This window comes from Collinsella sp. BG-O-102, from assembly GCF_023656745.1.
Lineage (GTDB): Bacteria > Actinomycetota > Coriobacteriia > Coriobacteriales > Coriobacteriaceae > Collinsella.
The window spans coordinates 1-55,045 of sequence record NZ_JAMOKO010000015.1; the positions used below are offsets into that span (position 1 = coordinate 1).

A 55,045-nucleotide genomic window follows, 5' to 3' on the forward strand; every position below is an offset into this window, starting at 1 on the left:
GGCCTACCTCGTGTACTATCGGGACGGGCGCATCAAGAAGTCCCTCGAGTGGCTCAGCCCGATGGAGTACCGCAGGAAGCTTGGATACGCCTAGGCGCGGTCCAAGAAATCGTCCGCACCCCCAAATAGGCGCTTTATTGATCAAAAAGCCGTACCGGGCGCTAACCCGATACGGCCAAAATGCAATGCAATTACCGCGGTGCTTCAAACTTAGCGATGGAAGAAACCGCGGCGCTCAAACTTGGGCTCGCAGCACACGTTGATACCCAGTTTGCGCAGTACCGTCTCGTCCGTCGGCGAGATAATCACGCTAAAGAAGGCATCGCAACCGCGCAGCTGCTCCAGGCCCGAAAGGACGCGAGCGGCCGTCTCACTCGTGGCCGAGGTGATCGACAGCGCCATAAGCGTCTCGTCGGTGTGGAGGCGCGGGTTTTTGCTGCCCAGGAAATGCGTCTTGAGCTTGCTGATGGGCTCGATCGCTTCATCGCTAATGACCTCGAGCTCAAGGTCGACGCCCGAGACATGCTTAAGTGCATTCATGATGAGCGAGCTCGCAGCGCCCAGGCGCGTGGAAGTCTTGCCGGTCACCACGGAGCCATCGGGCATAACCATGGCACCCACGGGACCACCCGTCAGCTGCTCCCTGGTGAGGGCCGCCGAGCGCGCCGGTGAGTAGTTCTTATCGATGCCGGCTTTCTTCATAATGATCTTGAGACGGTCGACTTGCTCATCGCCCACGCCGGTACGGCGCACATTTTCGACCGCGGTAAAGTAGCGGCGGACGATCTCCATCTTGGAAGCGTCGCGGCAGGCATCGTCATCGGTGATGGCAAAGCCGACCATATTGACGCCCATGTCCGTAGGACTCTGGTAGGGGCTCTTGCCCAGGATCTTTTCCATCAGAGCACGGACCACCGGGAAGGCCTCGACGTCGCGGTTGTAGTTGACCGTGGTCTTGTTATAGGCCTCAAGGTGGAAGGAGTCGATGATATTGGCATCGTCGAGGTCCGCCGTGGCCGCCTCGTAGGCGATGTTGACCGGATGCGTGAGGGGAAGGTTCCAGACCGGGAAGGTCTCGAACTTGGCATAGCCGGCGGCCGTGCCATGCTTGTGCTCGTGATAGAGCTGAGACAGGCAGGTGGCAAGCTTGCCCGAGCCAGGACCGGGGGCAGTGACCACGACGAGCGGTCGGGTGGTCTCGACAAACTCATTCTTGCCGTAGCCATCGTCGGACACGATCAGATCGACATCGTGCGGATACCCCTCGATGGGATAGTGCAGCTTGGCGGGAATACCGAGCGCGTTCAGGCGGTTGCGGAACACATCGGCAGCAGGCTGGCCGGCGTACTGGGTGATGACCACAGCCGCGACAGCAAAGCCGTTGCCGCGGAACAGGTCAACCAGGCGCAGCACATCCTCGTCATAGGTAATGCCGAGGTCACCACGAGCCTTGTTTTTCTCGATGTGGTTCGCGTTGATCGCGATGATAACCTCGACATCGTCGGCGATGCTCTTGAGCATGCGGAACTTGCTGTCCGGTTCAAAACCCGGCAGCACGCGGCTCGCATGATAGTCATCGAACAGCTTACCGCCAAACTCCAAATAGAGCTTGCCACCAAACTGCGAGATGCGCTCCTTAATGTGAGCAGCCTGCAGCTCGATATACTTCGCGTTGTCGAAACCCTGGCGCATGTATGGCTCCCGTCCCGTTTCCAATTAATGTTCTAGGCGATTATAACGGAGCCCGCCCTCCCCGATACCCAGACCATCAACAGGCACCAACCAAACACGCCCACCGCAACCACCGGGGACCCGGGGTAGATCATTTGGGACGGGAAACAAGGCACTCAGCACCAACAATGAAAACGTCACAGGCAGAGCCAAAGCCAGCGAACGGGCACCAGAGCGAGCAAGGTGACGTGAAAGAGGAGGGCATAGGCTTTTGGCCATGCCCGACGATTGAACGTCAGATTGCCGCTCTGGCGGGCTTGCAGCGTCGAGTGGTTCCGGCGTTTGGTAAAACGCCGGAACACAAGAGCGCCCCCTCCCGCGCACGGAACGGAAGGGGGCTAAAGGTAGGAGTCTACCGGTGGGTTTACCCCGCCGGACAGACGATGACCAGGTGATCCTCTACAGGATCGTCAAGGTTTCCGTGGGGTACCCGTTGGGTACTTAGATCAACACGCAGGCGACGGTCAGGATGATGGCGCAGACGACGGAGAGCGCGACGATGAGCTTAAGGGCAAACTTGAGCCAGGTCGTCCACTCGATCTTGGCCAGGGCGAGACCGCCCATGATGGCGCCGGAGGTCGGGGTGAACAGGTTCACGACACCGATGGCGGCGGAGAAGATCATGACCATGACCTCAGGCGAGAAGCCGAGCTTAACAGCCAACGGTCCCATGATGGGCATGGAGACGGTGGCCATACCGGAGGTCGAGGGGATCAGGAAGGACAGGCCGAAGTAGACCAGGAAGCTCATGGGAGCGAAGATCACGCCGGACAGGCCAGCCAGGGCATTGGCGGCAGCGTCGAGGACGAAGACGTCGAGGCCGGTGTTAGCCATGAGGACGGAGATGCCACGGGCGAGGGCGATGACGAGAACAACGGACATCATGTCGGCAGCGCCGGTGATGAAGGTGTTAACGATCTGCTTCTCGGACAGGCCACCGATGATACCGATCAGGACGGCCATGAGGAAGAACCAGGTGGAAGCCTCGTCGAAGTACCACTGGCCAATGGGCAGGCCGGTGATCAGGGCAGACCAGCCCTGGACGACGGCGTTACCGTCGGCGTCGTAGACAGCGCCAGCGTCGAAGAAGTTGGCGACGCCCTCGTTGAGGTCGGCCAGCGGGATGAAGCCGACGATCATGACGACGAAGGTGAAGGCGAAGGCGATCAGAACACCCTTCTGACGACCGGTGAGCTTGACCTCCTTGTGGACCTCGGAAGCAGCCTTGCCGTGAGCTTCTTCGGCGTCCTTGAGCTCCTGCATCGACAGGATGGTAGAACCCTTGTCAGCCTTGACCTTCTTGGCATAGTTCATCACGAAGACGATGGACATAGCGGTAGTGACAATCCACAGGACGGCACCGAGGCCGATGATGATGGACTGGTTGACCTCAATGCCAACGCCGGTCAGAGCGTCGACGGCAGCGCCGACGGCGAACGGGTTAACCGTGGAGCCCAGGCAGCCGCAGCCAGCGCCGAGCAGGACGGTAGCGGCGCCGACCATGGGGTCGAAGCCAGCGGCCATCATGGTAGCGGCGAGCAGGGCGTAGAAGGGAACGGTCTCCTCGCACATACCATAGGTGGTACCACCGAGGGAGAAGATGAGCATCAGCACGGGAACGAGCATGATCTCGTTGCCCTTAAGCTTCTGCACCAGGACGGCAATGCCGTTGTCCAGAGCGCCGGTCTCGGTCATCATGCCAAGGAAGCCGCCCAGAATCATAACGAAGAGGCAGACGGGCAGAGCGTCAGCGAAGCCCTTAATCGGGGCGGTGCAGAAATCGCTCAGGCGGGCTGCGGTAACCGCGCCGCCGGACGTGCCGGAGACGATAACGGTAATTACTGCAACAATTGCCAGCAGAGCAAGAAGAATGGTGAACGATGAAGGCATACCGCGCTTTTTCTTAGCGGTCTCAGTCATGGTTCTCATCCCCCCTTCATAAATCATTTAACTGTCTCGCGCGAAGCGGATCTTCCGTGCCGTGCCCACCGCCCGACGCGAGATATTTACCAGACAAAACCGCTCGGGGTGAGCAGCAATACACCCCGAGCGAGATGCTAGATGCTCTTACTTGAGCGTGGCGTACATGACAGCCTTAATGGTGTGCATGCGGTTCTCGGCCTCATCGAAGACCTTGGAAGCGGGGCTCTCGAAGACCTCGTCGGTGACCTCCTGCTCGGTGATGCCGAACTGCTCGCACTTCTCGGCGCCAATGGTGGTGTTGGTGTCGTGGAAGCTGGGCAGGCAGTGCAGGAAAATGGCGCCCGGGTTGGCCATAGCCATGACCTCGGAGGTAACACGATACGGGGTGAGCTGAGCGATGCGCTCGGCCCAGACCTCGTCGGGCTCGCCCATGGAGACCCACACGTCGGTGTAGATAACGTCGGCACCGGTGACGCCGTCCTTGACGTCGGTGGTCAGCTTGATGGTGCAGCCGTTGGCCTCGGCGATGGGCTTGCAGGCCTCGATGACGTCGTCGGCGGGCATGCACTCCTCGGGGCCGCAGGCCACGAAGTTCATGCCGAGCTTGGAGCAGACAACCATGAGGGAGCGAGCGACGTTGTTCTTGCAGTCGCCCATGAAGACGAGGGTCTTGCCCTTGATGTCGTAGTTGAAGTTCTCCTGGACGGTCAGGATGTCGGCGAGCATCTGGGTGGGATGCCACTCGGTGGTCAGGCCGTTCCACACGGGCACGCCGGACTTAGCAGCGAGCTCCTCGACGTCGTCCTGGGCAAAGCCACGGAACTCGATGCCGTCATACATGCGGCCGAGAACACGGGCGGTGTCCTCGATGGACTCCTTCTTGCCCATCTGCGACGAACCCGGATCGAGGTAGGTGACGCCCATGCCCAGATCCATGCCGCCGACCTCGAAGGCGCAGCGGGTACGAGTGGAGGTCTTCTGGAAGAGCAGAACGATATTCTTGCCCTCGAGATAGCGGTGCGGAACGCCAGCGCGCTTCATATCCTTGAAGTTCTTGGAGAGCTTGAGCAGGTACTCGATCTCCTCGGTGGTGAGGTCGAGAAGCTTGAGGAAGCTACGGCCGGAGAGGTTAACACCCATGGTTTGATTCCTTTCGAAGAAATGAATTACGTAAGTATTAGTGTTGCCCGTTTAACGGGCGAAGCCGGTGCGGTTGTAGGGGGACCGCACCGGAAACGGAAAGACTTAGAGGTCCTCGCGCCAGAAGGGCATGCTCATGCAGCGCGGGCCGCCGCGGCCGCGGGAGAGCTCGGCGGAGGGCACGACGAGAAGGTCCAGGCCCTCCTTGTACAGCACGTCGTTGGTGACGGTGTTGCGGGCGTAGACGCAGATCTTGCCGGGCTCGACGCACAGGGTGTTGGAGCCGTCGTTCCACTGCTCGCGGGAGGCCGCGATCGGGTCGCCGCCGCCGCAGGGGATCAGCTTGACCTGGTCGACGCCGGTGGCGTCCTCCAGGACGTGCTCGAGGGTGTCCTCGATCAGGCGGATGTTCACGTCGCCCGGGTTCTTGCCGGCGGTCAGCTCGTAGACGCGCAGGGTGCCCATGATGGCGGGGTGGATCGTGAACTTATCGACGTCGATCTGGGTGAAGACCGTGTCGAGGTGCATGAAGGCGCGCGAGACCGGGATGTCGAAGGCCAGGATGCGCTCGACCTTGGAGTCGGAGTTCCAGAAGATGTTCTGGGCCATGACGTCGATCGCGGCGGCCTGGGTGCGCTGGGAGATGCCGACGGCGAGGGTCTTCTCGTTGATGTTCAGCACGTCGCCGCCCTCGGTGTGGAACTGGCAGTCGCGGCGGAAGTACAGCGAGACGTCCTTGTAGTCGGGGTGGTACTTGAAGATGTACTTGCCGTACAGGGTCTCGCGGTTGCGGGTGACCGAGTACATGCGGTTGAGGTTGACGCCCTCGCCGACGACCGCGAACGGGTCGCGGGTGAAGTAGAGGTTGGGCATCGGGTCGATGATCAGGTCGGACTCGGACTCGGAGTTGACCAGGGAGTCGAGGGTCGTGGACGCCGTGAGGGGCATGTCGATCTCGGACTTGGTCATGCCGGCCATGGTCTTCTTGACGAACTCGAGGTTGTCCTCGATGGAGTCCAGCTTCTCGCGGACGATCTGCGGCATGTGCTGGCCGCGGATGCCGGCCTCGGCGATGTACTGGTCGGTGAACTCGGCGCGGGCGCCGGGGACCTGGTCGAACACCTCGGCGACGAGGTTCTCGAGGTAGAGCACCTCCACGCCCTGGTCCCTCAGGATCTGGGCGAAGGTGTCGTGCTCCTGCTGCGCGACCTCCAGGAACGGGACGTCGTCGAACAGGAGTCGCTCGAGCTCGTCGGGCGGCAGGTTGAGGAGCTCGTCGCCGGGACGGTGCAGGCAGACCTTCCTGAGCTTGCCGATCTCGGAAGGCACGTGCAGACCTTTCGTCATGGCCTCCTACCTTTCTTTCGGGCCCTTGTTAGGGCCGATTCGTTAGCGCCCCTCCGTGTGAGGCGTTATTGCTGACGACATATTTATATCCAAAATCAGCTCATACTTCCACCTTGCCCCCGAACGGTTTTTTATAGGGGGTGAACGGCATACACATATACTTCACGCATGGCACACTTCATCTTAATAAAGCGTATTTACGTGCTTAAACGCGTTTTCAATCCTAAAATCAAATGGAACTAAACTTTGTTAAACCATCCTCAAATTGCATATTTCTAATAAAGCTATGAATAGAATTAGCGGTTCATACCGTGTCTCAACCATTTTCATTTTTATTCAGAAAAAAGTTTGTCCTATTCATTTCTGGTAAATAAATTACCGTTTACCAGACGCTTGATACCGTTCACCGGAAACTCAGTATAAGGCCCAGCGGATACCGACTCGCTTTACAGCCCCATTTGTAACAACTTGACTTCTCGGTATAGAAAAACGGACCCGCTTCACTAGGGAAACGGGTCCGTTTTCGATTATCTTCGGCCAATTTAGATAAGGCCCCCGAAGACCATCGGAATCCTAGCGATCGAACTCCGCCAGTGCCTCGCCCAAAAGCATCAGGCCCTCACGCAGAACGTCCTCGCTCGCGCAGTAGCCCAGGCGTGCGCCACAGGGAAGCTCAAAGCGGCTGCCGGGTACCAGCAGCACTCCCCTCTCGGACAGCAGGCGCTTGCAGAACCCCTCGTCGTCCTCGGGAATATCAAGCTGGATAAACGAGGTGGACACGCCCTGCGGAGCCGTCCAGGAAACGCGATGCTGCGTATCGATCCAAGCCTGCGCGATATCGCGGTTGCCAAACACGATCTTGCGATTGCGCTCGACAATCTTGTCCTTGTGCTCGAGCACATAGGTCGCCAGGGCATCGTTGAACACGCCGCCGCAGATCATGGTGTAATCGCGATAGGTACGGATGCGGTTGGACACCTCTTTGTCGGCCAGGACCCAGCCCACGCGGGCCGCAGGTGTCGAATAGGTCTTCGACAACGAGTTGGTGACAATGGCCCTCTCGTACACGTCGACCATCGACATAAAGGACTCAGTGTTTTCGAGCGGCAGATATACCTCGTCGCACAGCACGTAGGCGCCCACCGAGCGGGCGATCTCGGCAATCTGGCCGAGCATATCGGCATCGAGCACCGTACCGATGGGGTTCGATGCGTTGTTTATGCAGATAAGCTTGGTGTTGGGACGCACCAAGCGCTTGAGTTCCTCGATATCGGGCTTCCAGCCGAGTTCCTCGCGAAGCTCCCAATACTCGACCTCGGCGCTCAGCGTGCGCGGAATCTCGTAGAGCGGCGCGTAGGTGGGCCACTCGGCGATAACATGGTCGCCGGGCTCGACCACAGCCATGATGGCGTTGAGGTTAGCGCCCGTGCAGCCATTGGTCTGCAGAATGTGATCGGGATTGACCTCCCGACGATACAGCTTGGCAACCTCGGCCTTAAACTCCGGCGAGCCCTCGATCCAGCCGTAGTTCATCTTCTCGCGGTCCAGGCGCTCGTAGAACGTGGCGCCGTCCTGTTCATCGAGCGCGCGCAGCTCGCCCATGGTGAGCGACGAGATCGTCGACTGGGCGATGTCCCACGTGGCGCTCTTCTCCCAAACGATGAGCCATTCCTCAACGCCAATCGTCTTGATGTCCATGGCCAAGCTCCTTACAAAAGCAGTCGTCCAATCGTGTTGACGTTCCTCATACAAGATTGGGGCGGTGCGAAAACCCGCACCGCCCCAATGGGAGACATCTAATGGCAGCTAGATATATGTATTATGACCCGTACGAGTCCTTGAAGACCTTAGAGGTCCTCGCGCCAGAAGGGCATGCTCATGCAGCGCGGGCCGCCGCGGCCGCGGGAGAGCTCGGCGGAGGGCACGACGAGAAGGTCCAGGCCCTCCTTGTACAGCACGTCGTTGGTGACGGTGTTGCGGGCGTAGACGCAGATCTTGCCGGGCTCGACGCACAGGGTGTTGGAGCCGTCGTTCCACTGCTCGCGGGAGGCCGCGATCGGGTCGCCGCCGCCGCAGGGGATCAGCTTGACCTGGTCGACGCCGGTGGCGTCCTCCAGGACGTGCTCGAGGGTGTCCTCGATCAGGCGGATGTTCACGTCGCCCGGGTTCTTGCCGGCGGTCAGCTCGTAGACGCGCAGGGTGCCCATGATGGCGGGGTGGATCGTGAACTTATCGACGTCGATCTGGGTGAAGACCGTGTCGAGGTGCATGAAGGCGCGCGAGACCGGGATGTCGAAGGCCAGGATGCGCTCGACCTTGGAGTCGGAGTTCCAGAAGATGTTCTGGGCCATGACGTCGATCGCGGCGGCCTGGGTGCGCTGGGAGATGCCGACGGCGAGGGTCTTCTCGTTGATGTTCAGCACGTCGCCGCCCTCGGTGTGGAACTGGCAGTCGCGGCGGAAGTACAGCGAGACGTCCTTGTAGTCGGGGTGGTACTTGAAGATGTACTTGCCGTACAGGGTCTCGCGGTTGCGGGTGACCGAGTACATGCGGTTGAGGTTGACGCCCTCGCCGACGACCGCGAACGGGTCGCGGGTGAAGTAGAGGTTGGGCATCGGGTCGATGATCAGGTCGGACTCGGACTCGGAGTTGACCAGGGAGTCGAGGGTCGTGGACGCCGTGAGGGGCATGTCGATCTCGGACTTGGTCATGCCGGCCATGGTCTTCTTGACGAACTCGAGGTTGTCCTCGATGGAGTCCAGCTTCTCGCGGACGATCTGCGGCATGTGCTGGCCGCGGATGCCGGCCTCGGCGATGTACTGGTCGGTGAACTCGGCGCGGGCGCCGGGGACCTGGTCGAACACCTCGGCGACGAGGTTCTCGAGGTAGAGCACCTCCACGCCCTGGTCCCTCAGGATCTGGGCGAAGGTGTCGTGCTCCTGCTGCGCGACCTCCAGGAACGGGACGTCGTCGAACAGGAGTCGCTCGAGCTCGTCGGGCGGCAGGTTGAGGAGCTCGTCGCCGGGACGGTGCAGGCAGACCTTCCTGAGCTTGCCGATCTCGGAAGGCACGTGCAGACCTTTCGTCATGGCCTCCTACCTTTCTTTCGGGCCTTTCGGCCGAATCTCTCAGCGCCCTTCCGTAACGGGCGCTGCTTGCTGACAGCTCTAGTTATATCCAAATTCCACCCGCAATTCCACCTCGCCCCCGAACGGTCAACAAAGTGCGATGAACGGTATATCGCATGTGATTCCCCCATGATGTACTTCGGCGTTCTAAAGTAACTTTTCTAAGGTAAACGCTCTTTTTTCCTAAAAACCATTTGCGATTGCGTCTCTAAACTTTTGATTCAGAATTGCATAGCTAAATCGGTTTTATGTATATAAATGATGTTTGTTTACGTTTCCGCCTGCATTCAATGATATTCAGCTATCCATCATTCTTATTCACACTTACGTACCAGTTGAGTGAGGATATAGACCGCTTGCAGACGAGCAGGGCGTCAGTCCTATGACTTGGCAGCGTAAGAAGTAGGTAAAGATGCCGTTCACGCGATACGTCCGTGCCACAGGTCGACTAAATTGAGACAATAGTGAATAGTGTTAGGCTACCGTCCCCTGTGGGGACTGAACGGACAGATGCATATGCCGAGCAAAATCGAAAAGAAGCAAGCCGCCGCAAAGCTGCGCAAACCGCCGCGCGACTTCTCGTACACGCAAAACCGAGAGCTCAGCTGGCTACGCTTTGACAACCGCGTGCTCGACGAAGCCTTCGACGAAACCGTTCCGCTGTTCGAGCGTCTAAAGTTCGTGTCGATTTTCGAGTCCAACCTCGACGAGTTCCTTATGGTGCGCGTGGGCGGCCTGTCCGATCTGGCGGAGCTCAAAAAACAACCTGTCGACAACAAGAGCAATATGACCGCCTCCGAACAGGTCGATGCTGTCATGGCCGAAATGCCCGGGCTCCTTACCCGTTGGGAGTCCATCTTTAAGAGCATCGAGGGCAAGCTCGACACCTTGGGCGTTCACCGCGCCCGCATCGATTCGCTTACGCCCGAGGAGCGCACCTTTGTAACCCGCTACTTCCAGGCCTACGTGTCACCGGTCATCTCGCCGCTGGTCATCGATCCTCGCCACCCCTTCCCCAACCTGCGCAATGGCGCGCTCTATCTGGCCTGTGGTCTGGACGGTGCCACCGACGAGGAGAGCCTGCTGGGCCTTATCGAGATTCCCGCCTCGATGAACCGCGTGGTCGAGATCCCCTCGCCCACCGGCACCTACTCCTACATCTTGCTCGAGGACGTCATCCTCGCCTGCCTGGACAGCTGCTTTGGCTCCTATAAGCCGCTGGATCGTGCGCTGATCCGCGTCACCCGCAACGCTGACATCGATCCGGACGGCGAGGGCGTCGAGGAGGAAGAGGACTACCGCCAGCACATGAAGCGCATTCTCAAGAAGCGCCTGCGCCTGCAGCCGGTAGTGCTCGCGGTCTCGGGATCGCTCGAGAAGGCGACGCTCAAGACTATCCGCAAGGCGCTCGAGCTTTCGCGTCGCTCGGTCTTTACCTGCGATATCCCGCTCAACCTGGGCTACGTCTTTGGCATTGAGGGCAAGATTCCCGAGCACCTGCGCAACGAGCTGCTCTTTACGCCGTTTAGGCCGCAGCCCAATCCCACCATCGACATGACCCGCTCCATCCGCGAGCAGGTGCTGCAGCACGACAAGCTGCTCTTTTATCCCTACGAGGCCATGAACCCCTTCCTGGATCTGGTGCACGAGGCCGCCTACGACCCCGAGTGCATCTCGCTGCGCATCACGCTCTACCGCGTGGCCAAGCAGAGCCGCCTGTGCGAGTCGCTGATCGATGCTGCCGAGAACGGCAAAGAGGTCACGGTGCTCATGGAACTTCGTGCCCGCTTTGACGAGCAGAACAACATCGAGTGGGCCGAGCGTCTGGAAGAGGCAGGCTGCACCGTCATCTATGGTTCCGAGGGCTTTAAATGCCACTCAAAGATCTGCCAGCTCACCTATCGCGAGGGCATGGCGCTAACGCGCCTCACGCTTTTGGGCACCGGCAACTTTAACGAGAAGACGGCCAAACTCTACAGCGACTTTATGCTCATGACCGCCCATCCCGGCATCGGCGAGGACGCCAACCTGTTCTTCCGCAATCTGTCGCTGGGCAACCTGCGCGGCGACTACCGCTTCCTGGGTGTGGCGCCCGTCGGACTGAAACCGCTCATCATGCGCGGGCTTGACCGCGAGATCCAGCGCGCCCTTGCCGGCGAGCCCGCCCGCGTGTTCTTTAAGCTCAACTCGCTGACCGACCGCGAGGTTATCGACAAGATCGCCGAGGCATCGTGTGCCGGCGTGCGCGTAGACATGATCATCCGCGGCATCTCGTGCCTCAAGCCCGGTGTTCCGGGCAAGACCGAGAACGTGCATGTCCGCTCCATCGTCGGACGCTTTTTGGAGCACGCGCGCGTCTATGCTTTCGGCGTGGACTCGGACATGATTTACCTGAGCTCGGCAGACATGATGACGCGCAACACCGAGCACCGCGTGGAGATTGCCTTCCCCGTGCTCGACCCCACCTGCCGCGCCCTAGTGCACGAGTACATGGGCATGCAGCTGCGCGACAACGTGAAGGCCCGCAGCCTCACGAGCGACGGCACCTGGGTCCCCGTGGAGCGTGCAGAGAGTGAGAAACCCTTCAACTCGCAGGAAGCCCTGCTGGAGCGTGCCTATCGCAACGCCGAGGCCGCCACCGAGCCCGTCATTGAGGCGGAACCTGCCCCCGAGGCCGAGCCGCAGCCGGTAGCACCCGAGGTTCAGAAGGTCCAGGCGACCGTCATTGAGCCCGAGCCTGCACCTGCACCTCGGCCCGAGCCGCAGATCACCAAGCCCGCACCCGAAGCGAGCGCCCGTCGCGATAAGCCCGCCGGCAAGACCAAGGCCATCGAGCGCCATCGCCCCGGTCGCGTGCGCATGGGCCTGGGTCTGATCGGCCTGGGTCTTAAGACGCTCATTACCGGCAAGACGAAATAGTCGTTTGTAGAAGCAGTTTGTAGAAGTGCCCCGCATTTGAGGAAAGCCTCGGATGCGGGGCGCTTTTCCCTGCTACCATGGTGCGAACAACAACGCGAATGACAGGCAGGAATATGAAGCTCACTATAGAATCGATGACCTACGGCGCCGACGGGCTGGCGCACGCCGACAACGGCAAGGCCGTCTTTGTGCAGGGCGCCGTGGCAGGCGACACCGTCGAGGCCGAGGTCGTACAGGACGGCAAGTCGTTCATGCGTGCCCGCACCACCGAGATTCTGGAGCCAAGCCCCAATCGCATTCAGCCCCCCTGCCCCTTCGTGGGCATCTGCGGCGGCTGCTCGTGGGGCAATCTCTCACGCACGGCACAGCTCGCCGCCAAGGAGCAAAACCTGCGCTCCACGCTCGAGCGCATCGGCAAGTTCGCTCCTGAGCTGGTCGATGAGTTGGTACAGCCCATCTGCCACACCAAGGACGACTGGGGCTACCGCAATAAAATCGAGCTCGAACCGACCGTCGTCAACGGTCGCGTGCGCCTTGGCATGCACGGTGTCGACCCCAGCAAAATCGTGACCGTCGATACGTGCCCGCTGTTCGATAAGCGCTTCCCGAAAGCGCTCAAATCGGTCGTCGGCGCACTCAACTATCTAAGCGGCAGCCATGACTTGGGGCTCGAACGCGTGGGCATTCGCGCATCACGCCGCACCAAGGCACTCGAGGTCGCGCTTTGGACGCCCACAGGCTCTTTTCCGCGCTCGCAGGTCTCCCGCGTGCTGGCGGACGCCGCTCATCCCACGAGCATCGTGCGCGTGATGAGCAAGGGCGAAAAGAAGGCCCGCCGTGTCTCCAAGGTCGAAATGCTCGCCGGAGAGGGCTCATGGACCGAGAATATCGCCGAGGGTCAGATGCGCTTGTCTGCCCCGTCTTTTTTCCAGGTCAACACCAAGGGTGCCGAGATTTTGATCGAGCTTGTCATGGAAGCGCTCGACCCGCAGGAAGACGAGCTTGCCGTGGACCTGTACTGCGGTGCCGGCACCTTTACCCTGCCGCTCGCCCGCCGCTGCGACTTTGTCGCCGCCGTCGAGGCCTACGGCCCCGCCGTGCGCGATCTACGCCGTAACCTGGAAATCAACAAGCTTGATAACGTCGACGTCATTGGCGGAGACGCGGTGCGCGAGTTCCCCGACCAGGATGCCGACGTCTTGGTGGTCGACCCGCCGCGCGCAGGCCTCGCCCCCGAAGCGATCGACCTTATCGCCAGTACGAGTGCTCGCGATGTCGCCTACGTGAGCTGCGACCCGGCCACCCTGGCACGCGATCTCAAACGCTTTGTCGAAGAAGGCACCTTCTCCCCCGTAAAGATCACGCCAGTTGACCTGTTCCCGCAAACCTTCCACTGCGAGACCGTCGTCCACCTTAGGCGCAACTAGCCACTTAATCATTGCTCAGAAAAATCATTGGGAAATCGAGCGTGGCAAGCGGAGGTCTTCGGGGTATAAGACGGCTAATTGTATGCCGCCTGTGAAAGGAACCCTCATGCCCAGCGTTGCCGTTCTCGCCGCCGATGGCTTTGAAACTATTGAATGCTTGACCATGGTCGATGTCATGCGTCGCGGCGGCGTGCGTGCCACGCTCGTCTCGATTATGCCCACGCGTGAGGTCGTAAGCTCGCTGCAGATCCCCGTGACCTGCGATGCGCTCTTTGATGAGATCAACTTTGACGAGTACGACTGCGTCGTGCTGCCCGGCGGCCTGCCCGGTGCCACCAACCTGCGCGCCGATCAGCGTGTCTGCGACGTGGTCTGCGAGTTCGCCGCGACCAAGCACGTCGCCGCCATCTGCGCCGCCCCGTTTATCCTGGGCGAGCTCGACCTACTCGAGGGGCGCCACGCCACGTGCTTCCCTGGCTTTGAGAAAAGCTTCCCCGAAGGCGCCTATACTGGCGAGAAGGTCACGCAAGACGGCAACATCATCACTGCCAGCGGCATGGCACAGTCACTCCCCTTTGCATTGGAGCTGCTGCGCACGCTCGCTGGCGACAAGGCCGTCGAGAAGGTCGCCGAGGGCATCCAACTATGATTTTGGCTTCCCAATCGCCGCGCCGCATAGAGCTGATGCGCGAGGCAGGCTACAACATTCGCGTGATTCCCGCGGATATCGACGAAACGCCCTTTGATGGCGAGGCTCCGCTCACGCTTGTCGAGCGTTTGGCACGCGCCAAGGCGGCTGCCGTTGCTGCCGAGTATGCCGAGCCCAAAGAACTGACGGTCGCGGCCGACACCATCGTCACCTTCGACGGCAAGATTTTGGGCAAGCCGGCAACCGAGGGCGAGGCGCGCACCATGCTCCGTGAGCTTTCGGGCCGCACGCACCAGGTCGCAACCGGCGTCTGCATCGTTAAGGCAGGCGATACGGCCGCCCCGCATGCCGCCGAGAGCCTGTCGTTTGTCGATGTGACCGACGTGACATTCTACGAGCTCACCGACGAGCAGATCGAGCACTACGTTGCCTCGGGTGAGCCCATGGATAAGGCAGGCGCCTACGGCATCCAGGGCACAGGCGGCCGCATGCTCGTGCACGATATTTCGGGCGACTTCTATAACGTAGTGGGCCTACCCATCGCCCGCGTCGCGCGCGCGATTCAAAAACTCTCGTAATTGCATCTGGCGCTGGGTATTCCCCAGCGCCTACAATTTTGGCGTACCGTACGGATCCCGACCGGGCACAAGGCGCGGCGGAAAACCGATAGGAGTTAAACATGGATACACTGCTCGAGGCCATTGACGTCTGCGATGTCGATGGCTTTTGCTATGGCAACTATACGGACGAGGAGGCCGGCACCGGTTGCACCGTAATCGTGGCACCCGAGGGCGCCACCGGCGGCGTTGACGTACGCGGTGGCGCTCCCGCTTCGCGCGAGACCGACCTGCTACGACCCGAGAACACCGTCGACAAGGTCCACGCCGTCTGCCTTTCGGGCGGATCGGCCTTTGGCCTCGAAGCTGCAAGCGGCGTCGCTCGCGAGCTTGAGAGCCGCGGCATCGGCCTTCCCGTCGGCCCCACGCAGGTGCCTATCGTGTGCTCCAGCTGTATCTTCGACCTTGCCTTTGGCGACCCCACCGTGCGCCCCGACATTGAGGCCGGCATCGCCGCCGTGCGCGAAGCACTCGACCACACCCCCACCAAGCTCGAACAGGGCAACGTAGGCGCCGGCACGGGCGCCACCGTGGGTAAGCTCATGGGGCCTGCCACCTGCATGAAGGCCGGTCTTGGAGCTGCCGCCGTGGCACTCGGTCCCGTCAAGGTGGGCGCCGTGGTCTCGGTCAACGCCTGCGGCAACGTTGTCGACCCCTTCACCGGCGAGTGGGTCGCCGGCATGCGCGCCGCAGCCGATAGCGACCAGATCGTCGACATGGAACTCGCAGCCTTTGCCGCCGCCGGATCCATGCAGATGCCGCTCGACCGCACCAACACCACCATCAGCTGCATCATCACCAACGTGGAACTCACTAAGGCACAAGCCACCAAGGTCTCCCAGATGGCCGCAGACGCCTACGCACACGCCATCCGTCCCACGCACACCACCAACGACGGCGACACCATCTACACCCTCGCCAGCGGCAAACTGGGCGCCCAGGCAAGCGCCGCCGTTCCCCTAGACCTGCTGGGCATGCTCGCAGTAAGGGCCCTGGAAACTGCCATCGTAAACGGAGCCAAAACCGCCAAAACCTCCCACAGCATCCCCGGCGCCGCGAAGTAGTCCACTCGACCGTCGGTCGGAGACGGGCGGGCGTTACGTTTGCTGCTCTACAGTCCTATGCAAGACGAAGGCCACATTAAGTGGCCTTCTTTGCATGCGGAACTCGCGACAAACGTAATGCCCGCCCGCCTCCGACCGACTTCCAACCTAATTCTTTTCAGCCCAGGCCCCTGTGTACCGCGCTTCGAAGATCTTCAAATTCAAATAACCTGACAATCGATTCTTATAGCAGAGGCCCCTTGGCCTTTAGTTTGATACAAGTTCCGCGCGAGCAGGACTGTTCGCAGTAGCAAACTAAAGGCCAAGGGGCCCAGTCAACCTATCAGCAGCGATTACTCAGCAGCTAGTTGAATTTGAAGATCTTTGAGGCAAGACGGTATAGGCCGAGTGTGGTTTTGTCACCGGCACGACCGCGCAGATTGGTGAAGAACCCGACCACGCCGTAGCGGGCACGACGATACATGCGCTCGTCATAGGCCTTCAAATCATTCCACAGCGTCTTTAGGCGCTCGTCGGCGCAATCTTCCTCGGAAAGCTTGGTAAGCACCGAGCAGATAGCCATCATCATGGTGAAGTAGCCCATCATGTACGAACGCAGGCGCGACGGCCCAACATCGCTGTACAAGTGGTACGACTCCATCATGATACGCGTAACACGGAACTGCTGGTCCAGACGCTTGACCATCGTTGCCTCGTTGACGCTCTGGCCCTCGCGACCGATAAAGTAGCGGTAGAGGTCGATGTCGGCGTAGTACATGGTCTTGCAACGCGGCAGCGGCACGTAGGCGTAGATGTTGTCCACATAGAACGTGTGCGGCGGCATGGGAAGGTTGGACTCGCGCAGCACATCCGTGCGATAGCACAGGCTGTGCATGAGAAGGTTCTGGTCCAGGCGGAAATGACCGATCTGATCCCAGGAAAAGATCTTTTTGCGCGGCAGGGCAAATTTGTAGCCAATAGCGGTATGCGTGCCCTCGTAAACCTTCTCGTACACGTAGTTCGAGATAAACAGGTCAACGCGCTGGTCGCGCTCCTCAAAGCCACGCAGAATCGACAGCATGGTCGAAAGGGCAGCGCCGTCAAGCCAGTCGTCCGAGTCGACAACCTTGTAGTAGGTGCCCTGCGCCTCGCGCAGACCCGAAAGGACGGCAATACCGTGACCGCCATTCTCCTGGTGCACCGCGCGGATGATTCCAGGATAACGTGCCTCCCACTCATCGGCCTTATCGGCCGTCTCGTCCTTGGAGCCGTCGTCCACCACGATAATCTCGATATCGGTAGCGTAATTGCTCCCCTCCAAGATGGAGGTGATGCAATGGTCCATGTCCTTGGCGGCGTTATACGAGGGAATACCGAATGTTATGACTTTATGCATGGCAGGCGATAATCTCATCCGAAAGATCGAGGGCAGAATTGGTCACGGCGTCCATATCGTAGTAACGATACTCGGCCAGACGACCCACCGGGTGGAAGTTCGTCAGGTTCTGGACGCGCTCAAGATAGCGCTCATAGAGCTCACGGTTCTCGGGCTCAAGAATGGCGTAGTACGGCGTCTCGCCCGAGCCGGGCGTATAGGCCTTGGAGTACTCCTTCATGATGGTGGTCTTGCCGGGCAGGACCTGACCGGTCATGTTCTTGAACTCGGTGATGCGCGTGTAGTCCTCGCTCGTGGTGTAGTTGACAGTGCCCACGGGCTGGAACTGGTCCATATCGAGCGTCTCGAACTTCATATCGAGCGTGCGGTACGGCAACGCACCCAAGTCGAGGTTGAACAGCTCGTCGAGTGGACCGGTGTAGACGATCTCGCCACCATAGACCTTGCCGTCGATCTTGACGGTGGTGTCGTCGATTTCAAAGAGGTCACGGGCGTCCACGTCGCAGAACACGTCGATCAGGTCGTGGTCGAGCATGTGCTCAAAGAGCGCCGTGTAGCCCTCCTGCGGCATGCCCTGGAAGGGAGCTTGCGGGAAGTAGCGGTCATCATCGCCCACAAAGACGGGAACGCGGCCGGTGATCGAGGGGTCGATCTGATCGGGCGTCTGGCCCCACTGCTTCATGGTGTAATGTAAAAAGACGTTCTCGTAGACGTAATCGGCGACCTCGGCAAGATCCGGGTCGTTCTTCTTACGCAGCTCCATAATGGGCACCTTGACATCCTTGCCAAAGGTCTCCACGAGCTTCTGATACAGCTCCTCGCCGCGCTCGTCACCAAAGGCGAGCTTGAGACTCGCATGGTTGAAGGGCACGGGCATAAGAGTACCGTTGATGTTGGCGAGCACCTTGTGCTGATAATCCGTCCACTTGGTAAAGCGCGACAGGAAATTGTGCACGCGCTCGTTAAAGGTGTGATAGATATGCGGACCGTACTCGTGAATCAGGATTCCGGCCTCGTCAGTGCAGTCATAGGCATTGCCCGCAATGTGGCTACGGCGCTCCAAAACGGCAACACGATAGCCGATGGTCTCGGCAAGACGGCGGGCGCAAACGGCACCGGCATATCCAGCACCGACGACAATCATGTCGTACGCGCCGGCGTTAAAGCCTTCAGGCAGGCCTGAGGTAATCTGCATCGATACTCCTTGTCAAAAGCCACGGGCTCGTTAGCTGGGCTTTTCTCGAACATTCTTCGAGACATATTTATCAGAGCGATTATAGCGCTAATGCGTCCTATAATGAGCTTGCCACACAAGGAAAGCTCAAGCACCGCGGCGTACATAATTGAAAGGTAAACCCGCTAGCAGCGGGTTTATTCGTGAACAGCCGGGTGCCTGGAGCTTAGCGAAACGCTTGTAAGGAGTAACATGAGCGATTTCCTAAACCGTATGAAGTCTGCCGCCAAGGCCGACCTTAAGACGATCGTCCTGCCCGAGGGCGAGGATCCGCGCACTATCGTCGCGGCCACCAAAATCATCGAGGAGGGCCTGGCAAAGATCGTCATCCTGGGCAACCCCGACGAGATCAACGTTCCCGGCGCTACCGTCATCGACCCGCGCAATGCCGAGAAGCACGAGGAGTATGCGCAGAAGTTTGCTGAGCTCCGCGCCAAGAAGGGCGTTACCATCGAGCAGGCTCGCGCCCAGGTGATGGACGCCACCTACTTTGGCACCATGATGGTCAAGATGGGCGACGCCGACGGCCTGGTCTCCGGCGCCTGCCACTCCACCGCCGACACCCTGCGCCCTGCACTTCAGATCCTCAAGACCGCCCCGGGCACCAAGCTGGTCTCGGCCTTCTTCGTGATGTGCACCGACACCCCGCAGTTCGGCACCGACGGCACGCTGATCTTCGCCGACTGCGGCCTCAACATCAACCCGTCCTCCGACGAGCTCTCCGAGATCGCCATCGCCTCCGCTCACTCCTGGTCCACCTTCATGGGCAACGTTGAGCCGCACGTGGCCATGCTCTCCTACTCCACCATGGGCTCCGCCGGCGGCGAGGTCGCCAAGAAGGTCCAAGAGGCCGTAAAGTTCTGCAAGGAGAAGGCTCCCGAGCTCGCCATCGACGGCGACCTGCAGCTCGATGCCGCTATCGTCCCCACTGTCGCCCAGCTCAAGGCTCCCGGCTCCTCCGTCGCCGGTAAGGCTAACGTGCTGGTGTTCCCCGACCTCGAGGCCGGCAACATCGGCTACAAGCTGGTCCAGCGCTTCGCCGGTGCTGACGCCTACGGCCCCATCCTGCAGGGCATCGCCAAGCCGGTTAACGACCTTTCGCGCGGCTGCTCTGCCGACGACATCGTGGGTGTCGTAGCCATCACCGCCGTCCAGGCTCAGATGGCTGAGTAGCGTACGCATCGCCCGAAGGCCGTACGGGCTAACCCCTGAAAACGTCCTCGACCAATGAAACGCCCCCGTTCTGCTCCTTCGGAGCTACGAACGGGGGCGTTTCTGGTCTGCGGAGTGTTTTCAGGGGTTAGCCCGTACGGCCTTCTACCGCCACGTAGCAATCAGGGTATCTGGGGTGGACGGCGGCTTGGCTACGAGCTGGCGCTGAAAAACTGAATGGATGAGTGCCGTTGCTGGAGGGTCAAACGATGCAGATATGGTCACTTTGGGACCGAAATGTTGGCTGCGGTCTGATGTCTGGCCCACCGGAAAGTGTGTCCCGGTTTGAAGGCGGATTGTGGGATGCAGCTTCCGCTTGGGGCCTGTTTGGGAAACCGTGGGACGGAATTATGCTTTATTGTGGGTCGCACTTTCCGCAACGTGCCTCAACCGGAAAGCGTGTCCCAGTATTTGCGCTCGAAATGGGATGGGGTTTCCGCCGTCCGCCTGCTAGTAAAAAAGGCCTCCGGAGCTGTTGCTCTGGAGGCCTTTCGTTTACTTGCAAATGCGCGCGTTAGTTGTTCTTGGTCAGACGCTCGACGTCGTGGGCGATCATGTATTCCTCGTCGGTGGGGATGACCATGACCGTGACGGCGGAACCGGCGGCACTGATGACCTGCGGGCCGTTGCCCACGGCCTCGCGGTTCTTGTTGTTGTCAATGCGCACGCCCAGCCACTCAAAGCAGTCGCAGAAGGCCTTGCGGATCGACCAGTCGTTCTCGCCGATACCGGCGGTAAAGGTGATGGTGTCCACGCCCGCCATGGAAGCGATCATGGAACCGGCCTGCTGCATGGCCTTGTAGGCGAACATATCGAAGGCGAGCAGGCAGCGCTCGTCGCCCTCGGAGGCGCGCGTACGGATGTCGCGGGCGTCGTTGGAGATACCCGAGATGGCAAGCAGACCAGACTGCTTGTTCATCATGTCATCGACTTCCTGATAGCTGTAGCCGCCCTCGCGCTGCAGGTAGCACACGGTAGCCGGGTCGATGGAGCCGCAACGGGTACCCATCATCAGGCCGTCGAGCGGCGTGAGGCCCATCGTGGTATCGCGGCACACGCCGTCCTCAATGGCGGCAAGCGAAGCGCCGTTGCCCAGATGGCACGAAAGCAGACGGTGGCAGCGCGAGCCCAGGATCTCCTTGGCCATCATCCACTCATAGCGGTGGCTCGTTCCGTGGGCACCGTACTTGCGCACGTGGTACTTATCGCACACGTCCTTGGGCAGCGCGTAGGTGTAGGCAACCTCGGGCATGGTCATGTGGAACGAGGTATCGAAGACGGCGACGTTGGGCAGCTCCGGATACTTCTCACGGCAATACTCAATCGCCGCGGCCTCGCCGTAGTTGTGCAGTGGAGCGAGCGGGGCCACCTCAAGAATCTTGGCCATAACCTCGTCGTCGACAACTGCGGAATCATCGAAGTGCCAGCCGCCCTGAACGATACGATGCCCAATGCCATCGATCGTAAAGTCGGTCTTCTCGAGCTCCACGAGCACACGTGCGATAGCCGAACGGTGATCCGGGAAGGGGACCTCCTCGGTCTGCTTGGCGCCACCGTTCTCGGAGTGGCCAAAGATGCCCATGTCCGAACCGATGCGTTCGCAGTTGCCCTTGGCGAAAACCTCGCGGGTATCGGTATCCAAAAGCTGATATTTAAGGCTTGAGCTGCCGGCATTGACAACAAGTACGTTCATGAGACTCCTTTGCAGTGCAATACGGTCGACGCAGACCCCTTAAGGCGGCCGCATTTTAATAAGAAGTTATCACAACTTGATAAATAGCTATCAGGCATATCGCCCAACGAGCACAAAAGAGGGGCCGAACGGCGCTCGGTCGTCCAGCCCCTCCCCTCTTGCAATTACTTGCCGTTGACGATGCGCTCGACGTCGGAAGCGATCATGAACTCCTCGTCCGTGGGGATGACGAAAATCTTGACCTTGGAATCCTTGGCAGACAGGCACCAAGCGCCGTCACCACGCAGGGCGTTGCGGGCATGATCCATCTTGACGCCCATAAAGGCCAGACGGTCGGCAACGCCGGCGCGAACAGCCGGAGCGTGCTCGCCGATACCGGCAGTAAAGACCAGGGTGTCCATACCGCACATAGAAGTAGCCATCTCGGCAGCCTTGGCGGCAATCTTGTAGACAAACATGTCGAAGGCGAGCTGAGCATCGGGGTCACCAGCGGCGGCGAGCTCCTCGACGTTGCGGCAGTCGTTGGTCTTGCCGCCGGTCACAGCCAAAAGGCCGGACTTCTTGTTCATCATCTCGTCGACCTCGTCGAAGGTGTAGCCGCCCTCGCGCTGCAGGTAGCACACGGTAGCCGGGTCGATGGAGCCGCAGCGGGTGCCCATCATGACGCCGTCGAGCGGGGTGAGGCCCATGGTGGTGTCCATGCACTTGCCGTCCTCGATGGCGCACAGGGAAGCGCCGGAGCCGATATGGCACACGACGACCTTGCGAGCCTCGCCGTTGGTCATCTCGGCGACCTTCTTGGAGATGTAACGGTAGCTGGTGCCGTGGGCGCCGTACTTACGGATGTGCAGCTTGTCGCAAACATCCTTGGGCAGGGCGTAAGTCTTGGCGACCTCGGGCATGTTGAAGTGGAAAGCGGTGTCGTAGACCGTGACGTTGGGCAGGTCGGGATACTGCTCCAGGCAGTACTCGATAACGTTGGCCTCGGGGTTGTTGTGCAGCGGCGCCAGCGGGGCGACCTCGCGGATCTTGGCGAGGACGTCCTCGTCGACGAGGGAGGAATCGCCGAAGTACCAGCCGCCCTGAACGATACGGTGACCAATGCCCTCGATCTTGACGCCGTTGGCCTCGAGGTCCTTCAGAACGACCTCGATGGCGACCTTGTGGTCGGGGAACTCGATGTTCTCGGTCACCTTCTTGGAACCGTTGGCAGCGTGGGTGAAGGTACCGCCGGTAAAGCAGACGCGCTCGCAGGAGCCCTTTGCGGACACCTTGTGAGACTTGGTATCGATGACCTGATACTTAAGGGTCGAAGATCCTGCGTTGACGACCAGAACGTTCATGTGTCTCCCTACTAACAGGCGGTGTGGCGCCGCCAGGTTACATACGCTTCAATAATAAACCCAAACGCCCTCGCGCTCGGGTTTATTGCGTTGATATATAAGTTATCGGTGCTTGAGCTTCCGTTTCAATGCAAGGAAGAAGCGCCCTCAGATGAGGTTCTCGCCCAGATTTTTGCCGCCGAGGACGTGCATGTGGAAGTGCATGACGGTCTGGCCGGCGTTGACGCCCTTGTTGGAGATGACGCGGAAACCGTCCTCCAAGCCCTTGACCTTGGCGACCTCCTGGATGGCGTGGGCCATGGCGCCCATGGTCTCGGCGGGCACGTTATCGGCGATGTCGCTGTAGTGCTTCTTGGGGATCACGAGCGTGTGGACCGGCGCCTGGGGATTGAGGTCGTCGAAGGCGATGACTTGGTCGTCCTCGTAAACGACGGTCGAGGGGATCTCGTGGTTGGCAATTTTGCAGAAGATGCAATCACACATGGTTGGTTCCTTTCTCGCAGACCAAGGTAATTATATTTGGTCGGGGTGATTAGAACGAAAGGTTGTCGTCGGTGTTGGCGGCTTCGCCGTCGGCGAGCACGTCGTTGCCGTCGACGTCCTTCAGGAGCACCGAGACCTTCTGCTCGGCATCGGACAAGCGGGTACGCAGGCTCTTGAGGAGCTCGACGCCGCGGGTATAGCTCTCAAGCGACTCCTCGAGCTCCATATCGCCCGATTCCAAGCTGCGTATGATGAGCTCCAACTCCTGCGAAGCCTGCTTGTACGTAAGCTGCTCGACCGGGGTCTTCTCTGCCATATCTGTTTCCTTTCCTAAAGGTTTATCGCTATGAAACGCGGTCTACTCGACCGTATTGACCGTTGCTGCCACGTTGCCGTCTGCCATGCGCACGCGGATGGCGTCGCCGGGCTTAAAGGTCTTGGCGCTCGTAGCCACACCATCATCGCTGTATGCGATGGAATAGCCACGGGCAAGCACCTTGAGCGGCGACAGGGCATCGAGCGACGCAGCAGCTCGGCCCAGGTCGGACGCGGGTTTGCTGAGCATCGTACGTCCCTGATGCTCCAGACGGGAACTCGCAAGCGTGAGCGCATGGCGCTTGCCATCGAGTCCCGAGGTGCTTGTAGCCAGACGCTCGGGCAGGCGTTCAAAGCTGGATCGGAACGCCCCGACCGAGCGCGTTATGGCACCGGACAAACGATCGGCCGTCAAGGCAAGCTCTGACTCACGACGCTCGACCATAAATGTCGGATCGTTGAGACACGGGCGGCATGCGGCCGCATCGAGCGCGTCGCCCAAGCGAGCCGTATAGGTATCCCAGGAACGACGGCCACGCTGATCGAGCATCTCCAGGTCGACCTGGGCCGAACCAATCATCGATGCCATCGCGGCACCCAGACGCTGATGGCGCGCCTCGAGCACATCGGCCAACTCCGTCATGGCCGGCGCCACCGATTCGGCCGCCGCCGTGGGCGTGGAGGCGCGGCGGTCGCTCACCATGTCGCAAATCGAGGTATCGGGCTCATGGCCAATGCCGGTCACCACGGGCACAGGGCAAGCCGCCACCGCGCGGGCAAGCTCCTCGTCGTTAAAGGTCATGAGGTCCTCGAAGGAACCGCCACCACGCACGAGCAAAATACAGTCGGGCGCTGGCGTGACGGCGGCGGCACGGCGCAGGCCCTCGATAAGCTCGGCCGGCGCACCCTCGCCTTGAACCCTGGCGCCCACGCAAACGAGCTCGACGAGCGGGTTGCGACGACGCAATGTGCGCTTGACGTCGTCGATTACGGCACCCGAAAGCGAGGTAACGACCGCCACGCGTGAGCAGAACACCGGAATGCGACGTTTGCGCGCTTCGTCCATCAGCCCCTCGCGGCGTAGCTTTTCGGCCAGTTGCGCCACTTGTTGACGCAGCAGGCCCTCCCCCGCCAGCGAGAACGAGCGAGCGACAAAGCTCATGCGGCCCGTGGCCTTATAGAGATTGAAGCTGCCCTTAAAGCTCACCTGCATGCCGTCGCGCAGATCGAACGTGCGCTTGAGATAGGCGCCCTTCCAGATGATGCAGTCGACGGCCGCCGAGTCGTCCTTGATTTGGAAGTAGCAGTGGCCGCTTCGGGCATTGGGACCACGGAAGCCCGTGACCTCGCCCAGGACGCTCAGCTGCGGAATGGCATCGAGCGCACCGGCAGCGATCTCTACCGCCTGACTCACGCTGAGCTCCTTGCGCTCCTGCTCATCCGAACCGTCGAACTCGGCGGAAACGGCATTGCCGGTCAGATTCCAGCCTGCCACGCAGCCTCCTTTCGTCATCGTGCACATGGGCTCCGGCCCTGCGCAAATTCAAGTCCAACACATAGTACAGCGCCGCGGGGACACAAATCTCCGCGGCGCCTGTCAAGCCAATTTGTTATCGGTTGGAGTTTCTGTTGTAGCGAGCCATAAGATAGAGCAGCTGAATGATCGAAGTGAGCGCTGCGGCAACATAGGTAAGCGCGGCTGCCGTCAGGACCTTCTTGGCACCGTTGACCTGCTTGGAGCTCATACCCGACTGCTCGATATACGCCACGGCGCGGCGACTGGCATCGATCTCGACAGGCAACGTAACGAGTTGGAACAGCACACTAAACGAGAAGAAGATCAATGCGAGGGTCGTGAGCCCGGCGATGTTCATAAACAGGCCCAAGAGCAACACGATGGTCCAGGTGTTCTGGGTAAAGTTGACGACCGGGACCAGGGCGGTGCGAACCTTCATCATGGCGTAACCGCTCTGACGCTGGGCGGCATGACCCGCCTCGTGGCAGGCCACGGCAACGCTTGCGACCGATCCGCCCGAACGGTTAGCGTCCGAGAGATACAGGTTGTTATCCTGCGGGTTGTAGTGGTCGGTGAGCTCACCGGCAACGCCCTTGATACCCACGGCGTTGCAACCGTTGGCGTCGAGCATGCGGCGAGCGACCGTGGCACCCGTGTCGCCGTCCGAGCGAACCTTGGACCAGGTCTTGTACGTCGAGTTGATATAGCTCTGCGCCGCAAGACCAAGCACCGTACAAACAAGGACAACCAGCAGGTACAGCGGGTCGATGCCAAAGCCGTAACCATAGTAATAGGGCATGCGAATTCCTCCGAATCGAATTACACGTTGGAGGCATTCTACCCAATCAAGCGGCTAGGCTTCCTTACAGCAATTCAATTTTGCCATCTTTGACCGTCAACCCCATGTTGCCGGAAAGCAGATCGTCCAGGCGCGAGCCCACAAGTTCAAAGCGCCAACCTTCGCGCAGGCGGCTCTGCTCGGGATGCTCAATGTAGTCGGCCAGGTCATCGCGCGACGCAATGACCGAGGTCGCCACGCCCGAGCGCTCGGCAACCAGGCGAATAAGCGCATACATAAGGTCAGTCACGCTCTCCAGCTCCGGCGAAATCTGACGATGTCCGCGCACCAAGAGCGGCAGGCGATCGTGCGGACAGCTCGCTCCGCGCTTGATGGCCATGAGCGCGCCGTCCACGTCGCGCTCCCCCAGCTGGTCGGTGCCGCGGATGCTACGGAACTCCTCAACACGCACGGGATTGCGCTTGACGAGCGCCAGCAGCGTATCGTCGGACATAACCCACTTGCGCGGGATGTTGCGCCGCTCAGCGCGGTCCTCACGCCAGGCGGCAAGCTCGCGCGCAATGCCCAGCTGATGGCGGCTGCACGAGTTGATGCGCTTGACCTTGCGGAACGCTTCGTGGCGGTCGGCGCGGTAGTGCGACTCATCGGCCAGAGGACGCAACTCGTCGAGCACCCAGTCCACACGGCCCAGCTCGCGCAGGCGGCTCATCATCTCGGTATAGGCGACGATCAGGTACTTGACGTCATCGATCGCATACTCAATCTGCTTATCGGTCAGCGGGCGGCGCGACCAGTCGGTCAGCGACTCGGTCTTGGGCAGCGATACGCCGCAGAACGTCTGAACAAGCGCGCCATACGAAATCTGCTGGCGCTCGCCCAAAAAGGCGGCGGCGACCTGCGTATCGAAAATCGGTCGTGGCAGCACGCCCACGGTATGGAGCATGACCTCCATATCCTGCGAGCACGCGTGGAAGACCTTGGTCACGCTCTCGTCGGCCATAAGCTCGGCCAGCGGCGAGAGGTCGTCGATCACCAGAGGGTCGACCGCTACGCTCTCGGCAGGGGTGGCAATCTGAACCAAGCACAGGCGCGGGTGGAATGTGCGCTCGCGCAAAAACTCGGTATCGACGGCAATCGCGTCGAACTCACGGGCGCGCTGGCAAAAGTCGAGTAGAGCCTGATGTGTGGAAATGTACATATCAACCCATCGAATAAGGTTAGGCCCGAAAAACACGGGTAGGATATCGGCATTGCCTTACAACTATACTCGGTTAGTCACAGAACGGGAACGTAAGTATGCGCTGCCTTATCATCCACAACCCGGCATCGGGCCCCAGCTCAGATGAAATCTACGCATTCACGCACGCCCTCGCGCAGGGCGGCGACGAGGTCGTGATGCGTTTTATCGGCGATGGCATGGAGCCCGAGGATGCCGTGGCAGACGTGCGCGAGTTTGATCGCGTGGTCGTTTCGGGCGGCGACGGCACCGTCTCCAACGTGCTCGACCAGATGCGCGGGTGCGGTGTCCCCACGCTCGTCTTCCCCTCCGGCACAGCCTGCCTGTTCTTCAACAACATCGGCAATGCCCCCGAGGCAGCGGCGCTCGCCAAGGCCTGCCGTGCCGGTCGCACGGTCAAAGTCGACATGGGTGAGCTCTTTTGGCTCGACGAGAACGGCAACGAGAAGCGCCACGGCTTTATCATCATCGCCGGCTCGGGCTTCGACGCCGAGATCATGATGAAGGCCGCCCCCACCAAAAACGACATCGGCGAGATCGCCTACTTCCTCTCTGCGCTCGCCACGCCCAACCCCACGGTGGCGCACTTTACCATTGAACACGACGGCATTGTCGAGGAGCTCGACGGCATCTGCTGCATGGCCGGCAACACCTCGGTCATCCAAAACGACATCAACCTGTTCCCCGACTGCCGCATGAACGATGGCATGGTCGACATTGCGGTCATCGAACCCGTGCGCACCGTGCAGCTGCTGCCTACCGTGATCACCGCTGCGCTTGACCCCGCCGGCAAGGTACTCGGCCGCCCGCAGTTCAAGATCATCCAGACCAAGGAAGCCAAGATCACCTGCACCCCGTCGCTGGGCATGCAGTTCGATGGCGAGATTATCTCCAGCAATTCGGGCGTCTTTGGAGCCCGCGCGCTTCCGCAATGCCTCGACCTCATCGTCGACGAATTCTCCCCGCTCGGAAAATAGGAGGACCCTATGAACGACAATCCCCTGCTCGGCTTTATCATCATCGTTTTGGCCATGCTCGTCGGCTATGCGATCAACGTGATCCACCGCCGGAAGAAGTAATTCCACATTGGTATGATATTCATCCAATTATCGTCTCCCCTGCTGTTTATGCATTTGCCAAACAGCGGGGGATTTTCTTTGCGCCCCGTGCAAGGGGCTTTATTCAGATACAGTAATTGCAGGGTGCCTTTATTTAAGTAAAGCTACGAAATGAGTATTCTTATCCGCTCATCGCATATTTTGGGACGCTCATCGAGTATTTCGTCGAATTAGATGAATACTCTTTAGACTTCCGATAGGCTAATAGATGTATTTATTAGCTGAAGCTCCGTACGGTTTCGCGGGGTTTCAACGGTTGGGAGGGATTATGAGGTTTACTCATCCTGTCAACACGCTCAAAAAGCTCGGCTGCGGCCTTGCGTTTGGAGCAGCGGCCATCATGGCCATGCCGACTTCGGCACTCGCCTGCACCCAGATCTACATGGGCAGCAAGCTCACGGCAGACGGCAACACGTACTACGGCCGTTCCGAGGACTTCGGTCCGCGCTATGTCAAGCACTTTGGCATTGAGCCCGCGCACAAGGACGGCAACGAGTACACCTCGGTCGAGTCCGGTTTTGAGTACAAGTCCAAGGGCGCAACCTACCGCTACACCTTCGTTCGCGACAACCCCTCGCAGTGGGAAGATCGCTACGACGCATATTCCGAGGCAGGCATCAACGAGAAGGGCGTCTCCTGCTCTGCCACGTTGAGCACCTCCTATAACGAGAAGGCCGAAGAGGCCGACCCCATCACCGAGGAGACTGGCATTGGCGAATACAGCTATGCCAGCGTCATCTTGGGCGAGAGCGCCACGGCCCGTGAGGGCGTCGAGCTCATCGGCAGTCTGATCGACGAGCAGGGCGTCTGCTCCAACGACCAGATCATCATCGCCGACAGCACCGAGACCTGGTTGTTCGCCGCGCTTTCCGGCCATCAGTGGATTGCTATGAAGCTCGCCGATGACATCGCCTCGCTCAACCCCAACATCGGCAACCTCACCTATAACGTCGACCTCGATGACACCGAGAACTGTCTCCATTCCGAAGGCATCGAGTCCATGCCTAAGGAGAAGGGCTTTGCCGAGTACACCGACGGCAAGTTCGACGTCGCCAAGACCTACGGCGAGGAGATTAGCGAGGCCGGTATGCACCAGTGGTCGCGCTATATCCAGGGTCGTGATTACTTCATGGCTCCGCTTGCCGAGGGCACCGACTACGAGATCGTCAAGGACGAGCGCGAAGAGGCTCGCGCCACGACCGGCGCCCTGGTCCACGAGATGCAGCCGCTGTTCTTCCAGCCCGGCAAGTCCGACTGGAACACCTTTGAGATGATTCGTTCCTTCGCCGCTCGCGGCGAGAATGTCGCCAGCCTCAACGCCAACACCGACGGCGCCTATGCCATCGGCTCCAACCGCAACACCGAGATCCACACCTTCCAGATCCGTCAGGGCATGGACCCCGAGATCGCGACCATTCAGTGGGAGATGCTCTCCAACGCCGAATTCTCCGTCGCCATCCCCTTCTACTCCGCACTGCTCACCGAGGTCAGCCCCTACTTCAGCGATCAGGATGTCTCCTTCGATCACTGCGAAGAGGAAGACGTCGTGAACAACGAGGAGCCCAAGAACTCCATCAACTACGTCCTCATGGACATCAACACGCTCGCCTATGAGAACCGCGACCACTGCGCCACCGGCGTCCGCGCCTATCTCGACGCCCTGCAGAAGGAACTCATCGAGCAGAACCTGACCGTCGACGAGGCCATGCAGGCCGAAGAAGGCACCGAGGCCCGTACCGCCCTGGCCAACAAGGCCGGCAAGGCTGCAACCAAGAACACCTATGTTAAGTGCAAGGCCATGCTCGAGGAGATGCGCGACTACCTCAAGGAGGGCGATTTCTCCGAGGAGTTCGTCCCGAGCGACTACGATGCCGACAACGACTGCCTGGTCGAATCCATCACCTACGCCGACGAGGCCCTTTCCGATGAGGACGTGACCGAGCCAGAGGCCGAAGAGGAAGAGGTCACCGAGGAGAAGTCCGAGGGCAACAACATGGCCGCCATGGCCGTTGGCGCCGTCGTCATCATCGGTGTCTGCGCCTACGTGATCTATCGTCGCAAGAAGGCCTAAGACCCTCATGTCCTAGCTGAGCGGGCGGGGCACATGAGTCACCTCGCCCGCTCAGCCCGCTCTTTTGACCGACGGGAAACCCGCCTGAAATCTTTTCAAAAAAGATTTCCCCGCACACACTTCGCTGTGCTATAGTGCAGCGCAACAGCAACTAGGTGCGACCGCGCCACGGCATCACGAAAGGAGCCACCAACATGAAGCACACGATGAACTCTCTCAACAACTGGTGGTGGCGTGATGCGAATACGATCGGTCGACAGTGAGTCCCTCACGCCTGTTTTTGCGCTCTAGGTGATTGGAAGGCCTCCGGTTTCGACCGGGGGCCTTTTTCTATCTCGAGCCCGATCGCATTCGCATCACGCGCCTCCGCTTTTCTCTTGCACTCCCATTCCGAAAGGATTTTCACCATGTCTCAGAACACCACCGCCACCCAGCCCCGCACCGTCCAGACCGCCGACCGCGGCAAACTTGACGTCCGTGCTCTCGTCCTGCTCGCCATCCTGCTCGCTGCCGGCTTCATCCTCAACTTCACCGTCGGCAAGGCCATCTCGGGCATCTCGGGCGGCATGATCAGCCCCGAGTTCATCATCTCGGCCTTCTGCCTCACCATCCTGGTCGTTCGCCCCAACATCGGCCAGGCGCTCGTTATTGGCCTCATCTCGGCTGCCGTGATCCAGATCACCACCACTTCGCCGTTCGTCGATTTTGCCGCCGAGGGCATCGCCGCCATGCTCATGGCCGGCATCGTCAACGCCGCTGGCAAGAACGGTCAGGTCAAGCCCGCCATCGCCATTGTCGCAACCTTCCTGACCACCTTTGTCTCCGGCGCCATCTTCATGATCATCAAGATGGCCATGCTCGGCGTGGTCGGCGAGCTCGCCGCCGCCATGCTGCCCGTCGTCGCCATGACCGCCGTCTTTAACGCCATTCTGGTCGGCGCCCTCTACTTGCCCATCCAGAAGGCCCTGAAGCTCAACTAACCCGTTCGGCTTTACGAGCCACCCCATCTTGGCGTTCATTCGTCGCTCGCGCTCCCAAGCACGCTTCGCTCCTCTTTCGCGCTAACCTGGGGTCCTTCGTAAAGCCGTCTCCGTGCTTCACCACCAAAGACTGTCCCAAACGACTAGCTTTTGGGGACGTTCTTAAACGACTAGTCATTAAAGAACGTCCCCAATGACTATGAAAGGTATCCATGGAAACGATCATCAACGTCGACGATGTCTCGTTCTCCTATGGCACGCAGACCGAGCAGGCGCTCAGCCACATCTCGCTCAGCGTGAACAAGGGAGATTTCATCGGCATCATCGGGCCCTCGGGCGCCGGCAAGTCCACGCTTGCCGCCTGCCTGTCAAGTGCCGTGCCCCACCACTACACCGGCACGTTCTTTGGGTCCGTCATGGTTGACGGCCACGACACCTGCGAGGCCTCGCTCACCGACGTGTCGCAAATCGTCGGCAGTGTGCTGCAGGATATCGACACGCAGATGGTCGCTTCGGTCGTCGAGGACGAGATGCTCTTTGGCCTCGAGAACTTTGGCGTTCCCCACGACCAGATCGAGCAGCGCGTGAGCGAAACGCTCGAGACCGTCGACATCAGCGACCTGCGCGACCGCGAGATCGCCACGCTCTCGGGCGGACAGAAGCAAAAGGTAGCCATCGCCGCCATCCTCGCCATGCGCCCGCGCGTCTTGGTTCTCGACGAGCCCACCGCGGCACTCGACCCCGCTAGCTCCACGTTGGTCTTCGAGACGCTGCGTGAGGCAAACCGCGCACTTGGAATCACCATCGTCGTCGTTGAGCAAAAGGTCGCCCTGCTCTCGGAGTACTGCAACCGCGTGTTCGTGCTCAACCATGGCGAAATCGCGCTGCAGGGCGAGCCACACGAGGTCTTCGCGCATACCGACGAGCTCCGTGCCATCGGCGTCGACTGCCCTCGCGTCACGCGTATCTTCAATAGCCTCGAAACCGATGGCCTGGTAAGCGGTACCCCCTGCTTGGATGTCGATGAGGCCGAGCGCCTGATTTCAGGCATCGTCGACCCCGCACACGCGGCCATCGAAGCCCAGGCGCCCGCCGGTTCCCCGCATGCACCGTCGTTGCGTCCTCATGCCAAGGACGCCGAACCCGTACTCACCTTCGACCATGTTGAGTTTGCCTATCCCAATGGCGGCGCCGCCGTACACGACCTCAACCTGACGCTCTATCCCGGCGAGCTCATGGGCATTGTCGGCCAAAACGGCGCCGGCAAGACCACGCTCACCAAACTGCTCACAGGCCTGCTCAAGCCCGCCTCGGGCAGCGTGCGCGTCACGGGACTGGATACAGCAGCCGTCCCCACGAGCCGCATTGCCCGCGAGGTCGCGACCCTCTTCCAAAACCCCGACCGCCAGATCTGCAAGGACACCGTGCTCGACGAGGTCGCCTTTGGCTTGGAGCTTGGCGGCATGGACCGTGCCGAGGCTCTGCGTCGTGCTCAACTCGTCATCGACCGCTTTGGCTTGCCGGCCGACGAGGCGCCCTTCTCGCTTTCGCGCGGCCAGCGACAAATGGTGGCGCTTGCCTCCGTCGTAGTGGTTGAGCCCAAGATCGTCGTGCTCGACGAGCCCACGAGCGGCCTTGATTACCGCGAGTGCATGACCGTCATGGAAACGGTGCGCACCATGGCCGAGCGCGGTTGCGCCGTTATCATGGTCTGCCACGATATGGAAGTCGTCTCGGATTTTGCCGAGCGCATTGTGGTAATGGCCGACGGTCGCATCCTCGACCGCGGCCGCACGCACGAGCTATTCTCGAACATCGATCTCATGCGGCGTGCCTACGTGGAGCCTCCCCAGGTTATTGAACTCTCGCGCCGTCTGGCATCTTCCGTCTCGCCCGCTTTTGCGCAGGTGAGCGAGGTCACCGATGTCGTTCGAATTACCAAGGAGATGGTCCACCGTGGTTAACGTCATCGACTACATGCCGGGTGACACGCTGCTGCATCGCCTGAACCCCGTCGTCAAACTGGGCCTCGCCGCCGCCATCATCGTCGGCATCTTCTTGTCCGACACCTACGTGGCGCTGCTGGGCTTTTTGGCACTCACCCTTGCGCTGGGTGCCTATGCCGGCGTCGTCGACCGTCTGTTCTCGCTGCTCAAGTTGCTGATCCCGCTCGCGCTTATCATGCTGGTGCTCCAGCTGGCCTTTATGCGCGATGGCAACGTGGTGTGGGGCTTTATCACCGACACGGGCCTCATCACAGGATCGAAGGCCTGTCTGCGCCTACTGGGCGTGGCGTTACCACTCATCCTCATGCTCATGGTGACCAAGCTCAACGACCTTGCCAACGCCTGCGTCGAGGTGCTGCACGTGCCGTATCGCTATGCCTTCACCTTTACCACGGCACTGCGCTTTGTGCCGGTGTTTGGCCAGGAGATGAACGCCATCATGGAGGCGCAGACCGCGCGCAGCGTCGAGTACGACACCAAGAACCCCATCAAGAAGCTCAAACTCATGCTGCCGTTGTGCGTGCCGCTGCTTATCTCGAGCGTGGGCAAGACCGACGCCACCGCGCTTGCCGCCGAGCAGCGCGGCTTTTATCTGCGCACGCGCGCCAGCTCGTATAAGCGTTACCCCATCAAGGGTCTGGATATCGCCGTGCTCGCCATCAGCGCCGCCCTCATCATCCTGGGATTCCTGTTCTAGCTCATCGTCAGCACCAACCGCCTAATGCAAAAGGCCTCGGCTCGCACCAAACGAGCCGAGGCCTTTACTGTTTCCCCAGATAAAAACCTACCAAAATATACCTGTCCCCTTTTGGCAGGTCGAGGGCTATTGGCGGTAGGGGGCGCCGCTGCGAATGATGGATTCACGCACCAGGACGTCCATGGCGTCGAGGGTGATCTCGGGCATCTCGCGGTACTTCTGCAGCACCGAAAGCTCCGTGCAGGCCAGGATGACGCGGTCGCAGCCGCTGCGGGCGAACTCCCACATCACGCGGTCGAACTTGTCCATATCGGGCTCGCGTCCGGCCTTGACGTCGCCGTAGATGAGCGACATCACGTCGGCCTGACGCTTCTCGCTGGGGTAGACAACCTCGACGCCCACAGCCTCGCATTCGCGCCCATAGACGCCCGCACCCACGGTTCCGTCGGTGCCCATGATGCCGATCTTGCGCACCGGCTCTGCCGGCATGCTCAGGTTGGGATCGAACTCGCACTCCCCCATCACCGCACCGGCCAGAGCATAGCGCACCGACTCGCGCGGCATGTGGATAATCGGCACCGTCGTAAACGACTGGATCTGGTCGTAGAAGTAGTGTGACGTGTTGCAGGGAATGGCGATGTGCGCACAGCCCAGCGACTCAAGTGCCTGGGCGCACTCCTTCATGGTCGCCAGCAGCTCGGCATGCTCACCGGTCTTGATGGCCAGCGTGCGGTCGGGCATGGTCGACTTGGAAAGCACCACCATGTCGATATGTTCCTGGTCGCACGTAGCGGCCGTATGGCGCACCACCTGGTCGTAGTAATACGACGTGGCCTCGGCGCCCATGCCGCCGATAACTCCCAGCTTTTCCATCGCCGCCTCCTTGGTGACGCTTGCGCAATTGCGCGTATCATACCCGCGCCCGCCCGATGTAAACCGGACGGGCGCCGCACTCGTCTACTTGTAATACGTCTTGAACAGCTTAAAGTGACGCAGCTTGGTGTGCCACATGCGCAGCCAGCGGTTAAAGACAAAGTCGCCCTTCATAAACGAAGGGTCGGCCCCCTTGCCCTCCCTATCCAGGCGATGCACCTTAGCGCGCAGCTCGGGATCCTTGACGTACTTGTCGACGACACCCATGGGGACGACCATCCACAGCGCCTCGTCCTGCGCCGTCACAAACTCCGGCTCAAACGGGCGGTTGAACACATACTCGTCTACCACGTACTTGGCAACGTTAAAGCCGCTGTTGGTGACATAGTAGTTGCTGCGGCCCTGACGGGTATTGAAGTCGAAGAACTTAAACGAGCCATCGCGCTCGTCATACTTCACGTCAAAGTTGGAATAGCCCACAAAGTGAAGGTCCTCGAGCAGCTTGCGCACGCCACCCATAAGCTCGTCATTGGGCTCGGTGATGATACAGGCATGGTTGCCAACGCCATGGGGCTGATGCTCCTCGAGCAGCACGTGGCCCAGGCACATCATGCGTACCTTACCGTTGCGATCGGAATAGCTGGTGAGCACGCGCATGTACTCGTCGTTGCCGGGCACGCGGTCCTGCAAGATCAGGTCGTCGGTGTAGCCGCTGGCATACGAATCGCGAATGACCTGTTCCAGCTCGGCGCGGTCGGCAATCTCATAGGCCTTCTTCTGGCCCTCGAACTCATGTTGCCACCACATGATGCCGTCGGACGGCTTCAGGATCATCGGGAACGGGAAGTCGATCTGGTCGAGCACTTCGGCCGGCGCCTCGCCTTGCGCATTGAGCATCTGCGCAGTAAAGGTAAAGGTGTGCGGATACGGCACGCCATGCTTCTCGCACAGCTCGTAGAAGATCTCCTTCTTCTGGCACTGCTCGAGCATGCTGTAGGGTGCATAGGGCGCAACGATGTTATCCGCCAGCTCATCGGCATCCTTTGCCTGGGCCACCAGGGCAACATAGTTATCGCCGCAGCCCATCAGGACGATCGTCTTATCGGCATGCGCCTGGGCAATGCCGTTGACGGTCTCGAGCATCACGGGCATGGTATCGATGTCGACATTGGGCGTGTAGTCGATAATCTGGCTTCGATACGCAGGGCCCGTCTGATACTTGCCAAAGACCAGACTCTTGACCTGATACTCTTCGTAGAAGGCGCGCGCCACCGAATAGGCGTTGATGTCGCCACCGAGCAGCACGGGAATGAACTCGCGCTCTGTAAATTGCAATGCCATGGAAACTTCCTATCATGAACTGCCCGCACAACGGGCGGTCTTAGTGCAACCGATTCATTCTAGCGTGCCAAACCGCCAGCACCCAAAGTTCCACCGTATCTATGGCAATCGGAGGATCAGACTCGAGCAAAGACGGCCCTCACCGCTGTACGACAACGGGCAATGAACCTACCGTTGTTGTAGGATTCAACATATTGTCATCCTCAAAGCGAAAGGCGCACGCGTGCCCCAAGAACATCTGACCGACAACCCCATCCTTGACGCTGCAAAACGCGAGCTAGCGGAACGTTCTCAAACGACCGCTCCCCTACGCACCGCCAGCAACGCCTACGAAGGACCCGCCCGCATCGTTTCGATCAACACGTCGGCGCACAAAGGCACACGCAAGTCACCCGTCTCCGATGGGCACGACACCGTCATTGAGCAGTTTGGCCTCGCTTCCGATGCACACGCCGGGCACTGGCACCGCCAAGTCTCGTTTTTGGCCGCAGAATCAATCCAGACTGCCCAGCATCGCGGGCTCGATGTGCACGAAGGCGACTTTGGGGAGAACTTCACCACACAAGGTATCAACCTGCTTTCGCTCCCCCTGGGCACACAGCTCAAGATCGGCAACGACGTTCTGGTCGAGATCAGCCAGATCGGCAAGGTCTGCCACACCCGCTGCGCTATCTACTATCTCGCCGGCGACTGCATCTTTCCCCACGAGGGCGTTTTCGGCGTGGTACTAAAGGGCGGAGAGGCCAACGCCGGTGACGAAATCCAGGTAGTCAAGCTCGGCGACGCCACCTGTTCGTTCACCCCCGCCGAGGCCCTCGAAGAGATTGAGCAGGCTCGCCAGAAGGGCACGCTGTAGTTATAAAACCCCACGTTGAGATGGCTTTTACAGCCCAAAACTCCTCTCAAACAGAGCTCTGTAACGTTAAAGTTGAACTCTATGGTTTCTCAACAATTCATCATAACTGCAGGTCAAAGCCAAAGCCTCAAGTTCAACTTGACCCTTTGGAACCTTTAAGGTTCAAGTTGAGGTCGAAAGCAGTAGTAGAATACCGTTCGAACCATAACCTACGATTGATTGCAGAGGGACTGGATGCAGCATTCGAATCATCGCACCGCAGCGTTCATTGCGTCGAAGCCGGCTCGTATCATCACGAGCGCCGTGCTCGCCGTTGCGCTGACGGCCACGCCGATGCTCTCCCCCGTTGCGGCGTATGCCGCCTCGCAGGCAACGCAGGACCAGCTTTCCGCAGCCCAGCAGAAGATCGAAGCCGCCACGAGCGCCTACAACGACGCCCGCACCAAACTCGATGACCTGCAAAAGCAGATTGACTCCAATGAGGCAAGCATCGAGGAAATCGAGGCCAAGCTTCCCGAGCAGCAGGCCAAGGCAAGCTCCGCCATGCGCGATCTGTACAAGTATCAGAAGGGCACCAATCCCATCGTGAGCTTCCTGGTCAACGCACAGAGCCTGGGTGAGTTCATCACGACCTGCAAATACACCAACCAGATCACGAGCTCGAGCGTCGACGAGATCGAACAGCTCAATAACATGCAAACCGAACTCGAGCAGAACAAGGCTGAGCTCCAGCAGGCCAAGTCTCAGCTTGAGGCAGAGCAGAAAAACGCCGAGGATGCGCTGGCACAGGCCCAGCAGCTCCGCAGCGAGGCACAGGCAAAAGCCGAGCAGGAAAATGCCGCCGAGCTTGCCAAGCTTGAGGCCGATAAGGCCGCTGCCGCCGAGAAGCTCTCGGGCGAGGGCGTAAGCGGCAGCAATTCCAGCAGCCAGGCCACCAACACCAACACCACCATCGACACCACGGTGAACAACGCCAATACCGGTAGCTCCGATTACGATTCGTTCATTAATGAGTGGACGAGCCGCATCGACAATTATCTCGCCGGCTCCCCCATGGCAGGCCAGGGCTATAACTTTGCCGTCGCCGCTTGGAATACCGGTGTCGACCCCCGTTGGTCCCCCGCCATCGCCTGCATCGAGAGCACCAAGGGTGCTTATTGCGCCAATTCTTACAACGCCTGGGGCTGGAGTGCCCGTGGCGGCGGTTGGCGCAGCTTTGGCAGCTGGAGCGAGGGCATCTCCGCTCACGTTGCCTATCTGGGCGCCAACTACGGCTCCACCCTTACCCCGGCAGCAGCCAAAAAGTACTGCCCGCCCACGTGGCAGGACTGGTACAACAAAGTCGCCGCTCAGATGAACCGCATCTAAGTGCAACTGCAAAGGGCCCCAATGGGGCCCTTTTCTTTTAGGTAGCGGAGGTATCGACGACGCCGGTCGCATTGGCAACCGCGACTATGACGATCATGCATAGGAGCAGCACACCCAATGCCTTGAGCCAGAGTTTCGCGAGTTTCTTGCCGCGATAGCTGTCGAGCAGCGCGAATCGCCGACGAAGACGACGCTTGTCGAACAGCGCAAAATGCATAAGCACCATAAGGCCATCGACAAAGAAAAAATACTCGATTATGAGAAGCCACGTCGGGTAGCTTTGGTTTGCTCCCGTGGGGTGAAAGACGGCAAAGTGACTTCCGGCAAAGAACACAAGCAGCGAGAAGAAGACGAGCGTATTCCAAATGCGCCCCAGAGACTCCGGAACGCGAGAGAGCAGACCGCATGCAGTGGAGGCGGCAGGCCTAGGAAGCCCTGTGGGGTTCTGGAGTCCTTGGGGCGTCAACACCGTCTCCGAGGCCGGAGTACGGACAAGCACAGGCGCAGGAGGCCGCACGGGGCGACTTAGATCGTATGCCGCGCGCGTCGCCCGTCCCAACGCTTCCGCGCTCGCAAAACGCTTGGCCGGGTCGAGCGCCATCGACATGCAGACGGCATCGGCAAGTGGAGTGGGAATGCCGCATGCCTCACATTGCTCGCGCATGTCGAGCCCTGGTTTAGGGTCGACTCCCGTCAAGCAAAAGAACAACAGGGCCCCAAGTGCGTAGACATCGCTGCGCACACTCGTCTGCCCAAACCCATACTGCTCGGGCGGCGCATAGGGTCGCGTGCCAAACTTGACGGTGTCAGCATCGGCGCCATCGCGCCATACGCGCGCGATCCCCAGGTCGATAATCACCAGCGATGAAAATGCCAGGCCGTCATCAGGCGTATAGTTGGCACCTGTCACGATGATATTCGACGGCTTGAGGTCGCGATGGATCACCGGCGCCGACGTCTCCCCCACCATTGCAAAACCGGCATGGAGCTCGCCCACGGCATCGCATAGGGCAGGATACAATTCACGCGCATAATCGGGGGTGGCTCCCAGACGGTCCACCAGCGCCCCGAGTGTCTCCCCTTCGATGTATTCCATAACCACGTTGAGCTCGTCGCCCACACGACGACAATCGACGATTCTGGGCAGGTGCTCAAAACGCCTGCCTGCCCGCTGAGCGGCAAACAGACGCTCGTATGCCCCGCCGATTTGAGCCGAGGCATCGATGCGTTTACGAACAAAGGGACCGAGCGAACCACCGCCGGTTCCTTCAAAGTACACGAGCTCGGTTGTTTCGACGGACGAGCGCTTAAGTACACGCTCCACGCGATAGCTGTCGTCGCGATCGAGCGACGCCAGGTGCTCGGCAAGCGCTGCGGTCAGCTCGTCATCGGAATATGTTGGGCTCTGAGTATCCATAGCCTCCATCATAGCGCAGGGCGCAGACACCCCATGGCATCTGCGCCCCGTTCGCTTGCATCGTTGTTCGGCAGCTCCGCCGGCTCAGATATCAGCCGCTAACTCACCGTCTCCTCGCCAAAGCGATACAGCTCCTCGTTGACCTTTTGGAGGCTGCACCCGCGATCGATGCAAAAAATGATAATCGCATCGCGGCGGTCCTTGCAGTTAAGGACGCTTACCCCGGCAGCCATCAGCGCACGGTTGGTTTCTTTGAGCGCCAGCGCCATCGCAAAGGCAATCTGCAGCACCTTATTGCGGCTCGGATGCCGCGCACCGGTAAAGATCTGATAGCCAAAGGTCTCATTGAGATCGGCCATACGAACCACGCGCGAGCGCTCCAAGCCCTTTTCCTGCAGTAGCTGCTTCAGGTAGTCCGAAAGCGACGGGGCGGCAAAGTCGTGTTCTTTGATATAGCCATCGATGTTTGGCGCGTCGAGAAGCTCATTGAGTAACTCGTCAGTCAGCTTTTTATCGGGCATACGACTTCACCTCCCCCAGTGCATACAACATGCTAAAAACCGCTTACGTCCGAACGCTCCCAACTGGCGACCTGATCGGGAGACACCGTGCCCAGCGCCTCGAACTTCCAGGAGCCGCCCGCCTTCAGATGATTGGTGTTTGCAAGAGCCGTTCCAACCTGGTTGCCATCAGCATCATACAGAACATACTCAATCTGAATGTAGCTCTTTTCCTTGTCCGTGTTATTGGTCAGCGTCCCCGTGATCTTATAGGCAAACTGATTGGAAGTGTCTTCAGCCTCGTCAGCAATGGTATACGGTTCTTGCGGTTCTTTTTGCTCCTCAGCCTGCTGTGTCGTCCCGGCAGGTTTTGCCGAATCGCTCGCAGGCGAATCGGTTGAGTTGCCGCCCATAGAGCCCACGGCACCGACAATAACCAGCACCACGATGACGCCTAGGACAATCTTACCGATCGGCTTCTTTCCCTCTTTTGCCATTATTCATCCTTCCTACGATCCGGCTACCGTGCCGGCACACAGCACATCGTAGGAAGGATTAAACTTGAATTCATTAGCTGAGAGCTAAGGTTGCGGTAAACGGCCAATGCAGTTATCCAAACGCCGAGCAAACGCACTTTGCGCGACCGTCTGCCGGCAGCGCATCAACCCACCGTGACGGATTCCCCGGTAAAGGCACTGACCATCAACAGGACAAAGAACACCAGGTAGCTGACACTCAGCGGGTACGCAATGACCAGGAATACAACCCAGCCGACATTGGTTTTACCGCCGGCACGGCGTCGCTCGCGATTGCGGCAGAGCCAAATCGTCACGCCGATGGCAGTGATAAACAGTACGAGTGCCGCCGCAGCCAGCCCAGCAAGCGCAAACATCACGCCAATGCTCACAGCAATAACCGGAAGCAACAACAAGCCGCATCCACACCCACCGGGACTATAAACGGCAGACTGTCGGCGTCGTTCCATCGTCACTCCAACCTCAATATCTTTGAGCACTACAACGCAGCGGCCTGCTGGACAGGAACGATCTTATTCAGCTCCGGTTCGATCCGCCTTTTCTCGGCCTCAAGGTCAAACGCCACCTGAGCGCGCAGCCAATAACCATCCGTCAGGCCAAAATAACGGCAAAGACGGAGGTCGGTGTCGGCCGTCACGCGACGTTTTCCCAAGACAATCTGCCCGATACGCTGAGCCGGAATCCCAGTCTCTTTCGCAAGGCGATATTGAGAAATGCCCATGGGAACAAGAAACTCCTCTTTGAGAAGCTCACCAGGAGTCACCGGCGACAGCAAATCGGCCGAAGTCTCATCACTTGTGATAATCGACGATTTCGACATTCCAAGCCATCTCCTGTCTCCACTCAAAACAGACCCGATAGCGCTCGTTAACACGGATGCTATATTGACCGGCACGATCGCCCTTCAAAGCTTCCAGGCGGTTGCCCGGTGGAACGCGAAGATCATCAAGCGAAGCACAAACCTGCAGTTGGCGAATCTTCCTCAACGCAACACGCTCAAAGGGCACGAACCTCCTGACCCGCACACCCATGGCAAAGCGTTCGGTATCCTCATCTTTATACGATGCAATCATAGTATCGCCTTACGTTAGTAACGTCAAACGTTTCTATAGACTTACATCTCTATTATATCGTACGTTTGTTCGTGTTTTCTAGAACAAATAGTCCTTTGCGCCTTAGTCAAGCAAAAGCAATCGTTTGTAGACATCGAGGCCTTTGAGAAGGATTTCCTCGTCGAAGAGCATGCTATCGGTATGCAGAGCGCTTGTGGCATAGGCGGGACAGCCATCCGAATCACTCGGGTTGTCTTGGTCCTCTGGCATACCCGTGCCCAGCAGGAAAAACACGCCCGGCAGATGGCGTTGATAGAACGCGAAATCCTCGGCGATCAGCAGCGGTTCCTCCACAAGCTGCAGCCCGGGCAAGGCAGGCGCGACGCTGGCAAACAACTCGGGGTCGTTGTCGACCGGCGGATAGCCCTCGGCAAAGTTGAGATCATACGTGCAGCCCGTTGCGGCACAGGCATCGTCCAGCACGCGGCGCACGCCTTCGCGCGCCCGGTCGAACATGTCGTCCGTAAACACACGCAGGCTTCCGGCCACATGGGCCTCCCCCGCCACCGCGTTGCAAACCGTACCGGCCTGCAGCAGACCAAACTTACCGATACAGGGCTTGTCGGTGCCCAGCTCGTCCATCAGTTCGCGCTCGGCAACCAAGAACTTGGCAGCCGCCAGCGCCGCATCGTGCGACTCCTCGACCGGAACGCCATAGGTCTTAGCGATATGGATGCTCGTCCCGTGAATATGAATGTGTGTCTCACTCGAACGCGCCAGCAGCGGACCGGAACAACTCGCCAACGTGCCGGCAGGCAGATCGGGCCACACATGGAAGCCAAAAATGCGGTCGGCCCCATAGCGCTCGAACACACCGCTCTCGCATACCGTCTTGGCACCACCGGTCGTTTCCTCGGCCGGCTGGAACACAAAGAGAACATTGCGCCTAATGGCGCCCGGATGCTCGCGAATCGTACGGTCGACATACGTCGCGGCGGCAAGCGCCATGGCCATGTGTCCGTCATGTCCGCAAGCGTGCATCTTGCCGGGATGGGTTGAGGCAAAGGCCGCTCCCGTCGCTTCCGCGATGGGCAGCGCATCCATATCGGCGCGAATCGCCGTGGCATGCGCGGCATCAACGCCGGCGTCGAAGAAAGCACAGACGCAGCTGGGGCACGGATGGGTCACTTCGCAGGTGAGCGGTGCCAGCACGCCCTCGATATAGGCAATGGTTTGCGGAAGATCGAAATCGAGCTCCGGAATGCGATGGAGATCGCGGCGATAGCGACGGAGTTCTTGGAGCTCGGTCATAGAGGATCCCTTCGTGAGGCACATCTGTTGCAACTTATTGTGATACAGGATTGTGGCGCACATGTTTCCAGCATATCCCTGCATTTTTTAAACGTTATATACGAATACTCTTGTTTGGTAAAGTGCAACGTGGTAGGGTCGTTACCACTTGATAGAGGCGCGGGCACGAAGAACCGCGGGCGAGCCGGCAGGCTTTGACCCCGTGGGGAGGCGAAACCCGCCGAACTGGGCTTTTCGGGCACGAACAACCTGGTGGGCCTGTGGGAAACACCCACAGGACTGTCTGCAGCAATGCGGGAGCGCTATCCGGACATTGGGTCCACGCTATGCGGATTCGATGCGCAGATGGCGCCGTCTGGATAGCGAGGTTTACGGGACATGGCATTGACCCCCAACGAGGCATATGCGGCCAAGCAGCCGTTTGTGGACAAGGAGACACTCGAGCATATCGTCGAGCAGTTCCCCACGCCGTTTCATCTATACGACGAGGCGGGCATCCGCCGCAACATGCAAGAAGTGCGCGACGCCTTTGCATGGAACCCGGGCTTTAAGGAATACTTTGCCGTCAAGGCCAACCCCAACCCGGCGCTCATCTCCATTCTCAACGAATACGGCTGCGGCTGCGATTGCTCGAGCTATACCGAGCTCATGATCGCCCGCTCACTGGGTATCACGGGACACGACATCATGTTCTCGTCCAACGACACACCGGCTGCCGACTTTGAGCTCGCCGACAAGCTGGGTGCCATCGTCAACTTTGACGACATCAGCCACATCGGGTTCTTTGAGCGCGTTGCGGGGCCCATCCCCAAGACGGTCAGCTGCCGCTTTAATCCAGGCGGCCTGTTCCAGCTCTCCAACGGCATCATGGACAACCCGGGCGACTCCAAATATGGCATGACCACCGAGCAGCTCTTCGAGGCCTTCCGCATGCTCAAGGCCAAGGGCGCCGAGGACTTTGGCATCCACGCATTCCTTGCCAGCAACACTGTCACCAACGACTACTACCCCAAGCTCGCGCGCATCCTCTTTGAGCTTGCCGTACGCCTGGAGCGCGAGACCGGCGCACACGTCGCCTTCATCAATCTGTCCGGCGGCGTCGGCATCCCCTACCTGCCCGAGCAGCAGACCAACGACATTCGCGCCATCGGCGAGGGAGTACACGCGGCATACGACGAGATCCTGGTTCCCGCCGGCATGGGCGATGTGGCGATCTGCACCGAGATGGGCCGCTTTATGATGGGCCCCTACGGCTGCCTGGTCACCAAGGCCATCCACGAGAAGCAGATCTACAAGGACTATATCGGTGTCGATGCAAGCGCCGTCGATTTGATTCGCCCTGCCATGTATGGCGCCTACCACCACATTACGGTAATGGGTCAGCCGGGCGGCGCCGACAAGGCCACAGCGTCCGTCACGAACACCTATGACATCACGGGCAACCTATGCGAGAACAACGACAAGTTCGCTATCGATCGCGAGCTGCCGCATATCGACATGGGTGACCTGCTTGTAATCCACGATACCGGCGCGCATGGCTACTCCATGGGCTACAACTACAACGGCCGTCTGCGCTCCGCCGAGGTATTGCTGCACCCCGACGGCTCAGCAGATCTCATTCGTCGCGCCGAGCGCCCGGACGATTACTTTGCCACGCTCGACGTGCTGCCGTGCGGCCGAGAGCTGCTGGCCAAGTCGCGCGCCGAAAGTGCCCGCCGTCGCGCCCAAGACGAGCGCCTGGCCGTCGCCGTTCAATGGAACAAACGCATCCAGATCGCGGACGCGAAGGAGAAGAACATGGACATCCGCAATCTCGAGGGCTCAATCGTCGCCCTCGTCACGCCGTTTAAAAAGGACGGCAGCGTCGACTTCGACGCGCTCGAGCGCCTTATCGATTTCCACCTGCAAAATGGCACCGACGCCATCCTCACCCTGGGCACCACCGGCGAGAGCGCCACGATGACCGATGACGAGGACAACTCCGTCGTCGCCGCCGTGGTCAAGCATGTTGCAGGACGCGTCCCCGTCATCGCCGGCTCGGGCTCCAACTCCACGCAAACCATGCTCACCAAGTCGCTCACCTACCAGGGTTTGGGAGCCGACGGCCTGCTGCTCATTACCCCCTACTACAACAAGTCCAATGAAGAGGGTATATATCAGCACTTTAAGACCGTCGCCGATGCCGTGGACATCCCCTGCATCCTGTACAACATCCCCGGCCGCTGCGGCTGCGGCATCAGCGAGCGCAACGTAGAACGCCTGGCCGCACATCCCAACATCATGGGTATTAAGGAAGCCTCGGGCAACGTCGCCCACGCGGCCAAGATTGCCCACCTGCTGTCCGACGACTTCCGCATGTACTCGGGTGAGGATGCCCTCACCGTGCCGCTCATGAGCCTGGGCGCCTCGGGCACCATCAGCGTGTGGGCCGACGTTCAGCCGCAGCTCGTGCACGATATGTGCCGCGCCTATCTGGACGGCGACGTGGAGCGCGCCCGCGATATCCAGATTGCCGGTCAGCCGCTCATCAATGCCCTCTTTAGCGAGGTCAACCCCATCCCCGTCAAGGAAGCGCTTGCTCAGATGGGTATGATCGAGGCAAACTACCGCATGCCTCTATGCCCCATGGCAGACGGCACGCGCGCTGCACTTACCGATGCTCTGAAGGGAGCTGGTCTGCTTGATTAAGACTGTCATTATGGGAACGGGCCGCATGGGCTCGCTCATCCGCACCACCGCCGAGGGCGTTGTCGACGCCGCCGGTCAGCCCGTTTTTGATATCGTCGCCCAGATCGGTTTTGATCTGTCCGAGCTCGAGAGCGTCCCGGCAGCCGACGTCATCATCGACTTCTCGAACGTCGTGACCTTCGATGCCATCGTCACCTATGTCGAGCGCACGGGTGCCGCGTTGGTCTCGGGCACCACAGGCTACACACCCGATCAGATGGATCGCCTGCGCGAGCTGGGTCAGAGCACCCGCGTCATGCACTCCGGCAATTACTCCATCGGTATCGCAGCCCTGCGTCATCTGGTAGCACAGGCCACGCGCGAGCTGCCCGGCTTTGACTGCGAGATTGTCGAGACGCACCACAACCAAAAGGTCGACGCTCCCAGCGGCACCGCCAAGTTGTTGCTCGACGCCGTCGCCGAAGCCGAGCCCGAGGCAGGCTACCACCCCGTCTATGGCCGCGAGGGCATGTGCGGCGCGCGTGACCCCAAGGAAATCGGCATGCACTCGCTGCGCGGTGGCACTGTCGCCGGCGTGCACGAAGTGAGTTTCTTTGGCCAGGACGAGGAAGTCACGCTCACGCATCGCGCCACGAGCCGTCAGATCTTCGTCAACGGCGCCCTGGCAGCCGCGCAGAAGCTCGTCACCCGTGAGCACGGCTTCTATACGTTTGACCAGGTCATGTTTGCCTAACCAGGTATCAACCGAATCCACCCAAAGGAGAGATAGCAAATGAGCAGCGCAGCCGAGATGGATGCACAGGAGATTATCAACTACATCGCCACCGCGCCCAAAAAGACGCCCGTCAAGCTGTACGTGCGTGAAAAGCCCGGCATGAAGGTCCAGTGGGGCAATGCGCACGTCTACGGCGGTCGTCGTGGCAAGACCGTCTTTGGCGACTGGGATGAGCTCAAAGCCATCCTCGATGCCAATGCCGACTCCATCGACTACTACGACGTCGAGAATGACTGCCGCAATTCCGCCGTCCCCATGCTAGACCTTAAGGGCATCAACGCCCGCATTGAGCCGGGTGCGATCATTCGCGACCGCGTCGAGATCGGCGACCGCGCCGTCATTATGATGGGCGCTATCATCAACATCGGCTCCGTTATCGGCGAGGGCTCTATGATTGATATGGGCGCCGTCCTGGGCGGCCGCGCCACCGTGGGCAGGAACTGCCACATCGGCGCCGGCACCGTACTGGCAGGCGTCGTTGAGCCCGCGAGTGCCACGCCCGTCATCATCGAGGATGATGTCATGATTGGCGCCAACGCCGTGGTCCTGGAGGGCGTGCGCGTGGGCAAGGGCGCCGTCGTGGCTGCCGGTGCCGTGTGCGTCGAGGACGTCCCCGCCGGTGCCGTCGTGGCCGGTGTCCCCGCCCGCGTCATCAAGATGCGTGACGAGAAGACCGACAGCAAGACCGGTCTCGAGGAAGGCCTGCGCCAGCTGTAGGGTTACGCGGTTTTACCAAACCGCGTAACTAGTCGACGCTACAAACGACCCAGAGCGGCAATCTGACGTTCAATCGTCGGTCGCGTACCGAAGTACGCTTCCCTCCTCTTTCACGTCACCTTGCTCGCTTAGGGGCGTTTTCGCTGACGTATGCTCAACCTACGGCGCAATTCAGCTCCAAGCAAAAAGGCCGAAGCCCTCATCCGAGGCTTCGGCCTTTGTTTTTTTGCAGTGTCCAAGCACAGTTTATCGATTCTCGATGCTGCCGATATTCTTGAGCTCGATGGAGATGAGGCCGTTGGGTTCGTTGACAAACTCGATGTACTCGGAGTTCGAGCCCATCTCGGCCGGGAAGCTGATCTCGATACCCGTGTCGGTACGGATCTTATGATTGCGCACCGCCGCGCGTTCGACCTGCTTGCGCTCCACGGGCACACGCTCAGGCACTTTCTCCTCGGTCAGTGCCGCGCGCACACTCTCCTTGATAACCGGTTCGTCCTCAAAGACCTCGTCGACGATATCCCAAGGCGGCAGCTCCTCGTCATCCTCGACCTTCTCGGCAACGGCAGCCTTAACCTTAGCGAGCGCTATAGCCGTGTTGGCACCGTGCTCCTCGGCGACTTCCTCGACCACACGCGTCACGGTGTCGATGACCTCCTTGCCCGATACGCCCGTGTCGCACTGCAGCAGGCCATCGGGGATAAGCATACAGTCCTCGCCGGCAATCTTGCGCTTCTTGTCCACGTAGCCGATCTCCATGGTACTCGCGCGCACGATGGCATAGCTCGGCACCTTTTGCGAGGGGTTTGGCAGAATGGCGTAGTGGCGCGCGATGTCGTTGCGCACCTCCCCCTCCTCGCGGCCCACTTCGTGCATAAAAGCCTGCTTGGAGCCCAGCAGCATCACGGCAAACCAGCGGGCATCCTCATCGTCGTCAAAATCGGCCACGAGCACGTCGGTGGACTCGGCTTTCTCGGCTTTGGTGAGCTCGGAGGAAATAAACTCCGCAATCTGCTGCGACAGGTCCACGAACTCGCGCTCGCCAAAGAAATAGCCCTTGAGCTCGCCACCAAACGCAGAGCTCTCGGCAAACGTGGCGCGTTTATTGTCGGCCGAGGTGCGTGCGCGGCGCAGATGCGTGGTCACGAAGTTGCGCACGGTACGACTCTCGATATCGAGCTCGCGCTGGCTCATGACGTTGACGGCAGAGTCAAAGTCCAGGATATGCAGAATCGCGTGATTGATTTTCATATACGGCATTCCGTTCTAGATCGATTTCGGCACGAACCAGTATAGCGGTCGAGCCCGCCCCAGGCGCATCGAAGATTGGTGCATCGGGGACAGGTTGCTTTGCACCAATGGCTAGCGCAGGAGCTCGGACTGCCAAGTCTCGAGCTGTTCTGCCAAACTCTTGCCGGCAGCGGGCATGTCGATCTGGGGTCGTTTGGGCAGCAGTGCGCATTTAAGGATTGCCGCGATGGTCTGCGAGACAAAGCGTCGCGTATCCTTGTCAAAGCCTTGCGTAGCCTGGAGCATCACGGGCAGGCTCTCGCGCAGATTCCCAGCGATATCCGCAAACCGCTCAGCACCCGTAGCCTCAAACACGGAGAACAACGCATCTACAAAACGCTCGCGCTCGCTAGGCGACACTGCAAGCAGCATCTCGCGAATAGAGCCATCAACGTATCGAGCACCGGCGGACAGGCGCTCGCAGTACACGAAGTCGCGACCATCAACCACCCAGCTAAAGGGATTGTGTTGCAGCAGGCTGAACTCGGTGCTCTCAACGATGGCATAGTCCTCCTGTGTCTCGAACATCATGCCAAAGATCGACGACCGAGGTAGCGTCTTGTCGATTCGACCGGAAAGATCGGCAAAGGCGTCGCCGTTCAGGAACTCCTCGACGAAACCCGGACCATCATGGGAATATGCCCGTTCGATTCGCTCACGGGCGACATCGGAGCACATTGCCGCACCGTACACCGCAAGGTTTCCACCCTTGGAATGACCTCCGCACAAAAGCGGCCCGTCAATCGCATCCGCCGCCTCGTCCACATAACGTGCCGCGGATTCCTGGGCCGGCACAGGACACCGGAACGCCATGTTAAAGTCCTCTTTCCAACCCACAATCGTGCTGTCGGTCCCCCGGAAGGAAAGGTAACTAAACCCCGCCGGAAACCGGAACGCCATGGCTGCAAACTGCTCCGTCGCCACCACATCGCTCACAGCACGATAGCCGCAAACGTGCACGCCACGGTAGCGAGGACTTGCTGCCACGGCCTCCAACAAGGCCCTGCTCCCCTCCGGGTCCCACAAGTCGTCAATCATGTCCCGATAGCACTCGGCACGCAGCAGCTCGCGTACGTCCAGGCCCTGCCAGTTCGTCAGCTCCGCCATATCACCCGGCAAACGCAAATAGGACAACCACGCAAAGACCAGGCTATCCACCGCGCAGAACGGCCGCTCCTCAAACGGATCAAACGCCGTCTGGGCATAGGTCAAAAAATTAGGCGAATCCGACATGGCCCTCCCATCGACTATAGTGCATTGGGGTCAGGTTACTTTGCACCAAAAAAGCGCCCGGGCCGCGTGGACTCGGACGCCTTCATTGTAGCTTTTCGCTCTAGCGAGCTTGATTTAGCAGGAGAAATCGACGCTGTCGATGATGTCCTTGAGGGCCTTGGCGGAGACGGTGAGCTCATGCTGCTCGTCATCGTTCAGCGGCACGGGGACGCGGCAGACAACGCCGTCGCGGCCAACGACGGTCGGCATGGAGATGGCAAGATCGGACAGGCCATACTCGCCCACCATGAGCGAGGAGACAGGCAGAACGGTCTGCTCATCGCGCATAACGGCGGTGCAGATGCGCTTGACGGCCATGGCGACGCCATAGTAGGTGGCGTGCTTCTTCTCGATGATGGTGTAGGCGGAGTTCTTGACGTCCTCGGCGATGCGCTTCTCGGCGGCCTCATGCTCCAGATGGCCGTGAAGCTCGCAGAAGGTGTTCAGCGGCACGCCGGCAACCTGGGCGCTGGACCAAGCGACGAACTCGGAGTCGCCGTGCTCACCCATGACATAGGCCTGAACGTCGCGCGGGTCAACCTCGACGTGGGCACCAAGCATCTGCTGCAGACGGCCGGTGTCGAGCACGGTACCGGAACCGATGACGTGGCCCTCGGGCAGGCCGGACATCTTGATGGCGGCGTAGGTCAGAACATCGACCGGGTTGGAGACGATGAGCAGAATGCCGTCGAAGCCGGACTTCTTAATCTCGGGGATAATGGACTTAAAGATGTTGACGTTCTTGTTGACCAGGTCCAGGCGGGTCTCACCGGGCTTCTGGGCAGCGCCAGCGGTAACGACAATCATGGCGGCGTCGGCGACATCGGAATAATCGCCGGCGTAGATCTTCATCGGCTCGGCAAACGTCATGCCGTGCGCGATATCCAGGGCCTCACCCTCGGCGCGGTTCTTGTCCACGTCGATGAGGACCATCTCGGAGAACAGACCACTCTGCATCAGCGCGAACGCCGAAGACGAACCGACGAAACCGCAGCCGACAATAGCGACCTTCTTCTCGTTAACCATTAGAAACTCCCATCTCTCTCCACAAACAAGCCGCCCGGGAACGACCCGAGCGGCTTGTCGTAATCCCAATACATCCAATCGGGACTTTGATTATGCTCCTATTCGCAGCCAAAAATCGACCGTTTACCGAAATTGTTTGCAGGATTCGTAAAATAACTGCACGAAATCGGTTTCGATATATTGACGAGGCGAAATAGCTTTCTAATACAGGCCCGCCTCGCGAATGGCCTCGACAGCCAAAGCAATCTGATCGGGCGGCAGGACCAGCGCCATGCGCACGTGCCCCTCGCCCGAAGGACCAAAGCTCGCGCCCGGCGTCACCACAACGCCGGCCTTCTCCATGAGCTCCTCGCAAAACGCCATGGAATCGGTGCGACCACCGGGAAGCTTGGCCCACACAAACATGGAGCCATGCGCGTTGGGACGCTCCCAACCCAGGTCCTCAAGACCGTCGCACAGGGCATCGCGGCGCTCCTGGTACTTCAGACGCTGCGCCTCGACCTCATCGCGCGGACCGTTCAGGCAGGCGATAGCAGCCTTCTGGATCGGGAAGAACATGCCAAAGTCGATCTGGCCGCGCAGCTTGGCAAAGGCAGAGACCACGTCCTCGCGGCCGACCAAAAAGCCAATGCGGGCACCGGTGACGTTAAACGACTTGGAAAGCGAGAAGAACTCCACGCCCACCTCGAGCGCACCGGGATACTGCAAAAAGCTGCCACCCGGCTCGCCGTCGAACACGATGTCGGAGTACGCGTTGTCATGGACGATGAGCAGGTCGTGCTCGCGGGCGAAAGCGATGATCTCCTCGTAGATCTCGGGCGTGCCCACCGAGCCCACCGGGTTCGCGGGCAGCGACACGATCATATACTTGGCACGATCGGCCACCTCGGGATCGATACCCGCCACATAGGGCAGGTAATTGTGCTCGGCAACCAGCGGATAGTACTCGAGCTTGGCATCGGCGATCTTGGCACCCGCCTCAAAGACCGGGTAGCACGGATCGGGAACCAAAATAGTGTCACCCGGATCGAGCAGGGCCAGGCCCAAATGACCCACGCCCTCCTGCGTGCCGTTGCACGACTGCACCATGGACGGTGTAATGCCCGAAACGCCAAAGCGGCGCTCATAGTAATCGCACACGGACTGCTTGAGTTCGGGCAGGTCGCGCAGGGCATACTTCCACATCTCGGGATCTTGCGCCGCTTGAGTGAGCGCCACGACCACGTGGTCGTACGGCTTAAAGTCGGGCGTGCCCACGCTCATGTTATAAATGGTCTTGCCCTGAGCCTTCAGCGCAAGCAGTTTGTTGTTGAGCGAGGCGAAGACCTCCGCGCCAAAGCGGTCGAGACGCTGCGATGCCTGCATGGTGCCACCTTTCGATATAAAAAAACGCGGCGCTCCGACAAGAGCGCCGCGCGATACGGGCCATCAGATTGCAAAAGTGTAACGCTTGCAACCCCCGTATTGGTTCAATTTAGCCAACCTTAATCAACCGGATTGAGCGCATCGATCTGCGCAAGCCACAGACGCGAGCTGGCGTCACTCGGCATACGCCAATCGCCGCGCGGGCTGAGCGTCACCGAGCCCACCTTGGGACCATCGGGCAGGCAGCTGCGCTTAAACTGCTGGGCAAAGAAGCGACGGTAGAACGTACGTAGCCACGTGTGGACGGTCTTGGCGTCGTAGGCGCCCTCGAAGCTCTTGAGCGCCATGCGGTAGATCTTGCCCGGCTCAAAGCCAAAACGCAGCAGGTAGTAGAGGAAGTAGTCGTGCAACTCGTACGGGCCCACCAAATCCTCGGTCTTCTGCGCAATCTCGCCGTCGCCCGTGGGCGGCAGAAGCTCGGGGGACACCGGCGTATCGAGGATATCGAGCAAGACCTCGGCAATGCGCCCGCCAAAGACATCGGCGGCATAGCGTACCAGATGGCGCACAAGCGTCTTGGGCACGCTCGCGTTGACGGCGTACATGCTCATGTGGTCGCCGTTATAGGTAGCCCAGCCGAGCGCCAGCTCCGACAGGTCGCCCGTGCCAATGACAAAACCGCCAGCCTGGTTGGCCAGATCCATCAGAATCTGCGTACGCTCGCGCGCCTGGCTGTTCTCGTAGGTCACGTCTTGGACGGCCGGATCGTGCTCAATGTCCTTGAAGTGCTGCTCCACAGCCGCGTGGATCGAAACCTCGCGGAAGCTCACACCCAGGTCGCGAGCGAGCGACTCGGCATTCGACTTGGTGCGATGCGTCGTGCCGAAGCCGGGCATGGACATGGCTGTGATACCAGTGCGCGGCAGCCCCAGTGCATCGAAGGCACGCACGGTCACAAGCAGCGCTAGCGTGGAGTCCAAGCCGCCCGAAAGGCCGATAACCGCAGCCTTGATACCCGTGTGGGCAAGGCGGGTCTTGAGGCCCGCAGTCTGCAGATCGAGGATCGTCTCGCAGCGCTCGGCCAAGTCGCCGTGGTCGGCCGGCACAAAGGGCGCGCGCGGGAAAACGCGGTCGATATCGCAGGCATCGCGCAGGACAGGTTCTTCGGCCAGCACGCCCTCAAACGAAAATTCAACGGTCGTGGCCTCCGGCGCATCGTCCGCGCGCGTCCACGTCGTCGAGCGACGGCGCTCGGCAACCAGACGGTCAAGATCGACATCGGCGACGGCCATATCGCAGGTAAGCAGTTTGGTCGCGGCGAGCTTCGAACCGTTTTCGTAGACAAGGTTCTCGCCTGCAAAGACCATGTCGGTCGTGGACTCGCCCTCGCTCGCGTCCGCATAGGCATAGGCGCAGTACAGGCGTGCGCTCTGGTTAGAGATGAGGCTGCGGCGATAGTCTGCCTTACCGATGATTTCGTCCGAAGCCGACGGGTTGAGAATCACCGTCGCACCGGCAAGCGCCATCTCGGTCGAAGGGGGCGCCGGCACCCACAGGTCCTCGCAGACCTCAACGCCCAGCACCATATCCTCGGCACCCTCGTCACAGCAGCGGTAGACAAGCTCCGAACCCAGCGGAACCGGACCCTGACCGGCAAACTCGACCCACACAGGATCTGCGGGCGCCGGAGCAAACCAGCGGCGCTCGTAGAACTCGCCATAGTTGGGCAGATGCTTCTTGGCCGTGAGGCCCAAAAGCTCGCCCGCGCAGCACACGGCGGCGCAGTTGTAGATATTCTCGGCAACCGCAACGGGAAGACCGATGGTAAAGACAATCGGCAGCTCACGAGTCTCATCGAGGATATGCATCAAAGCAGCCTCGCAGGCATGCAGCAGCGTGCGATTATGGAACAGGTCGGCCGCGGTATAGCCGCACAAGTTGAGCTCGGGCAGCACCAGCGCGCGAACGCCGCGCTCGGCAGCCTCGCGAACAGCCGCCAATGCAACCTCGACATTGTCCTCGACATCGGCAACGCGAATCTGCGGCGACGCCGCCGCCACACGCAAAAAGCCATCGTTCTTATTAGCCGAAACGCAGCATTGCCTTGTTGATCTGGACACTGGAGGCCCCTTCTACCCTGAGATTCAGTCTAACGGACGTTCACATATCTCTAACTAGCCAAAGCAACCTCCCAGTTTACTGAGAGGCCAACCTGTGCTAAGAGCATGTATTTCAATAATATCTTTAATTAAAAAGGAGAAATCGATAATCGACTTCTCCTTTAAGCGAGGCGAGTAAATTTCGAAACTAATGGCAGAATTTATCCATGTAGTCCTCAAAGTCGAACACTTCTACCACGACGCCCTCTTCCTGAAACTCTTTCAGTTGCTCCAAGAGATCTTTGTTAATAACGTCCATGCAGAAACCTCCTCTATCTAATCAATTGTAGTATATCTGCTTTCATGCAATTATCAACCAACTTGTTTAGTTGCTCCTCGTTTGCCGATAGTCCCTTGATTATCGACTTTATCCGAACACCTCCCACATTCATCCGCACATGTACGGATGAATGTGGGAACCCGATACCCTGAGGGCCGGATCGGTCGGCCCCGGGAGATCGGAGGACGGCATGTC

The 55,045-nt window shown here is 59.8% G+C and carries 45 protein-coding genes and 1 riboswitch; of the genes, 16 read left to right on the top strand and 29 right to left on the bottom strand.

Annotated features, from left to right (window positions below; translation table 11 throughout):
• Positions 1–210: 210 nt before the first annotated feature.
• From NBH09_RS07915 to arcA (NBH09_RS07940), 6 genes are all read right to left on the bottom strand, one after another.
• Complete coding sequence (locus tag NBH09_RS07915) at positions 211–1,692, bottom strand: DUF1846 domain-containing protein (RefSeq protein WP_006234276.1); 1,482 nt, start codon at positions 1,690–1,692, stop codon at positions 211–213.
• A gap of 480 nt (positions 1,693–2,172) precedes the next feature.
• Positions 2,173–3,660, bottom strand: a complete 1,488-nt coding sequence (locus tag NBH09_RS07920; protein WP_502799837.1) for a YfcC family protein — start codon at positions 3,658–3,660, stop codon at positions 2,173–2,175.
• A 138-nt stretch (positions 3,661–3,798) separates the two neighbouring features.
• The gene (gene argF / locus NBH09_RS07925; protein WP_006234279.1) at positions 3,799–4,794 is read right to left on the bottom strand and encodes an ornithine carbamoyltransferase; all 996 of its coding nucleotides are present in this window, start codon (positions 4,792–4,794) and stop codon (positions 3,799–3,801) included.
• 105 nt (positions 4,795–4,899) lie between these two features.
• Positions 4,900–6,141, bottom strand: coding sequence for an arginine deiminase (arcA, locus tag NBH09_RS07930; protein WP_117848985.1), 1,242 nt, complete (start codon positions 6,139–6,141; stop codon positions 4,900–4,902).
• 573 nt (positions 6,142–6,714) lie between these two features.
• Positions 6,715–7,839, bottom strand: coding sequence for an aminotransferase (locus tag NBH09_RS07935; protein ID WP_250787637.1), 1,125 nt, complete (start codon positions 7,837–7,839; stop codon positions 6,715–6,717).
• Positions 7,840–7,988: 149 nt separating this feature from the next.
• Positions 7,989–9,230: an arginine deiminase gene (arcA, locus tag NBH09_RS07940; protein WP_117848985.1), complete on the bottom strand. Its 1,242-nt coding sequence runs from the start codon at positions 9,228–9,230 to the stop codon at positions 7,989–7,991.
• 555 nt (positions 9,231–9,785) lie between these two features.
• Here arcA (NBH09_RS07940) and ppk1 point away from each other — a divergent pair.
• From ppk1 to NBH09_RS07965, 5 genes are all read left to right on the top strand, one after another.
• Complete coding sequence (ppk1, locus tag NBH09_RS07945; RefSeq protein ID WP_250787638.1) at positions 9,786–12,188, top strand: polyphosphate kinase 1; 2,403 nt, start codon at positions 9,786–9,788, stop codon at positions 12,186–12,188.
• Between the two features lie 98 nt (positions 12,189–12,286).
• Complete coding sequence (gene rlmD, locus NBH09_RS07950) at positions 12,287–13,615, top strand: 23S rRNA (uracil(1939)-C(5))-methyltransferase RlmD (RefSeq protein ID WP_284703134.1); 1,329 nt, start codon at positions 12,287–12,289, stop codon at positions 13,613–13,615.
• A 106-nt stretch (positions 13,616–13,721) separates the two neighbouring features.
• The gene (locus tag NBH09_RS07955) at positions 13,722–14,264 is read left to right on the top strand and encodes a DJ-1 family glyoxalase III (RefSeq protein WP_055287259.1); all 543 of its coding nucleotides are present in this window, start codon (positions 13,722–13,724) and stop codon (positions 14,262–14,264) included.
• Positions 14,261–14,842: a Maf family protein gene (locus tag NBH09_RS07960; protein WP_250787640.1), complete on the top strand. Its 582-nt coding sequence runs from the start codon at positions 14,261–14,263 to the stop codon at positions 14,840–14,842. Before NBH09_RS07955 ends, NBH09_RS07960 begins: the two co-directional genes overlap by 4 nt.
• 101 nt (positions 14,843–14,943) lie before the next feature.
• Positions 14,944–15,945 carry a P1 family peptidase gene (locus tag NBH09_RS07965; protein WP_250787641.1) on the top strand — a complete coding sequence of 334 codons (1,002 nt, stop codon included), beginning with the start codon at positions 14,944–14,946 and terminating at the stop codon, positions 15,943–15,945.
• Between the two features lie 343 nt (positions 15,946–16,288).
• Here NBH09_RS07965 and NBH09_RS07970 read toward each other — a convergent pair whose 3' ends face one another.
• Both NBH09_RS07970 and glf read right to left on the bottom strand, forming a co-directional pair.
• Complete coding sequence (locus tag NBH09_RS07970; protein ID WP_250787642.1) at positions 16,289–17,320, bottom strand: glycosyltransferase family 2 protein; 1,032 nt, start codon at positions 17,318–17,320, stop codon at positions 16,289–16,291.
• Positions 17,313–18,515: a UDP-galactopyranose mutase gene (gene glf, locus NBH09_RS07975; protein WP_250787643.1), complete on the bottom strand. Its 1,203-nt coding sequence runs from the start codon at positions 18,513–18,515 to the stop codon at positions 17,313–17,315. Before glf ends, NBH09_RS07970 begins: the two co-directional genes overlap by 8 nt.
• Before the next feature lie 231 nt (positions 18,516–18,746).
• On the opposite strand from glf, the gene pta reads away from it, so the two are divergent.
• Positions 18,747–19,727, top strand: coding sequence for a phosphate acetyltransferase (gene pta, locus NBH09_RS07980; RefSeq protein WP_006234296.1), 981 nt, complete (start codon positions 18,747–18,749; stop codon positions 19,725–19,727).
• A 553-nt stretch (positions 19,728–20,280) separates the two neighbouring features.
• On the opposite strand, the gene NBH09_RS07985 is transcribed toward pta, so the two are convergent.
• The 7 genes from NBH09_RS07985 to rnd form a co-directional block, all read right to left on the bottom strand.
• Positions 20,281–21,459, bottom strand: a complete 1,179-nt coding sequence (locus tag NBH09_RS07985) for an acetate/propionate family kinase (protein WP_250787644.1) — start codon at positions 21,457–21,459, stop codon at positions 20,281–20,283.
• Positions 21,460–21,623: 164 nt separating this feature from the next.
• Positions 21,624–22,802 (bottom strand): acetate/propionate family kinase, encoded by a 1,179-nt coding sequence (locus NBH09_RS07990; RefSeq protein ID WP_055309796.1) that lies wholly within the window; start codon positions 22,800–22,802, stop codon positions 21,624–21,626.
• A gap of 147 nt (positions 22,803–22,949) precedes the next feature.
• On the bottom strand, positions 22,950–23,285 hold the full coding sequence (locus tag NBH09_RS07995) for a histidine triad nucleotide-binding protein (RefSeq protein WP_022094103.1): 336 nt from the start codon (positions 23,283–23,285) through the stop codon (positions 22,950–22,952).
• A 49-nt stretch (positions 23,286–23,334) separates the two neighbouring features.
• A complete protein-coding gene (gene xseB / locus NBH09_RS08000) occupies positions 23,335–23,601 on the bottom strand; it encodes an exodeoxyribonuclease VII small subunit (protein WP_006234311.1) in 267 nt (88 codons plus the stop codon).
• 42 nt (positions 23,602–23,643) lie between these two features.
• Positions 23,644–25,095 (bottom strand): exodeoxyribonuclease VII large subunit, encoded by a 1,452-nt coding sequence (gene xseA / locus NBH09_RS08005; protein WP_502799838.1) that lies wholly within the window; start codon positions 25,093–25,095, stop codon positions 23,644–23,646.
• 115 nt (positions 25,096–25,210) lie between these two features.
• Entirely contained in the window at positions 25,211–25,915 is a 705-nt protein-coding gene (locus NBH09_RS08010) for a zinc metallopeptidase (RefSeq protein ID WP_118081779.1), read from the bottom strand.
• Between the two features lie 64 nt (positions 25,916–25,979).
• Positions 25,980–27,113 carry a ribonuclease D gene (gene rnd, locus NBH09_RS08015; RefSeq protein ID WP_148345575.1) on the bottom strand — a complete coding sequence of 378 codons (1,134 nt, stop codon included), beginning with the start codon at positions 27,111–27,113 and terminating at the stop codon, positions 25,980–25,982.
• A 98-nt stretch (positions 27,114–27,211) separates the two neighbouring features.
• On the opposite strand from rnd, the gene NBH09_RS08020 reads away from it, so the two are divergent.
• The 5 genes from NBH09_RS08020 (at position 27,212) to NBH09_RS08040 (ending at position 34,024) form a co-directional block, all read left to right on the top strand.
• Positions 27,212–28,129, top strand: a complete 918-nt coding sequence (locus tag NBH09_RS08020) for a diacylglycerol/lipid kinase family protein (RefSeq protein ID WP_055309791.1) — start codon at positions 27,212–27,214, stop codon at positions 28,127–28,129.
• Positions 28,130–28,538: 409 nt separating this feature from the next.
• Complete coding sequence (locus NBH09_RS08025) at positions 28,539–30,341, top strand: C69 family dipeptidase (protein WP_250787645.1); 1,803 nt, start codon at positions 28,539–28,541, stop codon at positions 30,339–30,341.
• A gap of 407 nt (positions 30,342–30,748) precedes the next feature.
• The gene (locus NBH09_RS08030) at positions 30,749–31,321 is read left to right on the top strand and encodes a hypothetical protein (RefSeq protein ID WP_250787646.1); all 573 of its coding nucleotides are present in this window, start codon (positions 30,749–30,751) and stop codon (positions 31,319–31,321) included.
• Positions 31,322–31,533: 212 nt separating this feature from the next.
• A complete protein-coding gene (locus tag NBH09_RS08035; protein WP_250787647.1) occupies positions 31,534–33,285 on the top strand; it encodes an ABC transporter ATP-binding protein in 1,752 nt (583 codons plus the stop codon).
• Entirely contained in the window at positions 33,278–34,024 is a 747-nt protein-coding gene (locus NBH09_RS08040; RefSeq protein ID WP_250787648.1) for an energy-coupling factor transporter transmembrane component T family protein, read from the top strand. Before NBH09_RS08035 ends, NBH09_RS08040 begins: the two co-directional genes overlap by 8 nt.
• Before the next feature lie 126 nt (positions 34,025–34,150).
• Here the strand turns inward: NBH09_RS08040 and NBH09_RS08045 are convergent, their stop codons facing one another.
• Positions 34,151–34,897, bottom strand: a complete 747-nt coding sequence (locus NBH09_RS08045; protein ID WP_250787649.1) for an aspartate/glutamate racemase family protein — start codon at positions 34,895–34,897, stop codon at positions 34,151–34,153.
• An 84-nt stretch (positions 34,898–34,981) separates the two neighbouring features.
• Positions 34,982–36,238, bottom strand: coding sequence for a carboxylate--amine ligase (locus NBH09_RS08050; RefSeq protein ID WP_138375278.1), 1,257 nt, complete (start codon positions 36,236–36,238; stop codon positions 34,982–34,984).
• Positions 36,239–36,461: 223 nt separating this feature from the next.
• On the opposite strand from NBH09_RS08050, the gene NBH09_RS08055 reads away from it, so the two are divergent.
• Positions 36,462–37,094: an MOSC domain-containing protein gene (locus NBH09_RS08055; RefSeq protein WP_195520509.1), complete on the top strand. Its 633-nt coding sequence runs from the start codon at positions 36,462–36,464 to the stop codon at positions 37,092–37,094.
• Between the two features lie 234 nt (positions 37,095–37,328).
• Positions 37,329–38,462, top strand: a complete 1,134-nt coding sequence (locus NBH09_RS08060; RefSeq protein ID WP_195520508.1) for a coiled-coil domain-containing protein — start codon at positions 37,329–37,331, stop codon at positions 38,460–38,462.
• A gap of 37 nt (positions 38,463–38,499) precedes the next feature.
• Here the strand turns inward: NBH09_RS08060 and NBH09_RS08065 are convergent, their stop codons facing one another.
• From NBH09_RS08065 to NBH09_RS08095, 7 genes are all read right to left on the bottom strand, one after another.
• The gene (locus NBH09_RS08065) at positions 38,500–39,879 is read right to left on the bottom strand and encodes a serine/threonine protein kinase (RefSeq protein WP_250787650.1); all 1,380 of its coding nucleotides are present in this window, start codon (positions 39,877–39,879) and stop codon (positions 38,500–38,502) included.
• 98 nt (positions 39,880–39,977) lie between these two features.
• On the bottom strand, positions 39,978–40,400 hold the full coding sequence (locus NBH09_RS08070; protein ID WP_250787651.1) for an XRE family transcriptional regulator: 423 nt from the start codon (positions 40,398–40,400) through the stop codon (positions 39,978–39,980).
• A gap of 32 nt (positions 40,401–40,432) precedes the next feature.
• Positions 40,433–40,876 carry an FxLYD domain-containing protein gene (locus NBH09_RS08075; RefSeq protein ID WP_195520506.1) on the bottom strand — a complete coding sequence of 148 codons (444 nt, stop codon included), beginning with the start codon at positions 40,874–40,876 and terminating at the stop codon, positions 40,433–40,435.
• Positions 40,877–41,040: 164 nt separating this feature from the next.
• A complete protein-coding gene (locus NBH09_RS08080) occupies positions 41,041–41,310 on the bottom strand; it encodes a hypothetical protein (protein ID WP_195361209.1) in 270 nt (89 codons plus the stop codon).
• 83 nt (positions 41,311–41,393) lie between these two features.
• Positions 41,394–41,735: a HigA family addiction module antitoxin gene (locus NBH09_RS08085; RefSeq protein WP_055309779.1), complete on the bottom strand. Its 342-nt coding sequence runs from the start codon at positions 41,733–41,735 to the stop codon at positions 41,394–41,396.
• Positions 41,707–41,988 (bottom strand): type II toxin-antitoxin system RelE/ParE family toxin, encoded by a 282-nt coding sequence (locus NBH09_RS08090; protein ID WP_006234335.1) that lies wholly within the window; start codon positions 41,986–41,988, stop codon positions 41,707–41,709. Before NBH09_RS08090 ends, NBH09_RS08085 begins: the two co-directional genes overlap by 29 nt.
• Before the next feature lie 102 nt (positions 41,989–42,090).
• Positions 42,091–43,278 (bottom strand): N-acetyldiaminopimelate deacetylase, encoded by a 1,188-nt coding sequence (locus NBH09_RS08095; protein WP_250787652.1) that lies wholly within the window; start codon positions 43,276–43,278, stop codon positions 42,091–42,093.
• A gap of 144 nt (positions 43,279–43,422) precedes the next feature.
• A riboswitch (Lysine riboswitch) is annotated at positions 43,423–43,591 on the top strand.
• Between the two features lie 65 nt (positions 43,592–43,656).
• On the opposite strand from NBH09_RS08095, the gene dapA reads away from it, so the two are divergent.
• Genes dapA through dapD form a run of 3 tightly spaced genes read left to right on the top strand, consistent with a single transcriptional unit; the run spans position 43,657 to position 47,458 of the window.
• Positions 43,657–45,966, top strand: coding sequence for a 4-hydroxy-tetrahydrodipicolinate synthase (gene dapA / locus NBH09_RS08100; protein WP_250787653.1), 2,310 nt, complete (start codon positions 43,657–43,659; stop codon positions 45,964–45,966).
• Entirely contained in the window at positions 45,959–46,699 is a 741-nt protein-coding gene (gene dapB, locus NBH09_RS08105) for a 4-hydroxy-tetrahydrodipicolinate reductase (protein WP_195624771.1), read from the top strand. Before dapA ends, dapB begins: the two co-directional genes overlap by 8 nt.
• Before the next feature lie 39 nt (positions 46,700–46,738).
• The gene (dapD, locus tag NBH09_RS08110) at positions 46,739–47,458 is read left to right on the top strand and encodes a 2,3,4,5-tetrahydropyridine-2,6-dicarboxylate N-acetyltransferase (RefSeq protein ID WP_284703135.1); all 720 of its coding nucleotides are present in this window, start codon (positions 46,739–46,741) and stop codon (positions 47,456–47,458) included.
• 246 nt (positions 47,459–47,704) lie between these two features.
• On the opposite strand, the gene NBH09_RS08115 is transcribed toward dapD, so the two are convergent.
• The 5 genes from NBH09_RS08115 to NBH09_RS08135 all read right to left on the bottom strand — a co-directional run bounded on the left by NBH09_RS08115 (position 47,705) and on the right by NBH09_RS08135 (position 54,531).
• Complete coding sequence (locus NBH09_RS08115) at positions 47,705–48,709, bottom strand: nucleoid-associated protein (protein ID WP_250787654.1); 1,005 nt, start codon at positions 48,707–48,709, stop codon at positions 47,705–47,707.
• Between the two features lie 111 nt (positions 48,710–48,820).
• Positions 48,821–49,981, bottom strand: coding sequence for an Mbeg1-like protein (locus NBH09_RS08120; RefSeq protein WP_250787655.1), 1,161 nt, complete (start codon positions 49,979–49,981; stop codon positions 48,821–48,823).
• Positions 49,982–50,095: 114 nt separating this feature from the next.
• A complete protein-coding gene (locus tag NBH09_RS08125; protein WP_117735270.1) occupies positions 50,096–51,046 on the bottom strand; it encodes an L-lactate dehydrogenase in 951 nt (316 codons plus the stop codon).
• Positions 51,047–51,247: 201 nt separating this feature from the next.
• On the bottom strand, positions 51,248–52,411 hold the full coding sequence (locus NBH09_RS08130) for a pyridoxal phosphate-dependent aminotransferase (RefSeq protein WP_250787656.1): 1,164 nt from the start codon (positions 52,409–52,411) through the stop codon (positions 51,248–51,250).
• Positions 52,412–52,530: 119 nt separating this feature from the next.
• Positions 52,531–54,531 (bottom strand): NAD(+) synthase, encoded by a 2,001-nt coding sequence (locus NBH09_RS08135; RefSeq protein ID WP_250787657.1) that lies wholly within the window; start codon positions 54,529–54,531, stop codon positions 52,531–52,533.
• Between the last annotated feature and the right edge of the window lie 514 nt (positions 54,532–55,045).

Coding starts and splice junctions, on each gene's coding strand:
- NBH09_RS07915 (WP_006234276.1), bottom strand. CDS start 1,692: ATGCGCCAGGGTTTCGACAACGCGAAGTATATCGAGCTGCAGGCTGCT.
- NBH09_RS07920 (WP_502799837.1), bottom strand. CDS start 3,660: ATGAGAACCATGACTGAGACCGCTAAGAAAAAGCGCGGTATGCCTTCA.
- argF (WP_006234279.1), bottom strand. CDS start 4,794: ATGGGTGTTAACCTCTCCGGCCGTAGCTTCCTCAAGCTTCTCGACCTC.
- arcA (WP_117848985.1), bottom strand. CDS start 6,141: ATGACGAAAGGTCTGCACGTGCCTTCCGAGATCGGCAAGCTCAGGAAG.
- NBH09_RS07935 (WP_250787637.1), bottom strand. CDS start 7,839: ATGGACATCAAGACGATTGGCGTTGAGGAATGGCTCATCGTTTGGGAG.
- arcA (WP_117848985.1), bottom strand. CDS start 9,230: ATGACGAAAGGTCTGCACGTGCCTTCCGAGATCGGCAAGCTCAGGAAG.
- ppk1 (WP_250787638.1), top strand. CDS start 9,786: ATGCCGAGCAAAATCGAAAAGAAGCAAGCCGCCGCAAAGCTGCGCAAA.
- rlmD (WP_284703134.1), top strand. CDS start 12,287: ATGACAGGCAGGAATATGAAGCTCACTATAGAATCGATGACCTACGGC.
- NBH09_RS07955 (WP_055287259.1), top strand. CDS start 13,722: ATGCCCAGCGTTGCCGTTCTCGCCGCCGATGGCTTTGAAACTATTGAA.
- NBH09_RS07960 (WP_250787640.1), top strand. CDS start 14,261: ATGATTTTGGCTTCCCAATCGCCGCGCCGCATAGAGCTGATGCGCGAG.
- NBH09_RS07965 (WP_250787641.1), top strand. CDS start 14,944: ATGGATACACTGCTCGAGGCCATTGACGTCTGCGATGTCGATGGCTTT.
- NBH09_RS07970 (WP_250787642.1), bottom strand. CDS start 17,320: ATGCATAAAGTCATAACATTCGGTATTCCCTCGTATAACGCCGCCAAG.
- glf (WP_250787643.1), bottom strand. CDS start 18,515: ATGCAGATTACCTCAGGCCTGCCTGAAGGCTTTAACGCCGGCGCGTAC.
- pta (WP_006234296.1), top strand. CDS start 18,747: ATGAGCGATTTCCTAAACCGTATGAAGTCTGCCGCCAAGGCCGACCTT.
- NBH09_RS07985 (WP_250787644.1), bottom strand. CDS start 21,459: ATGAACGTACTTGTTGTCAATGCCGGCAGCTCAAGCCTTAAATATCAG.
- NBH09_RS07990 (WP_055309796.1), bottom strand. CDS start 22,802: ATGAACGTTCTGGTCGTCAACGCAGGATCTTCGACCCTTAAGTATCAG.
- NBH09_RS07995 (WP_022094103.1), bottom strand. CDS start 23,285: ATGTGTGATTGCATCTTCTGCAAAATTGCCAACCACGAGATCCCCTCG.
- xseB (WP_006234311.1), bottom strand. CDS start 23,601: ATGGCAGAGAAGACCCCGGTCGAGCAGCTTACGTACAAGCAGGCTTCG.
- NBH09_RS08010 (WP_118081779.1), bottom strand. CDS start 25,915: ATGCCCTATTACTATGGTTACGGCTTTGGCATCGACCCGCTGTACCTG.
- rnd (WP_148345575.1), bottom strand. CDS start 27,113: ATGTACATTTCCACACATCAGGCTCTACTCGACTTTTGCCAGCGCGCC.
- NBH09_RS08020 (WP_055309791.1), top strand. CDS start 27,212: ATGCGCTGCCTTATCATCCACAACCCGGCATCGGGCCCCAGCTCAGAT.
- NBH09_RS08025 (WP_250787645.1), top strand. CDS start 28,539: ATGAGGTTTACTCATCCTGTCAACACGCTCAAAAAGCTCGGCTGCGGC.
- NBH09_RS08030 (WP_250787646.1), top strand. CDS start 30,749: ATGTCTCAGAACACCACCGCCACCCAGCCCCGCACCGTCCAGACCGCC.
- NBH09_RS08035 (WP_250787647.1), top strand. CDS start 31,534: ATGGAAACGATCATCAACGTCGACGATGTCTCGTTCTCCTATGGCACG.
- NBH09_RS08045 (WP_250787649.1), bottom strand. CDS start 34,897: ATGGAAAAGCTGGGAGTTATCGGCGGCATGGGCGCCGAGGCCACGTCG.
- NBH09_RS08050 (WP_138375278.1), bottom strand. CDS start 36,238: ATGGCATTGCAATTTACAGAGCGCGAGTTCATTCCCGTGCTGCTCGGT.
- NBH09_RS08060 (WP_195520508.1), top strand. CDS start 37,329: ATGCAGCATTCGAATCATCGCACCGCAGCGTTCATTGCGTCGAAGCCG.
- NBH09_RS08065 (WP_250787650.1), bottom strand. CDS start 39,879: ATGGATACTCAGAGCCCAACATATTCCGATGACGAGCTGACCGCAGCG.
- NBH09_RS08070 (WP_250787651.1), bottom strand. CDS start 40,400: ATGCCCGATAAAAAGCTGACTGACGAGTTACTCAATGAGCTTCTCGAC.
- NBH09_RS08075 (WP_195520506.1), bottom strand. CDS start 40,876: ATGGCAAAAGAGGGAAAGAAGCCGATCGGTAAGATTGTCCTAGGCGTC.
- NBH09_RS08085 (WP_055309779.1), bottom strand. CDS start 41,735: ATGTCGAAATCGTCGATTATCACAAGTGATGAGACTTCGGCCGATTTG.
- NBH09_RS08090 (WP_006234335.1), bottom strand. CDS start 41,988: ATGATTGCATCGTATAAAGATGAGGATACCGAACGCTTTGCCATGGGT.
- NBH09_RS08095 (WP_250787652.1), bottom strand. CDS start 43,278: ATGACCGAGCTCCAAGAACTCCGTCGCTATCGCCGCGATCTCCATCGC.
- dapA (WP_250787653.1), top strand. CDS start 43,657: ATGGCATTGACCCCCAACGAGGCATATGCGGCCAAGCAGCCGTTTGTG.
- dapD (WP_284703135.1), top strand. CDS start 46,739: ATGAGCAGCGCAGCCGAGATGGATGCACAGGAGATTATCAACTACATC.
- NBH09_RS08115 (WP_250787654.1), bottom strand. CDS start 48,709: ATGAAAATCAATCACGCGATTCTGCATATCCTGGACTTTGACTCTGCC.
- NBH09_RS08120 (WP_250787655.1), bottom strand. CDS start 49,981: ATGTCGGATTCGCCTAATTTTTTGACCTATGCCCAGACGGCGTTTGAT.
- NBH09_RS08125 (WP_117735270.1), bottom strand. CDS start 51,046: ATGGTTAACGAGAAGAAGGTCGCTATTGTCGGCTGCGGTTTCGTCGGT.
- NBH09_RS08130 (WP_250787656.1), bottom strand. CDS start 52,411: ATGCAGGCATCGCAGCGTCTCGACCGCTTTGGCGCGGAGGTCTTCGCC.